The organism is Streptomyces sp. NPDC049597 (genome assembly GCF_040675505.1).
GTDB lineage: Bacteria > Actinomycetota > Actinomycetes > Streptomycetales > Streptomycetaceae > Streptomyces.
Map to the genome: position 1 here is coordinate 1 of NZ_JBFAOY010000011.1, position 56,641 is coordinate 56,641.

Genomic DNA, 56,641 nt, shown 5'->3' on the forward strand with positions numbered 1-56,641 from the left:
GCACACCGACGGGGTGTCGGTGTGCGCCGCCCTGACCGGGGACGAGTTGCGGGAGGCGGCCCGCATTGTCATGGCGGTTACTTCGGGTCGCGCTTGAACGAAGCCGTCGACCAGCGGTAGCCGAGCACGGCCAGGCCGATGCACCAGGCGACCGCGAGCCACCCGTTGTGGCCGATCTCACTGCCGAGCAGCAGGCCGCGCAGGGTTTCGATGGCCGGCGTGAACGGCTGGTACTCGGCGATCGGCTGGAACCAGTCCGGCATCGCGTCGATCGGGGTGAACGCGCTGGAGATGAGCGGCAGGAGGATCAGCGGCATGGCGCTGTTGCTGGCCGCCTCGGCGTTCGGGCTCGCCATGCCCATCCCTACCGCGATCCAGGTGAGCGCCAGGGCGAACAGCGCGAGCAGCCCGAACGCCGCCAGCCACTCCAGGGCCGTGGCGTCGGTGGAGCGGAAGCCGATGGCCACGGCGACGGCGCCGACGAGGACCACGCTGGCGATCGACTGCAGGACGCTGCCGACGACGTGCCCGATGAGCACGGAGCCGCGGTGGATCGCCATCGTACGGAAGCGGGCGATGATGCCCTCGGACATGTCGGTGGAGACGGACACCGCGGCTCCGATGACGGTGCTGCCGATGGTCATCAGCAGGATGCCCGGGACGACATAGGCGATGTACTCGGAGCGGTCGGCGCCGCCGCCGATGCCGGCGCTCATCGTGTCGCCGAAGATGTAGACGAAGAGCAGTAGCAGCATGACCGGGGTGAGCAGCAGGTTCAGGGTGAGGGACGGGTAGCGCCGGGCGTGCAGGAGGTTGCGGCGCAGCATCGTGGACGAGTCGCGCACGGCGAGGGACAGGGAGCTCATCGGACGGTCTCCTTGGGCTGGTTGTTCTGGCTGGCCACGGTGGAGCCGGTCAGGGCGAAGAACACGTCGTCGAGGTCGGGGGTGTGCACGGTCAGCTCGTCGGCCTCGATGCCGGCCGAGTCCAGCCAGTCGAGGATGGAGCGCAGCTCGCGCTGGGTGCCGTCACTGGGGAGTTGCAGGGTGAGCGCCTGGTCGTCGCGCACGGTCTCGCTCAGCGCGCCGGCGGCGCGCTCGTACGCCGCGGGGTCCTCGAAGCGCAGCCGGACGTGTCCGCCGGGGATGAGCCGCTTCAGTTCCTCGGCGGTGCCCTGGGCGGCGATTTTGCCGTCGTTGAGCACGGCGATGCGGTCGGCGAGCTCGTCGGCCTCCTCCAGGTACTGGGTGGTGAGGAAGACGGTGACGCCGCCCGTGACGAGCTCGCGGATGATGCCCCACATGGTGTGGCGGGAGCGCGGGTCGAGGCCGGTGGTCGGCTCGTCGAGGAAGATGATCCGCGGGTTGCCGACCAGCGTCATGGCGATGTCCAGGCGGCGCCTCATGCCGCCGGAATAGGTGGAGGCTGGCTTCTTCGCGGCGTCGGTGAGGTCGAATCGTTCCAGCAGTTCGGCGGCGGTGCGCCGCCCCTCGCTGCGGGAGAGGTGGTGCAGGTCTGCCATGAGGAGCATGTTCTCCTCGCCGGTGATCAGTCCGTCGACGGCGGAGAACTGGCCGGTGACCCCGATCGCGGCGCGCACCACCTGCGGGTCGGCGGCGAGGTCGTGGCCGCCGACGCGGATCACGCCGTCGTCGGCGCCGATCAGGGTGGAGAGGATCTTGACGGCGGTGGTCTTGCCGGCGCCGTTCGGGCCGAGAAGCGAGAAGATCGTTCCTTCCGGGACGGCCAGGTCGACGCCGTCGAGCACGACCTTGTCGCCGTAGGACTTGCGCAGCCCGTTCGCCGCGATGGCCAGGTTGGTCATGAGGGGTGCTCCTTCAGAGGGCTGCGGGTCAGAGGCTGCGGGCGGTGATGTCGCCGTGGGAGGTGGTGGCGCGGATGTTCAGGCCGGGGGCGCCGTCGGTGTTCTTGAGCGCGTTGTGAATCCGGCCGTAGCCGGTGCCGGCGTCCAGGGAGGCGGACACTCCGTGGGCGGCGCCGATGGACACGTCGCCCATCTGGGTGGTCAGCACGACCGTGCCGCGCACGGCCTCGGTGATCTTGATGTCGCCCTTTTGAGTGCTGATCTCCCCGGGGCCGCCCAGGCGGCCGACCACAACGTCACCGTCGAGGGCGGTGAGGCGGACGCTCGCCGCCTCGTCGATCTTGATCGCGCCGGTCGCGCCGTCGAAGGCGACGTCGCCGAGCCGTCCGACGCCCCGGAACTCGGCGGCGGCCGCCTTCGCCTCGATGTTCGAGCCGGCGGGCAGCTGGATGGTCACCTCGATCGATCCGCAGGGGCCGAAGTACTGGTTCTTCGCCCCCAGGGCCTCGATCCGCAGGCCACCGTCGCCGTATACGACCGTGGCCTGCTCCGCCGCCTTCGCGTCGCGGCTCTTCGAGGCGTTGGCGGGCAGGACCTCGACCGTGGTGTCGGCCCGGTCGGCGGCGATGAACTGGATGCGCCCCGCGGGAACGTCCACCACGGCGTTGATCGGGGCGGGGGTCGCGAACTTGTGCATCGTGCTCTCCTTTGCGCGCTTTGTTTCCAATAGCAGAAACGCTACGTTGCATTCACAGATCTGACAACATAGTTGTTGCACCTCGCCTGCATCAGCGCAGCTCAAGAGGCAGAAATCGTTGCAATGATTGGGATTTAATGCAACGGAAGCCAGCCCGAGCATTGCAATGACCGGGCAGTGAACGCTATGGTGAAGCCATCGAGGAACCGCGAAGGAGATTGCGATGCCGGGAGGCAGGCTCACCCAGGAGGAACGCCAGCAGATCGCGCTGGGGCTGGCCGATGGCCTTGCCTATGCGGAGATCGCCAGAGGTCTCCACCGTCCCACCTCGACGATCACGCGTGAAGTGATGCGCAACGGCGGCCCCACCGCCTACCGTGCCGACCTGGCCCACCACGCCACCGAACGCCGCGCCCACCGGCGCAGGCAGCCCACGCCCCGAGGGCCGCAGGTGCCCCCGCAGGCCCACGGACGCAGCGCCGCAGCCGTGCGCGAGTATGAGGAGACGTTCACCACCCTCTTCATGCAACAGGGCCTGCCCAAGATGATGGCCCGGGTGCTGACCTGCCTCTTCACCACCGACGCGGGCAGCCTCACCGCGTCCGAACTCGTCCAGCGCCTCCAGGTCAGCCCGGCGTCCGTCTCCAAAGCCATCACGTTCCTCGAAAGCCAGGGCCTCGTCCGACGGGAACGCGACGAACGCCGCCGCGAGCGCTACATCGTCGACGACGACGTCTTTTACCAGGCAACGATCGCCAGCGCCCGCGGCACCGCCCAGATCGCCGAGATCGCACGGCAGGGCGTAGGCATCCTCGGCCCCGACACCCCGGCCGCCGCCCGCCTCGAGAACATCGCCCGCTTCAGCGACTTCATCAGCGAGAGCATCACCCGTGCCGCGGAGCAGGCCCGCGAAGTCCTCTACACGAAAGCTGAAACGACGGGCGGCACAGCCGAGTCACGTTCAGATCGCGGATAGACAGCCGTCTCGATGCTCAGCAGTGGTGCCCGCGTCGAATCCTTCAACCTGAGCCGACTTCATCGCGCCCGCCAGACGGGCTCGTTCATGCCGGGGGCGGTGAAGTCGGCAAGCCCTTCATCGCAGCTCCGTGGCTGACCGGGTGGCCGAGGGTACGGGGGCTGGGCACGGCCACGGCGCGCGGTCGGCACTGGGACCAGGAGGAGCCGATGCGCGTGGCCTCCTCCTTGCCGCGATTGGTGCTCCATACGGCAGTGGCGTGCCGGAAGACAACCGTCTGGCCGACCGTGACCGGGGGGCCGGAGCCGTTGATCAGCGCCTTGGAGACAAGGCTCTTTGGCGAGGCTGTGTGCTCGTCTGCTGCTGCGGGCGCCCGGCACTGGGTTCCACTGCCCGGCATCGGCTATTGCAGAGGCAGGTCCAGCCGCTTCCTCCGGCGCCGCTCACCGAGCGCAGTGAGGGTGACCAGGGCCGAAAACGCTTCGAAGGAGATCAGGATGTCGCTCAACGCGTGGCAGCCCGCAAGGATCGCGAAGACCAGCGTGACGATCGTTCCTGCGGCCAGTCCTGCCTGGAAGGGGTGGCGCGCGCACCACCGCTGCGTCGTCTCACGAATTCGAGTGCGTGCCATTTACCAGCTTCCCTCGGTTCTACGAAACTGCCGACGGCAGTGGTCCCTGGCCGATGGCTGTGGTGGTGTCGGCCAGGGGCCGATGATCTGCTGGTGAGTCCTGTGGGCCTGAGCCCGTCGCTGCGGGACCCAGGTAGTGAAGGCGGCGTCCTTCTCCTCGACGGAGGAGAAGGACCGGCCCGGAAAGGACATGGTCGCGGACGATGAGGACCTGCCGTTCGACGCGTCCCTTGCCGGTGGGCCGGTAGGCGGCCAGGACGTCGATGTCGAAGTCGTGGTGGCCGGCGAACCCGACTGCCTCCGGTTGCAGTGGGACCGCCTCGCCCGGAGCGACGTGCCGGCGGACGACGGTCTTGGTCCGGTCGAAGACGAAGTCCGTCGGACTGCCGCCTCATCTCCTCAGCACGCTGCCCATCACCCCACAACAGGCACGAACTCGTCATGCGCAGCCGACGGCGAGGACACTGCAGCCAGCAGCAGTCACGCAGAGATCGGCCCGGTGAGCCAAGCCGCCCCAGAAGCGGATGGAGCCGCACAGACAGACGACAGTCGGCCGGCTCGCCAGACACTGAACCAGCAGGAAGCCCCATACGGTCAGGCGTCCTCGGCGCCGCCGAAGCGGTCACGGTAGGACTCCAGGTCCTCGTCCGTGATCTTCGCGAAGAGCACCGGTGGGACAGTGAACGCCGTCCCTGCCGGAACGAAGTCCAGGGCCTTGGCCTGCTCGGCGGTGACCCAGGTCGCGGTGTCGCCCTCCAGTGCGAAGGCACCGCGCATGGCAGCAGACGTGGCCGGGATGAATGGCTCGGAGACGATCGCGTACAGGTGGATCAGGTTCATCGCAGTGCGCAGGGTCAGCGCGGCACCATCTGGGTCGGTCTTGATCTCCAGCCAGGGGGCTTTCTCCTCCAGGTAGGCGTTGGCCGCGGACCACAGGGCGCGCAGTGCGGCCGCGGCCTTGCGGAACTGGAGGGCCTCCATCTGCTCCTCGTACTCGGCGAGCAGACGCGCGATCTCCTCGCCGAGCTTCCCCTCTGCGTCGCCGGCGGTGCGACCTGCCGGGACCTCGTCGCCGAACCGCTTCCGGGAGAAGGACAGCACACGGTTGACGAAGTTGCCGAGGGTGTCCGCCAGGTCCTTGTTCACCGTGGCGGTGAAGTGCTCCCAGCTGAACGACGAGTCGTCGGACTCTGGGGCGTTGGCGATCAGGAAGTAGCGCCAGTAGTCGCCGGGCAGGATCTCCAGGGCCGCGTCGGTGAAGACGCCGCGCTTCTGGGACGTGGAGAACTTACCGCCGTAGTACGTCAGCCAGTTGAAGCCCTTGACGACGTCGACCTTCTTCCACGGCTCGCGCACTCCGAGTTCGGTGGCCGGGAACATCACCGTGTGGAAGGGGACGTTGTCCTTGGCCATGAACTGCGTGTAGCGGACGGTGTCGTCAACCTCGTACCACCACGACTTCCAGTCGCGACTCTCGCCGCCGGAGGCGGCATCCGCCCACTCCTTCGTCGCGCCGATGTACTCGATCGGGGCGTCGAACCAGACGTAGAAGACCTTTCCCTCAGCAGCGAGCTCCGGCCAGGTGTCGGCAGGGACCGGGACACCCCAGTCCAGGTCTCGGGTGATCGCGCGATCGTTCAGTCCCTCGGTCAGCCACTTGCGGGCGATGGCCGTGGACAGGTGAGGCCACTCATCGCTGACAACGTTGATCCACGCTTCGACCTCGTGCTGGAGCTTGGACTGCAGGAGGAAGAGGTGCTTGGTCTCGCGGATCTCCAGCTCCGTGGAGCCGCTGATCGCCGAGTGCGGGTCTTGCAGGTCGGTCGGGTCGAGGACGCGGGTGCAGTTCTCGCACTGGTCGCCGCGGGCCTTGTCGTAGCCGCAGTGCGGGCAGGTTCCCTCGACGTACCGATCCGGCAGGAAACGGCCGTCGACGGGCGAATACACCTGGCGGATCGCGCGCTCCTCGATGAAGCCATTCTCGTTCAGCTTGCGCGCGAAGTGCTGAGTGATCTCGACGTTCTGCTGCGACGAACTGCGCCCGAAATAATCGAAGGCCAACTCGAACCCTTCGTACACGGCCTTCTGCGCGTCATGGGCCTGAGCACAGAAATCGGCAACCGAGAGCCCCGCCTCCTTGGCTGCCAGCTCGGCCGGCGTTCCGTGCTCGTCGGTGGCGCAGATGAAGAGGACGTCGTGCCCCCGCTGGCGGAGGTACCGGGAGTACACATCCGCCGGAAGCATCGACCCGACCATGTTGCCCAGGTGCTTGATCCCGTTGATGTAGGGAAGCGCGCTGGTGACCAGGTGTCGAGCCATCCTCGGATGCTCCATTTCGTGCGTACGGCGCCGGTGGCAGTGCCCCGGCGGGGCCAAGTCGGGAAGCTGCAGCCAATGCGATCATTCCGACCGCACATCGATGTCACGCATGATGACGCAACAGGTCTACAGGTCACCGACATCGTATCGAACCGGCGGTTGCCCTCCCGCGGGTTTGCAGGCAGACCGCGCAGAGCTCAAAAGGCACTCGGCCGTTCGAGACAGGCGGCCAAGCGAGTCGCGTACGGCCGAGGCACTCACATCTTAAGACGTCGTTTCAAACGGCGAGGCACGAGCGACTATTGGCGCCTATGCGCGTCGGTCCAATCGGCAGGGTTGCTCGCCGCGCACTGATGACCGAGCCCACCGGCGCGACGCGTGGGACAGCAGGAATGGACCAAGGGTGAACCCTCCTGCGCGGGCGAACCACCCCGGCGCTCCGGGACCATCATCGGAGCCGCCATGTCCGCGTCCCTCACCGGCCGCTCATCCACCTTGGTCCGCGGGCGGCGACGGCAGGCCCCGCACCAGCACGTCCTGCCGACAGTTCCTCAGCGCTCGTGGCACCGAGCCGGAAGGCGCCGGGGGTCGGCGCCGGGAGCGAACAGGGCCGCAGAGGACGGTGCGTCTCAGGTCACGGCATGCCCGTACGCTGCGGCCAGATGCTCGAGCTCCGGGTCGCCGAACACCGCACGCAGCGCTCGGAACGCCGCGACCTTGTCCTGGCCGAACCGACCCACATAGGCCGCGTAGGTGTCCGGGGAGACGAACTTCGGCGGGGTCGTCTTGCTGTGGAACTTGTCCGCGTACATCACCAGCCGCTCCTCCGGCGTGACCGCCAGGTAGTCCGCGGGCGGGAGGGGCAGCCGCTGGGCCAGGACGTCCTCCTTGCTCAGCCCGACGCCCGTGTGACACGAGCAGAACCGGCACAACACCTCCGGCAGTCCCTCGGCCTCCAACGCCTCGTGCCCCAGCACGCCGTGGCGCACGTAGTTCTGCCCGTTCAGCCGGCCCTCAACGTCGTACAAGCGGTAGACCCCGATGTCGTGCAACAAGCACCCCGCACGCACCAGATCCGCATCAACACCACAACCAGAAACCGCAATCAGACGCTCCGCGACACGCCACACAATTTCACAATGCGTGAAAACAAGACCGAACGCGGCGTCATTCGGAGCATATTTCAAATGCAGCGCACGAATCTCATCCACCGAAGGCACATACATCCGGACAGCATAACCACCACACCAACCACGAGAACGCCAGTCACAGAAAGCACGGGACAACCCCGTTGCGGACGCTCATGTAATTCCCCTGCTGCTGAGGTGAGCCGACGGTGAGGCCGTCCGTGTCAGTCTCACCAGAGCCCCACAGAAGCTGCCGTTCGGTCGCACCACGGTAGAACTCGCGCATGGCGTTGAAGTGCCCCGGCAGGTACTCCTTGGGGCCAGCGGCGATCTTGTTCGCGCCGTTGCCGACCAAGGAGGCGGCCTTTGTTCCCTGTCGGCAGGGCGGCCAGGAGGGCCGGAAAGTCGATCTGCCTGAGCAGTTCCGCAGCACGAGCCACCTGAGCTGCAGAGAGAGCCAGCCCTGCTGAAGGCGCAGGATGGCACGGCCCGCTCTCAGGTGCTCGGCGTCGACAAGGGCGCCGCCGAACAGTAGGCGACGGAGACACTCGCCCCGTTCCTGGCCTCCAAGGAGCAGTAGCTATGCTCTATTTGCCCATGGCGCCGGACAACGAAGAGGGCTGCTCCCGCTGTTGTGGGGATAGTCATCCGACGGCAGTGCCTCGCCCAGTATTTGGGCCGGAGGGATCAGCGGGCGGTGTCGAGCGCATAGCCGGAGTCGTGCCACTCCGCCACCATGTCCTCGTCACGCGCAACGAGGACATGGCCCGAGAACTCGCCCAGTTGCAGCGCGCCGGGCACCCACGGCGAGAACGCGTCGGCGTGCCCGCCTCCCGAGGCGACCTGGCCCAGGCGCACTCCGGGAAGCAAGAGGCTGTACCGGACCGGGACGCGGCCCACACCCCGGATGTGGCGTCCCTGCTGATCAGCGACCGACTCGGGTCGGTGGTCGACTTGTTGGCGAACCGCCCCCGAGGACGCTGCCGAACGCGCGGTGCGGGGGTCTCAGCGTGTGGCCGTCCACCCCGCCCCTCACCGCGACGACGGGGTGGACCAGCAACCGGGACGGCGCGCGCCGACAGTGCACGCTCACCCGTCAGAGGCCGAGTGGCCTGGCGATGAACTGGCCGCGGAAGTCGATCTTCCAGCGCCCGTCGTCGGTCAGAAGTGCCAAGGGCGGTGAGCCACCCGGGCAGCCGACGTCACACTGATGCCACTGACTCACGATCTCGGCCGAGGTGTCATGGGCCCATGCGGACGCGAGATTGATGCTGAAGCCGTACCACCGCTCGGCATTTGCCGGCTGCTCATCGCGCTGCGATATCTCCGCCCGCTTGCTGCTCGAGACAACGGGGTCGGATTTGCGGAGCTCGAAACGGGCTGCGTAGGAGCCGTCGCGTGTGGGGCTGGTGACGTTCGTGGCGCCGTACGACGTGGCCCACTGCTTGATGAGGTTGGCAGGTGCTGCGGTGGGCAGAGTGCGGTCGGCCGACTGCTCCCAGTCGAGGGTGCGCTGGACACCGGCGGGGTCGGCCATAGCAGTCTGCGCGGGTGATAACGCGACTCCCGCTGCCAGCAGGGACGAGACGACTGCCAGGAGCCACGCTCTGGGGCGCGCTCTTTTCATGGTGGGACTCCTCCATGGGACGCCGAGCGGACGGTTTCGCGATGCTTCGGTTCGGTTGCGGGCCCCGACTCTTCCCTCGGGAAGAGCAGTGGGCAAGGGCCGACAGCACGGCGCGCGGGAGCATCCATGCCTTGGTCCGCACCACCGTCCAATGGCCGATAGCGCCTCCCTCGACGGCCGTACCCGCTTCGCGACCACGCGTAGACGAACCGGACAAGTCCATGTCCCCCGCACGCCCCGATCTGCCTCTCCCCTTCCGCCCCGGGCCGACCCGCAGGAAGGCGGGTACCGCAGGACCGGCCCGGCCCCGGGACCGCCCTGCCGGTGCCCCTCCAGCTCCTGGCCCCCGCCCTCGGACCAACTCCTCGACCCGTGCGCCGCGGCGCCGACGACCCTCGCCCCGCGCGCGGGCATGGGCGGCGTTTCACCGCTCGGCGGTCCACTCGTGTCGCCGGAGCCTTCGGGACGGGCGCCGTGAGCGGGCTGATCCTCGCCCCTGGCTGCTGGTCCACGACAACCCCATCGGCGGTTCGCTCCCGGCCCTCCGCGCAACCGGACCGGCCACTGCCCGACACCCCCGCTCCCCGAGACCCCGGGCACGGGCGTGCTGCGCCAGGGCGACAGTGGCCACGGAGTGTGCGAGTTGCAGGAACGTCTGCTCCGCGTGCCGAACGTCTACGAGGGCGGCGCGAGGGATCGCCGCTACGGCATGGAGGTCCGGCAATCCCGCCCCTGACGCGCACGGCTACTCGCGTCGCGGGGTGACACGCGGCAGCAGTTCCGCCGCCGTGGTGTTCATGTGCAGTTGAAGCAGGCGGTGCGGGAAGGAGAAACCGCTGTCGGCGCGGTACAGCAGGATGCGCCGTTCTGCCGCGTGCAAGAAGCGGCGGTACCGGTATGGCGTGCCGCCGCTGTATGCCAGGACACCGCGTATCGTCCAGTGCCGCAGGATGGCGAGGCCGCCATAGCGGAAGGCGCGGGCCAGACCGTAGAGGCTGCCGAGCAGCAGGGCGACGAACCAGGCTGTGCGCAGTCGGTCGTCCTCCGGTGAGGTCAGGGCGAGGAGAGCGAAGAGCGCCGGCCCGATCAGGAGACACGTGGCCCCGCCCTGGATCAGGGAGAACCGCAGGGTGCGGCGGGTTCCTTCATTGGGACGGGGACGCCGATCCTGCAGGGATGGCTCGAACTGGTTACCGAACGCGTAGAGCGCCCCGAGGGAGAGCGTCGCTGCCGGACCGATCCACCACGGGTCAGGGCAGAGCAGATGGAGGACGTACCCGAACAGCAGGACGTTCGTCACCGCAAGGAACAAGGTGACGATGCCTCGGATGTAGTTCTGCTTGGTCGGCGACCAGAGCAGTCGCTCCTGACGCCGCCAGGTCCACCTAAGCTGTTCGACCGGTGAGTAAACGTCGGTGAACGCGGCGTCGAACTGCGTGGCGGTCACCCACAGGTAGCCGAGTCCGATCACAAGGACGCCTGGTGCGGTCAGATCGGCCCCCAGCAACACGACCAGCCAGAAAACGTTGAAGAGCATCAGGGGTGTGTTCGCCCCGAAGGGGATGAGGATGCTGCCCGGTTCGTCGGGCCCAGTCGAGTGCCGGTGGGACGGCGACTTCGCGTAGTGCTTCTCGGACCTGTACGCCTGTCCGGCGATGGTGAGCGCCATGGCCAGAGCGAACGCCGCCGCATCGAGCAGGCTCGTCCGCACCACCCCGGCCTGGGCGGCGACCACCACCCACCCCAGCGGCACTCCGAGGGCCACGGCCGACATGACGACGTTCGGAACACTCCTCGGCAGGATCTGCTGGGCCGGCGAGAGCCAGGTCAGATCCAGTCGATCCAGATGAAGCACGTGCTCACCGCGCTCGGTGAGCGTGCGGGCGAGCCAGGTGAGCCAGTGAAGAGTGCGCTCCGGATCGTCGTATCCCCGGGGCCGGCCGTCCTCCAGGCACCGCCGGACGTAGGTGTCGAAGATGCGACGTCGGCGGTCCGTCAGACTGCCCGGTTCCCGAAGCTCGGCTGCCGATCGGTTGCGGTACGCGACGTGGATCACGTTCAGCATCACCGGCGACTGCAGCAGCGGCCACAGGTCCGGGTCGCTGCCCAGGGCGGCGCTCACGTCTTTGAGGGCTTCGATGTCGGAGGCCAGGAAGTCCTGGACGTCCTTGCGCGTGGGGGGCAGGAGCTCGGCGTAGCGCAGGGCGCCGATGCTGCGTGCCAGGCGCCGCAGATCGGCCTCGTCGGTACGGCAGCCGATGGCTATGCCGGGGCACTCCGCCCGCAGACGGCGCAGCTCCTCGACGCAGCGAGGTCGTTCCGCCTCGGGCACCTCATCCAGACCGTCCAGGACCGGCAGCAGTTGCCGCCGGCTCAGCCAGGTGCGCACGAGTACGGCGGGCAGCTCGTAGGGCCCGCGGCCCATCGCCGAGATCAGCCACTCCTCGATGGGTTCCCCGCGGTAGCTGTCCAGGCTCAGAAAGACCGGTATCGGTAACGGCTCTGCGCTGCTGTCCTGTTCCAGGGCTTCGACAGCGAGCTGGTGGCCGAGCCGGGCGAGCTGAGTGGTCTTGCCCAGCCCGGGACTGCCCAGCAGGACGATCTCGTCGGCGTCGTCGAAGAGCACACGGATGTCCGTTTCGGAGGTCGGCACGCGAACGGGCTCGGAACGCCGTGTCCTCCTGCCCCGCGGCGTCCGGCCGGTTCTGCTTCCCTCTGGGTCCCGCCAGATCAGGAACCGGGGGCAGAGGTAGTAGTGGGCCTCGGCACGGCGGATCTCGTCCGAGGTCGTGGCCCGGACGCTCTTGAGCATTTTCCGCCTGAGCGTCGCTGCTGTCTTGTCCCTGCGCATCCGCACCGGCCAGGTGGCGACCGTAACCAGCCAGCCGATGACCATGCGCAGGAAGCGACGGGTGAGATGGCGAGGGGCAGGCCAATCGGGTACGTCGCCAGGGATCGTGGCACCGGGGGGTTCGTCGTCGACGCCCGGCAGTCGCAGGCCGTCCGCCGGCTGCCCGGCCCGCGTCTGCGCGACCGCGGCGTGCCATCGCGGCTCCCACTCTGCGGGGTTGCCGCCCAGAGCCCGCACCAGGGACAGGAACACCTCCAGTTGGGGGTGCTTCTTCCCGGAGAAGATCTGTGAGACGTAGCTCTTGTGCACATGGGCCGCGTCGGCCAGAGCGGTCAGGGTGGGCCGCTCAACCGGATCACCCCGCCCGTAGAGCTCGTCGTAGACACGGCGCATCAGCACCGCCCAGTGGTGATCCCCCGGCTCCGCCGACTGGGGATCAGGGCGCCTTGGGCCTCTCACCTGGAAGCCTCCACGTCCTGGCATGCACTCTCCTCGTTCCTGCCCGTTCACTGGCGTTCACTCGTTGACTGCCGTCCGAACGCCCTGGCCGGCGGCGTCCAGCCGGCCCTAGAAATAAGACGCGGCTCCGGAGCGGGGCTGCGCTGCCATTCCATACCTGAGGGAGTGCCTCCCGGGTGAAAACGGCGTTTTCGCCACCGCAGAGCAGCCTCCAGGTTTCACCCGCGTATCGATCCACTCGTGTGCGCCGCGCACGCCCGACATGAAGGAGCTCAGGATGAGCAACGACGACCAGCGCAACCCCACGCCGGACGCCGCGCCCCGGTCCGACTCGGCCGCCGGACGCGACCTTCACTGGCTACTGACGGGCTGCCTCCTGCTGGCCGGCCTGGCATACGTGGCCCACCAGCACCCGGCTGTAGGCAGTGCGCTGCAGGCCGCCTTCAGCGGGGGAGCCTTGTTGATCACCATGGTCCTCGCGGCCACGAGGCGGTGATGGCCCGCGGCGGCGGCTTCAGGCGCGTGCCTCCCGGCCCGCGGCCGGCAGGCCAACACACCGCCGAACTCCCTTAGCCGCAAAGCGAGCGAGCTTGGCACCCAGCAACCACGCGACCACCGTCCGACACGCCGCAATGGGGTGGCTGTTCTCCATCCCCTGTGTGATGGCGCATTCAATAGGACGACGACAGACATGAGAGGCGATCCGCATGACCACGCAGCCACCAGCCGGTTACGCCTACGGCTCCACTCCACCCAGTCCCGTCTCGAGGGATGAGCTGGCCACGCTGGAAGCGACCGTTCTGTTCACCGCCGACGACGTGCAGAACCTGCGCATGGCGGGAGAGGTGCTGGAGGACCAGGTTGAGGACATCCTGGACGTCTGGTACGGATTCGTGGCCTCGCATCCGCACCTCGTAGCCTATTTCGCCACCCCGGATGGGAGGGTCCTGGACGATTACCTGGCGCGAGTACGGCAGCGATTCGGCCAGTGGATCATGGACACCTGTCATCGTCCCCACGACGACGAGTGGCTGTCCTACGCGCACGAGATCGGGCTCCGCCACACACAGGGCAAGAAGAACCAAACCGACGGAGCCGCATCCGTACGCCATATCCCCCTGCGCTACATGGTGGCGTTCATCTACCCGATCACTGCCACGATCCGCCCGTTCCTGGCGAACAAGGGCCACGACGAAGGGACTGTGGAGCGCATGTACCAAGCCTGGTTCAAGTCGGTGACGCTGCAGACCGCGCTTTGGCTCCAGCCGTACGCCGCCGACAAGTGGTGATCGAACCGTCGTCCGCGCCAGGAGCCGTCACTCATACCCGGCAGCATCGAAAGGGCCCATCAGGAGGTTGTCGGCGCCCCCGACCCGGGAGAACGTAGAGAGAAAGGTTGTGGGTCAGGGGTCTGCCTCACTTTCCGGTGGGTGTTCTCGGCACGGCGGGGCTGCCACTCCCCCGCCGGACGGCGGGGCGCAGCAGGTCGGCTGCGCCCGGGGTTGGGGCAGTCCTGGACGAGCCGCAGGTACCGTGCCTGGCAGCAGGGTCGAGCGCCGGGGCGCACCGCTCGATGCTGTCGAGGTCTCAGGTCAGTGACGCCATCGATGCCCTTGGGGGCGCCGGCGAGCAGCCGTGACCTGTCCGCCGTTCCCAGCTCCGATCCCGACACGGCGCCATTTGCCCCTGCCGCAGCGGTTGCTGGCCCCCAGGGGCGGAGCACTGCGCGCGCCGCGTCGCCGCCCCATGGCGCGCAGCGTCCCCGTTCGATCGGCTGCCAGCCCCCTGCGCGCGACGAGACGCTCGTGTGGTGGGAAGGGACCGCAAGGACATCCTGCGAAGCCGACCAGGGCGCGATTCAGCAGGCCGGCTCCTATGCAGCCGTGTCCACTGCCGAGACAAGGACGGAACGTTCGTCCAGCTGCCCGCCGCGTTCGACGGGATCCCTTCGCGTAGCGCCCGGAGCGCCAGTGGTGAGCCTGGAGCGTCCCTGGAGCGTCCCTTGAGCGGCGCAGCACCCGGGCACCCGGCTGTGCAGTCCGTGTGGTGCGGCCCTCGAACTGGACCCCGCGCTCAAGGGCTGCGACAGCGGCTTCGGATGCGAGGATCAGGCCGTTTCTTACGGATCACCTCATGGGCCGGATCACGTGGCCGCGCCCGGCATCGCGTCTGCGGTTGACGCTAGGGTCAGCGGACTGCTGCCTCGATCCAAGGCTGAACCGCGTGCAGCGGAACCGGAGTTGAAGCGGCGACCATGGGCATGAACACGCATGGTGCGGGATGTGAACAGTGCCGACAGGAGGAACAATGAGGGGCTTACTCGCGGGGAGCGCCACCCTGGCCGCCACAGCCGCGGGGTGCGGTCTCGCTGCGCGCGCCGTGGCCACGGAGATCGAACGCCTGCCGGATCCCTTCCCCTACGAGCGGCTCTCGCGGGAACCCGAGGGTGAGGAGGTGTCCGTTGCTCGCCCTGACGGGACGGTGCTGCGCGCGATTGTCGCGGGGCAGGGCCCGCCGGTGGTACTCGCCCATGGGTACGGTGTGTCGCTGCTGGAGTGGAACCTCGTCGCTCAGGCCCTTCGGGCGCGGGGGCGCCGCGTCATCGTCTTCGACCAGCGCGGTCATGAAGGCTCCACGCTCGGCCAGGACGGTGCCGGCTCCCGGGCCATGGCCGGGGACTATGCGGCCGTTCTGGAGCACTTCGGCGTACAGGACGGAGTGCTGGTCGGCCACTCGATGGGCGGGTTCGTCGCGATCCGCGCGCTGCTCGACCATCCCCGTCTCGCTCCACGTCTTCGCGGACTGGTGCTGTTCGCGACCTGGGCGGGGCGGATCTACGACGGGGCGCCTCAGAACCGGCTGCAGATACCCCTGCTGGAGAGCGGCCTCCTCCAAAGGTGGGCACGTACCCGCACCGGCGGCGTGCTGTTCGGAGCCATTCAGTCGGGCAAACGGCCCTCACCGGCAATGATCGCTGTCTATCGGGAGGTGTTCCTCCGCCAGAACCATCGCCCGCTGCTGCCGATCCTGCGGGCCTTCGCCCGCGAGGACCGCTACCCGCGCCTGGGCGAGGTGAGGGTGCCGAGCATCGTGATGGTCGGCTCCGCCGACCGCTCCACCCCGCCGAGCCACTCCCGGCGCCTCGCCGCCGGAATTCCCGGCGCACGACTGATCACCGTGCCCGACGCCGGCCACATGCTCAACTGGGAAGGGTGCGACGCCCTGGTCGAGGCCGTCACGTCTTTCCCGCCTGCCTCACCCCCACCGACGCCCAGCCAGAGCTGAGCAACGCACGGCGGGCATCGTCAGTGGCTGCTGCCGCCATCCGGCAGTGCCCATCATCCGGGAGCACGTGCCAACGGGACGATGCCGACCATCACCGCGAGCGCTGAGCTGGACTCAACCAGCCGTTCATGCCCCCCGCACGTCTGACCGCTGCCCCGGTGCCACCGGAGCCCGTCACGGCGCGGGATCCGGCAGCGGCAGGAGGCGTTCGGCGATTCCCGCGCTCTGGACGGCCGCCAGCCGCTCCAGATCCAGCGGCCTGCCCTCGAACTCGCGCCGGGCGGCCTGGCGCAGCGCCCACACCCCCTTGGCCATCCCGTCGGCGGCCGGACGGTAGTCGGGCCAGGCCAGAGGCATTCCCTGCACCACGGCGTCGCGGACATCCAGGAGAGTGCGGAACGCGGCCTCACTCGCGAGCACCATCTCCGGGGATCCTGTGACCAGCAAACGTTCCCGCGCAGGGTAGAGGCCGGAGTCCCGCATCGCCTCAGCGACACAGGCGTCGCCGCCCCGGTCGCCGACGGAGATGGCGTGCAGGGCGTCGTTGGCCCGCACGGCCGCCAAGACGAAGCCGAGGTAGGCGTCGTGGCGCAACGTGGTGAGGACGGCGGCACGTTCCCGACGAGTCCTTATCGACTCCGCCAACAAGGTTGCGGCGAGTGCGATGACCGCTCCCAGTGTCACCGCCAGCAGTGAGATCATCTCCGACCTCTCCCTTCGAGAGAAGCGACAAGAGCCGTTGTCGTCACTCACACCTGCAGCAGCCGCACGGTTCCAGCACCCGCGCACAGTGGTCTCCTCCCATCGTGGCCGCGATGGTGGTGCCGGCCTCGAGGAGCTTGTCCTTGAGCTGGGTGGCGAACTGGCGCAGGCGGGGGAAGCTCACCGCAGACGGTTTTTCAGCCAGCCTGCACGCAGACCGGACCACGGCGCGTGACGCTCTCGGCACCCTCCTCTAGACTGACCCGCCGCTGGCGAACCACTGCATCACCTGTCCCCCTACCCCGCGGACATTGATGCCGCCCTGTTCCCGACGAGACAGCCCGTCGTCATTTCCGATGGCAGCCTGCAACAACGACCCCCAAGTGACCCACGGCCGGGGCCGAATTGGCGGCACCCGCGCCCCTGGCATGGAGCATCGGCCCCACACCTGCCCGGCCCGCTCCGACACCTGCCTCGTCGCCGAGACCGCGATCAGCTACCTGCTCGATGCCATGCCCCGGAACAGACCTCCCCGCCGCTGAGCCGCGGCTGGCAGCCCGGGCCCTTCCACCGCGCCTTGGAAGCCCTCGCCGTCCCATTGCCGACTGCCCCACTGAAGGAGAACGCAGTGTCTGAGCAGCCGATACTCGTCCTGGACCCCACCGGCTCCGACCACCATGCGGAGCACCAGGCCCTGCGCGCCCGCGGTCCGGCCACCCGCGTGGACATCCTCGGTGTGACCGCGTGGTCCGTCACCGATCCCTCTCTCCTCAAGGAACTCCTCACCAGCCCGCAGGTCTCCAAGGACGCCCGCGCCCACTGGCCGGCTTTCGCCGAGACCGTCTCCACCTGGCCCCTCGCCCTGTGGATCGCCGTGAACAACATGTTCACCGCCTACGGCGGAGACCACCGAAGGCTCCGCCGTATGGTCGCGCCGGCGTTCAGCGCCCGCCGCATCCAGGCCATGCGGCCCGCAGTCGAGAAGGTCATCACCGCACTCCTCGACGACCTCGACTCCAAGCCGGCCGGTGAAGCGGTCGACCTGCGCAAACACCTCGCCTACCCGTTGCCGATCGAGGTGATCGGCCAGCTCATGGGCGTCCCCGACGACCAGCGTGACGGCTTCCGCGCCGAAGTCGACGGCGTCTTCGACACCACCCTCACCACCGAACAGGCCACCGCGAACACAGCCGCCCTGTACGAGGCCCTCGACCAGCTGATCGCGGCCAAACGCGCCGAGCCCGGCGACGACATGACCTCCCTCCTCATCGCCTCCCGCGACAACGAAGGTGACGGCAGCGCCCTCACGGACAACGAGTTGCGTGACACGCTCCTGCTCATGATCTCCGCCGGATACGAGACCACCGTCAACGTGATCGACCAGGCGGTCACCGCCCTGCTGACCAACCCCGAGCAGCTCGCCCACCTCCAGTCCGGCCGCGCCGACTGGAACAGCGTCGTCGAGGAGACCCTGCGGCACGAGCCCGCGGTCAAGCACCTGCCCCTGCGCTACGCCCTCACGGACATCCACTTGCCGGACGGGCAGACGATCGCCCAGGGCGAAGCGATCCTCGCCTCCTATGCCGCCGCCAACCGCCACCCCGACTGGCACGGGGAATCCGCCGACTGCTTCGACCTGACCCGACCGACGAAGGAGCACCTGGCCTTCGGACACGGCGTGCACTTCTGCCTCGGCGCCCCGCTCGCCCGCCTCGAAGTCGCTACCGCCCTTCAGCAGCTCTTCGAGCGCTTTCCCGAGATCGAACTCGCCGTGCCCGCCGAGGAGCTGAAGCCACTGCCGTCCCTGATCAGCAACGGGCACCAGGCCCTGCCTGTACGCCTGCGACCGGCCGCCCGCTGATCCCCCAACTCATCAGGAAAGCCGTCATGACCGCCGCTGCCTCCCCCTCACACCACTCAGCCCGGCCGGGCGGCGCTGCCCCGGGCCTGGAAGTGGAGGCCGGTGGCTTCGCCGGAGCGAGCCGCCGCCCGCTCCGGCACGCCGAAACCTGCCGTCCAGATCGTCACTGCGCTCGACGGTCCGGGTGCCCTTCTTCACGTCGCCGGTCTCGTGGACCACGAGGACCGCCTCCGGGTCGTGCAGGTGCTCCACCACGTACTGGCGCACGTCATCGCGCACCCGGTCGGCATCCCACTTGGCCCGGCTGAGCAGGTGCTGCATGCCGTCAGGTCTGGCCTCCCCGGCCCACTCGGCGATCGTTCGGCAGTTCTTGCGTGGCTGGTCCGACAGCATCCCCCGTACCAAGTCCCGTACCCGACGCCGGGGTTCGACCCGAGCGAACTGGCCCCGCTATCCGGGCCATCAGGCCCTCGAACGCCTCCTGCCGGCGGGCAGGGTCTACTCCGGCGCCCCGGAAGCCCCGTCGCGGCCGCTGTCCACGACCGCAGCCGCAGCTTCGTGACTCGGTGCCACGAAGAACTTGATGATGATGCTCATCGAGGCATGGTGCCTGCTCGACCGACCCTGGTCCACCCGCCGTCAGCAACCGTGATCAAGATCTACAGCTGGAGTGTTGGGCGCGTGCGGTCAGCTCAGCCGGGCATCGGCGTACACGGTCATCGCATCGCGCTGGTAGACGGCGAGCCCGTCGGCGATCTTGTCGAAGTTGGCCCGCATCTGCGGGTCGTCGACATAGGCCTGGCCCACTCCCTTGTACGCGGCCGCGGTCGGGGTCCAGAACCGGCAGATGCCCTGATAGTTGGCGTGCACCTCGGCCTGTACCGCAGGGTCGGACACCGGCGTGCCGGCCACCATGAACTCCGCCATACGGATCATCTGCGCCGTCACCTCACGCTGCCAGCGCTCCGTGTCCTTTGAGGTCATCGCCTCGACGGCCGGCCGGGACTGCTCCCACGCCTGCGGCCACCGCTCCCGTACCTCGGCCTCGGCCTCGGAGGGCGCCTGGAACCCCTCGAACAGGTTCTCCGGCTTGTTGATCTTCTTCGTCATATGGCTTTTGCCCTCACCTTCTTCCAGTTCGGCGATGGTGCGGCCGACCGTACGGGCCAGCGTCTCCAGCCGGTCCCGTTCCGCGAGCAGCCGTTGGTGGTGCGCACGGAGCACGGCCACCTGGTCGAGCCGGCTGTCCAGGACCGCCTGGATCTCGCGCAGCCCCAGGTCCAGCTCCCGCATCAGCAGGATCTGCTGCAACCGCAGCAGATCGGCCTCCTCGTAGTAGCGGTGCCCGTTGCTCCCGATCCATGCCGGCGGCAGCAGACCGATCTCGTCGTAATGCCGCAGCGTCCGCGATGTCACCTTGGACATCCGCGCCACCTCCGCGATCGACCAGGCCATTGCCGGTGCCTCCCTCGCCGGGCCGGTCTCTCCGGCCACACACATGACCGTAGAAGTTGCCGCAACGGAAAGCGCAAGCCCGAAGCCCTGTGGGACACGCACCAGGGCCTGACCCGTCGGACAGGCCGAGGATCCGTCGTCAAAGTGTCAGGCCAACGCCATGACCGCGGGGGCGATGGCGGCCTGATCAAGAACCTGTTCCTGGGCCGTGCCGGCGGCCAAGTGGTGCGGAAGAGCGACACAATCAGGTGAAGAGGTCCAGGAACAGCCACACGGCGGCGAAGGCCCCGGCGACCCCGCTCATCAGGGATGCGAACAGGCCAGGTTCGCCGTAGCCCTGCAGACGGGCACGTCGGGGCTTGGCTGGGTCGTACCGGACGCGTATCCGCGCCGGGTAGTCGATCGGATACAGCCGGCCGACCTTGGATTCGACCCGGACCTCATCGCTGTCCTGAGGGGTGAAGGCGACCTCGGGACAGAAACGGGGGTCGCCGTCGCCGTCCGTGTCCTCCCGGACGTAGACGATCTCCGCCTCGATCCACTGCCCTTGTGTGAGGAGGCGGAAGTTGGTCCACGCCTTCACAAAGGCCCAACCCGAGAGCCCTGCCGACACCGGGATGAAAGGTGCCATGAGGATCTGGTCCACGTTCACGCGGGCAGGCTACAGCGCCCCTCGGAGGCGACAGGCCGTACCGTCACTGCCGCCGGGCGCATCGTCACGTGATTCGGGTGGTGGATCATGGCTGGTGATACGTCGTCATGAACTGTCTTATGCGGAGCGGAAGTTCGTCCGGCCAAACGCTGCCGGAGTCGTTGCGGGGCCGGAAGCGGCTGGAGGGCCGGACGATCCTCAACGGGATCGTGGGGAAGTTTCAGGCCGGGGCTGGCCTGGCGAGACGTACCCGCGCGGTACGGGCCGTGAGCCACGCTGCACACTCGTTTCCGCCGGGGGCAAGGACGGCACGTTCACTCGGATGCTCCAGGCCGCACGGGCGAGGGCGGATGCGGCCGACGACACCGACCGGCTGGTCTCGAGTGAAGCCGTCGAGCGCGACCATGGCGACCTGTCAGGCGGTCAGGCCGGTCAGCGAGAGGAATTCGGCCCGGGAGCGGGCGTCGTGGCGGAGTGTGCCGAGCAGGGTGGAGGTGAGGGTGCTGGAGCCGGTGGCTTGGACGCCGCGCAGGGTCATGCAGGTGTGTTCGGCTTCGATCACGACGCCGACGCCTTTGGGCTCCAGCTGAGTCTGCAGCCAGTCGGCGACCTGCTTGGTCAGGCGTTCTTGAACCTGAGGGCGGCAGGCGAAGTGTTCGACGACACGGGCGAGTTTGGACAGGCCGAGGATGCGGTGGCCGGGAAGGTAGCCGACATGGGCGGTGCCGACGACGGGCAGCATGTGGTGCTCGCACACCGATCGCACAGGGATGCTGCGTGCCAACACCAACTCGTCGTATCCCTCGTCGTTGGGGAAGGTCGTCAGGTCGAAGGGGCGCGGGCTGAACAGTTCGGCGTAGGCTCGGGCCATGCGGCCGGGAGTGTTGAGAAGGCTCTCGGTACCGGTGTCGATGCCGAGCGCATCAAGGAACTGGGCGGCGGCGCGTTCGGCTTCGGCCAGATCGATGCCGCCGGTGTCGTGGACGACGCGCAACGGGGTGACGGACGGCGTCGTGCTCTGGGGCGCGGGTATGGCGGCGAAGCCGGTGGAGATGCCGGTTTCATCCACTGCCGTGTACGGGGCCGGTGTGGTGAAGTCCATGACGTACTCCTCGTAGGTGGGCAAGGTCCTGCGGGCGGCAGGTGGTGGCAGTTCTCAGGGGCGCCGCGGCCTCGTGGGCGGTGATGGAGCAGGCTGCAGGCGGACGCAGCAGTGGCCAGGGCTGGGCTCCAGGCACGCCTGGAGCCCTTCTTCGTCGAGTCCTTCCAGCACGCCGCGCAGCAGATGGAGGTTCATGCCGCACACGGTCCGGGTGTGGTCGCGGGCGAGCGCGTGGAAGGGGCAGTTGCCCAGGACGATGGCGTCACCGTCGTAGCGGGGTTCGAACCCGTTGCCCTCCAGCAGGTCGAAGACACCCACCTGCTCCTGTCCGGCGAGCTGTCTGCCCAGCTCGTGTGCCTTTCGGTGCAGGACGATCCGCACCGGTTCACCCGTTGCCTCGGATTCCTCCAGGGCCTGGGCCAGGAGCCGCCCGGCCAGTTCGTAGTGCCGCTCGGGGAGGCTGACGGTGACCTGCTTGCTGGAGCGCTTGTACAGCTTGGCCGGCCGGCCGGCTCCCGGGCCGGTGCGTCCGCTGCGCCGCTCGTAGACGACGTCGAGGAGTGATTCCTCGGCCAAGCGGTCCAGGTGGAAGGCCGCGGTCGGCCGGGCAACGCCGAGGGCTTCGGCGGCTTCGTCGCGGCTGACCGGTCCCGGCTGGCGCACGACGTGGTCGTAGAGCCTCCTGCGGGTCGGCTCGTCGAGCGCGGCCACGGCGGAGACATCGGTGCTGGGTGCTTCTTTCGGGTCGTCCACGAACACCAGTGTAAAACACAAAACCATTGACTAAAGAAGGTTTGCGTACTTCTATTGCCAGTAAGAGTTGTCGATAGAAGGAGGGCGTCATGTCGTCCCCAACCAGCACCGCCACGTCCGTCACCCCGCGGCGGGCCGCGCTCACGGACCCCGGCTACCAGGCGTTCGTCATCCTCCGCACCGGCTTCACCCTGGCGCCGATCCTGTTCGGGCTGGACAAGTTCACGAACCTGCTCGTGGACTGGCCCGTCTACCTCGCCCCGTGGATCAACGACATCGTCCCGGGCAGCGCCCAGGCGGCCATGTACGCCGTCGGTGTCATCGAGATCGTGGCCGGCATCGTCGTCGCCCTGGTCCCGCGCTTCGGGGGCTGGCTGGTCGCCGGATGGCTCGCCGGCATCATCATCAGCCTGCTGACCATCCCCGGGCACTACGACATCGCGCTGCGCGACTTCGGCCTCCTGCTCGGCGCGGTGGCCCTGGCCCGGCTCGCCCAGCGCTACCACGGCAAGCAGCCGTCGCACTGACGGCAGCCAGCAGCCGCAGAAGGCGGCCCTGCGGGCGGGCCCCTCTATCGGCCCACCCGCATGGCTCGCCGTGGCAGCCGCGACAAGCCGCAGCCGCCGCCACGAATCTGCCCGGCATCGATCGCCGACGGGGTCGCCCGCCTCCTGGGCGGAGTTGTGTGCCGCCCGCACAGATGGCCCGGGAAGTACGTGGAGGCATCGCCCGAAAGGAGAAGGCCATGAGTGAGAACCTGGACCGGCTGGCCGCCGAAGGCGTAGCGGTCTGGCTGGATGATCTGAGCCGGGAGCGGCTCGCCGGTGGCCAGCTGGCCGGCCTGGTGGGTGAACAGCGGGTGGTGGGCATCACCAGCAACCCGACGATCTTTGCCAAGGCGATCCGCTCGGGTGCCCGCTACGACGGGCAGGTCGGTGATTTGGCCCGGCGCGGGGTGCGGGTCGAGGAAGCCGTCCGGCTGCTGACCGCGTTCGACGTGCGCTGGGCCTGCGACATCCTGCGCCCGGTGTACGAGGCCAGTGACGGGGTCGACGGACGAGTGTCGCTCGAGGTGGACCCGCGCGTCGCCCACGACACGGCGGCAACGGTCGCCGAGGCACGGGCCCTGTGGTGGCTGGTGGACCGGCCGAACCTGTTCGTGAAGATCCCAGCGACGCAGGAGAGCCTGGAGGCGATCAGCACCGCACTCGCCGAGGGCATCAGCATCAACGTGACTCTGATCTTCTCCCTGGACCGCTACGACCAGGTGCTCCGCGCCTTCGAGAACGGCATGGGCCGGGCACACGCGGAGGGACGTGACCTGGCGTCCATCGCATCGGTGGCTTCCTTCTTCGTCAGCCGAGTGGATACCGAGATCGACAGCCGACTGGACGAGATCGGCACGCCCGAAGCACAGGAGCTGCGCGGGCAGGCCGCGGTCGCCAACGCACGCCTGGCCTACCAGCGGTTCGAGCGGGCCCGGGCATCAGACCGATGGAGGGCCCTGGAGGCGGCCGGGATGCGTCCGCAACGCCCGCTGTGGGCCTCCACGGGGGTGAAGGACCCCGCCTACGCCGACACCCGCTACGTCGACGACCTGGTGGTGTCAGGCGTGGTCAACACCATGCCGGAGCAGACCCTGCGCGCGGTCGCGGACCACGGCCGCATCCAGGGGGACACCGTCCATGGCACATATGCGCAGGCCCAGCAGGTACTGAATGACCTGGAGGCGCTCGGCGTGTCCTATGACGACGTGGTGCGTGTCCTGGAGGATGAGGGCACAGCCACGTTCACGGCCGCGGCCAACGCACTGTTCGAGCAACTGGACACCGAACTGCACACCAAGCGCGCCGCTGCCTGATGCGGTCGAGCCGCCGACCCGGCGCCCCCGCCCCGTGCGACCACCGATCGGCAGACACACCGGGAAGCACCTCAATTGCCCGCAGCGCAGCGCCAATGGCGACGGGCCAGCCACATGCGGCGCTGACCGGGCCAGCTCGCCGAGCGGACCGCGATCGGTCCGCCGGCGGAGCCAACGCAGCAAAGGAGAGGACATGGCCGCGAACTCGTCATTCGTGATCATCGGAGCCGGCCTGGCTGGTGCCAAGGCAGCACAGACCCTCCGAGAAGAGGGCTTCGACGGCCCTATCGCGCTGCTCGGAGAAGAGAGCGAGCGCCCTTACGAGCGGCCGCCGCTGTCCAAGGGCTATCTGCTCGACAAGGACGAGCGGGAGACGGTCTACGTCCACCCTTCCCAGTGGTACGCCGAACACGACGTCGACCTGCGCCTGGGCGCCACCGTCACCGCGATCGACCCGGCAGGACACGAGGTGGCGCTCGCTGACGGCAGCCGGCTCGACTACGCGAAGCTGCTGCTGACCACCGGCTCGTCACCGCGCCGCCTGCCCGTACCCGGAGCCGACCTCGACGGGGTCCACTACCTGCGCCGCCTCTCCGACAGCGACCGCATCAAGGAAGCCTTTCGGTCCGCATCCCGCATCGCGGTGATCGGCGCCGGCTGGATCGGTCTGGAGACCGCGGCCGCCGCCCGTACAGCCGGCGTGGAGGTGACGGTCCTGGAGACGGCGCGACTGCCCCTGCTGCGCGTGCTGGGGCGTGAAGTGGCGCAGATCTTCGCCGACCTGCACACGGATCACGGGGTCGATCTTCGCTGCGGTGTGAAGGTAGCCGAGATCACCGGCATCGGCGGGCACGTGAACGGAGTGCTGCTGGCCGACGGCAGCCGCGTCCACGCCGACGCCGTCATCGTCGGGGTCGGCATCACCCCCAACACCCAGCTCGCCACCGCCGCCGGCCTCGACATCGACAACGGCATCCGCGTCGACGCCCACCTGCGCACCTCCCACCCGGACATCCACGCCGCCGGCGACGTCGCAAACGCCTTCCACCCACTGCTCGGCAAGCCCATCCGCGTCGAGCACTGGGCCAACGCCCTCAACCAGCCGCACGTCGCGGCCAAGGCGATGCTGGGTCAGGACGTCACATACGACCGCATGCCCTACTTCTTCACCGACCAGTACGACCTGGGCATGGAGTACACCGGCTACGTCGAACCCGACGGTTACGACCAGGTCGTCTTCCGGGGCCGGACAGACACCCGCGAATTCATCGCGTTCTGGCTCGCCGAGGGCCGGGTACTGGCCGGCATGAACGTGAACGTCTGGGACGTCAACGAGTCGATTCAACACCTGGTCCGCACGAGGATCCAAGTCGACCGGGACAAGCTCAGCGACCCCCATGTGCCACTGAACGAAGTCGCCGGGTAACGTGCCGCCACCCTGGTGTGGTCATCAGCTCCCCTGCCACGTCCTCCAAAGGCATCGGCGAACCGGCGCCTGGCCGCTGGGCATCACGCAGCTTGACCACAGCCAGCCGGTGAATGTGTTGTGCCGGCTGAGGGACTCGACAGCCGAGCAGCACATCCACCGCCGGATACGGACGGAGATGCGGGCACCACCGGGCGGCCACAAGACCCGAAGCGGCCCAGCGCCCATCGGGTCCTGCCGCTCGGACCAGCTGCTGGGTGAGGCAGCCACGACCGCACGTCCAACCGCTGCGCAGACGGCTCACCACCCGCCTGTGGGCCGTGACGCCCCGCCCTCGGGCCATGGGCCCGTGCGGACCAGGCGGGTAATGAGCCCACGCGGGAAAGTTGTGTCATGGGAAGCATCAGCGGTTGGGCGGAAACAGGAACCGCCCCGGACCCGTCGGCCAGGTGCTTGCGCCTGGCCGGTTACGCTCCGCTGCGGGAGTACGCGGTGATCGGTGACGGCCGCACAGCCGCTCTGGTCGCCCGGGACGGGGCGGTGGACTGGCTGTGCCTGCCCGACCTGGACTCGCCCGCGGTGTTCGGCGCCGTACTGGACGCCGTCCGCGGCGGCCGGTTCACGCTCGCACCATCTGTGCCCTACCGGACCGAGCGCCGCTACGTCCCAGGCACCAACGTCCTGGAGACGACCTTCGTCACCGCCGACGGCACGGCGCGGGTCACCGACGCACTCACCCTCCACGACGACACGACGCTCACCCCGATGCGCGAGCTGCTGCGACGCGTGGACGGCCTGTCCGGGTCCGTGCCCTTGGCCTGGAGCGTGGAGCCCCGCTTCGGCCACGGCACCCGGCTCGCCCGACGCTCCGATGTCCCCGTGGCAACAGCCGGACGTGATGCACTCGCGGTCTGTGCCTGGGAGGCAGGCGAGCCCATGTGCGACGGGGACGCCGTCAGCGGCCGCTTCGAGCTCGTTGGAGGCCAACGAGCACTGCTTGCGATGCCCTTCGCCCATCAGGAGCCTCTCGTCCTGCCCGCCCGCTCCGAGTGCGAGGCGCGCCTGGAGGCAACGTGTACGGCGTGGCAGAGCTGGGCGCAAGACCGCCTGTACACCGGGCGGTGGCAGCAGGCGGTGATGCGCAGCCTGCTGGTGCTGAAGCTGCTGGTCTACGCCCCTTCCGGTGCGGTGGCGGCGGCAGTGACGAGCTCGCTGCCGGAGGAGATCGGCGGCGAGCGCAACTGGGACTACCGCTTCTCCTGGGTGCGCGACTCCGCCTTCACTCTGGCCGCCTTCCTGCGGCTCGGCTGCCCGGCGGAGGCACACGCCTACTTCTGGTGGCTGATGCACGCCTCCCAGCTCACGCACCCGGCCCTGAACGTGCTGTACCGGCTGGACGGCGGCCACCACACCCCGGAGAAGACCCTGCCCTGGGAGGGCTACCGCGGCTCGAGGCCCGTCCGTGTCGGCAATGCCGCCGTGGGCCAGGTCCAGCTGGACACCTACGGCGAGCTGATGCAAACCGCCTGGCTCTACGCGCAGGCCATGGGAGGGTTGGATGCGGACGTCGCACGCCGCTTGGCGGAGCTCGCCGACCTCGTCTGCACCACCTGGCAGCAACCGGACGCGGGCCTCTGGGAGGTCCGCAGCACGCCCCGGCACTTCACCCAGTCGAAAATGATGTGCTGGGTGGCACTCCACCGCGCCGCCGACTTCGCCGAACGCGGCCTGATCCCCGACCGGCACGTGCCCCGCTGGCACAGCGCACGCGACGCGATCGCCGCGTTCATCGAGACCCGCTGCTTCTCACACCGCCGCAACAGCTACGTGCGCGCCGCCGACGGCGACGACCTGGACGCTGCCGTTCTGCTGGGCCACCTGTACGGATACGGTGGTGGCGACCATCACCGCATGCGGGCCACGATCAGCACCCTGGCCCGCCAGTTGGGGCACGGGCCCTACGTCGACCGGTACTCGGGGGAAGACGGCCTCACGGGCGGCGAAGGCGCCTTCCTCGCCTGCTCCTTCTGGCTCGCCGAAGCCCTCGCCCGCACCGGCCGCCTCCCGCAGGCCATCGACCTCATGGACGAGCTGGTCGGCCTCGCCAACGACGTCGGTCTTTACAGCGAGGAAATCGACCCCGCCACTGGCGACTTCCTGGGAAACCTGCCCCAGGGACTCAGCCACCTGGCGCTGATCAGTGCCGCCTGCGCCATCACCGCCGCAAGCGAGGACGCGGCACGGTGAACGCGTGGGGAACCGCCGCAGGCGCCTTCGTCGGCACCCTCGCGCTGACGACCGTGCTGCGGGCGGCCAGCGAACTGCGCTTGACCCGCATGGATCTGCCGTTCCTGCTCGGTACGGCCGTGACCGTCAACCGCACCCGCGCCAAGGCCATCGGCTACCTGATGCACTTCCTCAACGGCCAGATCTTCGCGTTCGTCTACTTCGCCGTCTTCGTGGCCATCGACCAGACAGGCTGGTGGCTGGGTGCCCTGTTCGGGCTCGCCCACGGCCTGTTCGCCGGCACCGCACTGGTCAACATCCTGCTGCCCCTCGTCCACCCGCGCATGGGCAGCCCGCTGACCAGCGCCCCACAGACAGCGCTGCTGGAACCGCCCGGATTTCTGATGCTCAACTACGGACCGAGTACGCCCCTGGTCACCGTCTGCGCCCACATCGGCTACGGCGCGATCGTCGGAGGCTTCACCGCACTCGACGCCTGACGCACGATGAAGCGGGTGGGTCTCGTGACTTCGCCCCCAGGGGGGCGAATGGGACTGGTGGTGCTCACCACACTGCTGCAGCCATGTGAGACAAGCACCGGCCCAGGCACGCCCCCTTTGGGGCATTCCTGGACGCCGCTGCGCTCACCAAGCCAAGCAATGGGCAGCTCACAGACTCCGACTCTGCTCCTCTTCAAGAGAGCCGCGACAATGGCCCAGGCACATTCAGGGGATGGTGAACCTCAATACGGCACCGCCCTCGTTCCGCGCCACCACGGTCACCTTCAGAACGTCGCCGAACTGGGCCGTACCGCTCTGACCGCCGAGCTGCACCACAGTGCTCGGCGTCTTGAAGGTGATGGATTCCTTCATCACGGCGACGTTCACCGCCAGCCCGTTCGCCGTGATTCTCACCGGCGAGGTCACAAGGACCTCGCACTCGCCGTCCGAACAGGCGTCGGTGTTCCTGCCGTCCGCAGCCTTGGGCAACGGGCCGGAGGGGTCGGGCACGGGCGAGACCGTCTCCTCGGCGGGCTGCCGGCCAGGAGCGCACTGCTCCGCGCGCTTGTACGCGGCCGCGAGCCGGGGATCCTTCTTCGTCAGCGCGGGCAGGTCCGGCTTGGGCGGGGTGAGGGACTGGACGAGCTTGTCGACATGCGCGGCAGTGCCCTCGGCATCGTCGAAGGCTGCACTCGGGGACACCCTGTCGAGTTCGCGTACGACGCGCTCCAGCTTCTCCAGCCAGGCGTCGAGCAGCCGGTCGGCCGCGGGAACACCCGACGGGTCCAGGTCCTTCAGGTCGCGTTCCACCTCCTCCACCGCCGGCGGTGTCCGGGACAGGTAGCTGAAGGTCAGGTGCTCGGCGGACGGACCGGCCTCGTCCGGGTTCCGGATCTCCTTCAGCTCCGCCGCACTGTCCGCCCGAAGGGCCTTGAGCGCGGTCGTCGACTCGCACATGCCACCGACCCACGCCACCAGTGCCTTGGAGGGCGCCCGTGTCGGCGTCGGCGCGACCGACCCCTGGTCCGGCTCGCCGGCCTTCTCCTGTGTCCCGCCACCGCAGCCGCCGACGGCCAGGACCAGCCCGGCAGCCGCCACGGTGACGCTCCTGTTCTTGAACATCCAACGACCTCTCTGCGTGCTGTGACTCCGTCGTCCGGGCTGGAGGCCGGCACCATAGGCCCAGTTCAGCGCGGTACGGATGGTTCAGCCACCCGGTCCGCAGGCGTGGTCGTCGGCCGTGTCACCTCGCTGCCGGGGCTCGCGTCCGTCGTCGTGACCGTCGTTCGGTACCTACGGGCGGCGAATGGGCGGCAATGTCCGTGCTCGCCGCGCTCGGCCTGTTCTTCGTTTCCTCGAGGATCGATCCGGAAGGGTGATGCCGGGGGCCGGAACGCGACGCGGTGACGCGAATAACCGGTTGCGCCGCTCTTTAGGCTGCGAGGGTGACTCAGATCGATCTCATACGCTGGCAGAAGATCCACGCTGCCGACTGCGCCGTTCCTTCCGATCGGCCGCTCGAGGCCCTGGTGGAGGAACTCGCAGCAGCCTTGCGCGACCCCGACCCGCAGATACGGGACGGGGTCCCGTACGTGGTGTTGCGGACGTGGATCCAGCGGAGGGTGATCGACGGGCGCCTCGGGGCACGGCTCGGTGCGGTGATGGCGGAGCGGTTCGGCGATCCCGACATACAGGCCCGGACCTTCGCGCCGCTCGTCCTCGACATGCTGGTCGGCCGCGGGGACTACGACCCGGCGTGGCTGGCCGCCTTCTCCCGCTGGTTTCCGGCCGAGCAGGACCTGCGCGGTCACGATCCGGAGCTGGGCTGGCTGCACGCCGTCGCTCACGGCGCCGACCTGCTGGGCAGCTTCGGCACCCACGCGGCCGTGCGGCCCGCGGACATGATCTCCCTGGCGACGGAACGCCTCCTGGCCAGGAACGAGTACGTCTTCGCGCAACAGGAGGACGACCGCCTTGCGCAGGCGATGGCGCTCGTCCTGACCCGCCCCGAAGTCGACGAGCATCAGGCCCTCGCGTGGCTGTACACCGTCGAGGACGACTTCGAAGCCCTCCCCTCCGGCCCGCTGCCCGCGTACGCCGCCAACTGCCTGCGGACGTTGCGCACGCTCTATCTCCTGGCCGACCTCGGCGTCCGGCGGTCACGCGACGCGGCACCGGTGGTGCTCCCGCACCGCGACGCTCTCAAGCGGCGTCTGGCCGAGGTGATGGCCCCGGTGTTCCAGCACGCTTGAGCCACCGGCCGCCACGTCGGCCGACGTCGGTCGGCACTGCGCGACGCGGCAGGTTCCGGTGGTCCGTGCGACATGTGACCGGACGACGAGCGGCGACACGCGTGTGTCGTGGAGATCCCGTCCTGTGACACGGTGGAGCCCTGAAACGACGCCGTGCGAGTGCGTGGCGGCCGGCCGGGCTCCACGTGTGGTGCCCCGGAAGGCCCGTCCCTGTCGCGAGGCAGCCCTGTGCGGACGACACTGGTCCGCAGCGCCCTGGCTGGGCGAACCGTCACGCCGGAAGGACATCGTCCATGCTCACGGACGCCCACCCCGGCCCCCTGCGCGTGCTCGTCTTCGGCGCCGCCCTGCGGGCTGAGTCCACCAACGCCCGCCTCGCCTCACTCGTGGCCCGCATGATCGCCGACACCGGGGTCACCGCCGACCTCGCCACCATGCGCGACTTCGACATGCCCCCGTACGACGGCGATCTGGAGGCCTCCCAGGGGCTGCCGGAGGGGGCTCTCGCGCTGCACGACCGGCTCGAGCAATGCGACGCTTTCGTGATCTCGTCGCCGGAGTACAACGCCTCCATGCCCGGGGTCCTGAAGAACACGATCGACTGGGTCTCCCGCGTCCAACCCCAGCCGTTCAAGACCAAGCACGCGCTGCTCGTCTCCGCATCCCCGTCCCTGGTCGGCGGCAACCGCGGGCTATGGGCACTGAGGGTCCCCCTGGAACACCTCGGCACCCGCGTCTATCCGGACATGTTCAGCCTTGCCAAGGCTCACCAGGGCTTCACCGAGGACGGCATGCTCACCGACTCGGGCCTGCAGGAGCGCCTTGCCGCGACTGTCGCGGCCTTCCTCCGTCTGGTCGAAGCCGATGTTCGGTACGTCTGCCTGCAGCGCCGGTGGTACGAGTTCCCAGGAGACCGGACGGAGGCACCCGTCACCCAACGGGCGGAGGACTGAAGCGTGTCCCTTTGATCGGCTGGTCAGCTGATCGGATATGGCTGTCCGGCGGAAGCGAGCCGGCAGGACCGAGAACCCGAGGGGAACGCAGCGCACTCTCGATGCCGTCCTGCGCAGCCGGATCGCGTGTTGGAAGTCGATGTCGACGTCGCCCCCGACCCGGGCCGCAACGCCTACACGTGATCCACGGGACACATCAGTGAGGGGAGCGGGTGGCGAGCCGATGTCCGGGTGTTCCGTTGGGCGAGGCCGTCCACCTGCGGAGATGGTGACGCGGCAAGCGCATCGGCGTCCGCAGAGGCATTGGGTCCAGTGAACGCCTCGGCCGCCGCAGATAGATCATCGAGCGCACGATGTCCTGGCTGACCGGCTACCGCCGACTCAACCACCGTTACGAACGTCACCCCCGCACTACCCGGCATTTCTCGGGCCTCGCCGCCGCCATCTGCTGCTGCACGCGACTCATTCGCCTCACCACACAGGACACGGTCCTACTGGTCACCAGGGGCGAGGGGAGCTGGGTTGAATCCTTTGGTGATGAGCCGGACGGCAAGGGTCACTTCCCAGGTGAATACGGGGATCGCCATGACCGACCCGATCAGGGAGAGCTGCTCGTAGAGCCCGAACATCACAGCGGTCGCCGAAGCGCAGATCAACGAGCCCCCGACAAGTCCCAGGACCGCGATGAACCGTGGCACGAGCCCCGAGCGGTACATCAGCCACGCCAGAATCAGCGAGTTCGCCCCCAGGACGAAGTTGGGCCCGAAAAGGAACGTCCAGTCATGGATCGCTATGAGCGTTTCGCCGGCCGTGACGAGCGACCCGGTATCGGCGCCCGGCGTTTGCGCGAAGTCTCTGCTCAGCGTCACGACCGACAGGACGCTGATGATGCCGACGACGATGACGGCGGCTTCAAGCAGGCGAGCGCAGACATAGCCCAGCGCAGCCGCCTCGTTCTGCCTCTTGATGACGGGAAACAGCGTGACCCCGGTGCCGATGACGGCTGTCACGAGGACGATCTCGAACAGCGCCCCAAGGAACACCCGAGTGTCGGTGCCGGAGCCGACGACGTGCTCGGCGCCGTCCAACGCGGGGCCGTACAGCGCGAGCCCGCCGATCGCGGAGACCTCGGTGAGAAGGAAGAACACACCCGCGACAACTGCGGTCCTTCTTGTTGAGTCCACCTGGACCCTCCACCCCATCAATGGTGTACGGCGTACACCTGCGCCTCAAGGGTAGGTGTACGCCGTACACTCGTCAAGCAGGACTTCGGTTCACGAAGGATCAATCAGGGAGCTGATCGGAAATGGCCCAGCAGACGGAGGCAGTGCGCCGGGCGCCTTTGAGCAGGGACCGAGTGCTGCGCGCCGCCGTCGCGCTCGCCGATGAAATCGGGATCGAAGCGCTCAGCATGCGAAAGCTCGCGCAGGAGCTTGGCGTGGTGCCGATGGCCCTCTACAAGCACGTCGCCAACAAGGACCAGCTCCTGGACGGCATGGTCGACGTCGTCGTCGGCGAGATCGCCCCTCCTGCGCCGGAGTCCGACTGGAAGAGCTCGGTCCGACAGAGGATCCTCTCGGCGCGACGAGCTCTCCTGGGCCACTCCTGGGCGGCGCAAGTGGTGCAATCACGAGCCCGCCCGACGCCGGCCGTGCTCGCGTACATGGACTCGATGATCGGAATATTCCGGACCGGCGGCTTCTCCGTCGATCTGACGCACCATGTGATGCACACCCTGGGCAGCCGGATGCTGGGGTTCACCCAGGAGCTGTTCGACGCCTCACCAAGCCCCGACCCGGAGGCGCAGGCGGTCGTGGTCCCTGCGGACGCCGGAAAGTTCCCCTACGTGACGGAGTTGGCCATGGCAGTCGCCCACGACGAGGAATCCGTCGTGGGCCAAGGCTGTGACGATCAGTTCGAGTTCGAGTTCGCGCTGGACCTCCTCCTGGACGGATTCGAACGACTCCGTCAGCAGGGGTGGACTTCCGCCCGCCCCTCGGGGGAGAAGAACGCCTGAAGCGGGCGGCAGTTGGGCGGGCGGGTGTACCGGTGCGGCCGACGGCGAACTCGTGCGCCAGGAACAGCAGCTGCTCGGCGGCGACGCGGAACAGCGGGGCCCGCTGCTGTCCGCTGCCGCGGCAGGACGTCCGGCCGGACGGCGGCGACGGCATCGACGTAGGCACCGCCCCGCCGAGGGCAACCAGCCGAGCAACGTGGTCGCCGCAGCATGAGTGAAGCAGGTCTCGCCCGTCGGGGCGTCCAGCACGAAGCGCATCCGGTGGATGGTGTTGGAGACGATCCGCTCGGGGTGAAAGGTGCGCATCTCGCCACGCATCCGGCACATGGCCCGGACGATGATGGGCCCTGGTTGGTGGTGCGGATGTCGTGGACCCGGTGGTGCGCACCGACTGTTCGCCGTCGCGGCGGGGCTGATGCCGGTACTCAGCCGACGCGCGGGGCCGGCAGTCCGGCAGCCCGGCCGCACCCTGCGCAGGCCGTGACCGTGCGCGCCGGTCGGCGCAGGGGCTGCCGTACTCGACGGCCGCCGACGAGCGCCTCGGCCGGTCGGGGCGGGAGGTGTCGCGTGCCTACGCCGGCACACCGCCCGCGGTCCGGTTCCACGGCGCGGACGTGGGCACTCGCGCCCTCGACGGCGAGAACCGGGAAACGGCGACCCTGGAAGAAGGAATCCTGGAGGCTGCCATGGAGATCGTGGAAGAGCGCCCGTACCGCTACCGCATCGATCCGCTGGGCGGCATGAGGGTGCCCGGGATCGTGTTCGCCTCGCGCGAGCTGTTGCGGGACGCCGAGAAGTCGTTGGAGCAGGTCGCCAACGTGGCGACCTTGCCGGGCATCGTGACGGCCTCGTACGCGATGCCTGACGTGCACTGGGGCTACGGGTTTCCCATCGGAGGGGTGGCCGCGACCGACGTCGAGGAGGGCGGGGTGGTCTCACCCGGCGGTGTCGGGTTCGACATCTCCTGCGGCGTGCGGCTGCTGGCCGCCGACTGCGACCGGAAGGACCTCGCGCCTGTGCTGTCCGCGGTGATGGACGGACTGGGCTGGGACACGCCGCGCGGCGCCGGACGCGGCGCGGTCTGGCAGCTGGGCAGCACTGCTCAGCTCACACGGGTACTGGAGGAGGGATCCCGGTACGCGGTCGAGAAGGGCCACGGAGAGCCGCGCGACCTGAGCCGCTGCGAGGACAACGGGGCGGTCCCCGACGCGGACGTGACACAGGTGAGCGAGCGGGCGGCGGAGCGGGGGCTCGGGCAGGTCGGCAGCCTGGGCGGGGGCAACCACTTCCTGGAGGTGCAGGAGGTCGCCGAGGTCTACGACGCCCCGGTCGCCGCCGCCTTCGGACTCGCCCTCGGCCAGATCTGCGTGATGATCCACTGCGGCTCGCGCGGTCTGGGCCACCAGGTCTGCACGGACCACGTCCGGAGGATGAACCTGGCCATGCCGCGACACGGCATCACGGTTCCCGACAAGCAGCTCGCCTGCGCCCCGGTCGGCTCGCCGGAAGGGCGCGCGTACCTCGGCGCGATGAGCGCCGCGGCCAATTACGGGCGCGCCAACCGTCAGCTTCTTTCCGAGGCGGCGCGCCGTGTCTTCCGCCGCGAGCTGGGGGCGCCTCTGTCCCTGGTCTACGACGTGTCCCACAACCTCGCCAAGATCGAGACCCATCCCGTGCGGGGGAAACCGCGCACCTTGTGCGTCCACCGCAAAGGTGCCACCAGGGCGTTGCCGCCCGGCCACCCGGATCTGCCGGACGACCTGCGCGAGGCCGGGCAGCCGGTGCTCATCCCCGGCACCATGGGCACCGCCTCGTACGTCCTGACCGGGGTCCCCGACGGCGACGCGTTCTTCTCCACCTGCCACGGGGCCGGCCGCGTCCTGAGCCGGCACGCCGCCGTGCGGGCGGTGCGCGGTCGGGAGCTGCGGTCCCGCCTGGAGGCGCAGGGGATCGCGGTACGCGGCGCGTCCTTGCAGGGCCTGGCCGAAGAGGCCCCGGAGGCGTACAAGGACGTCTCCGCCGTGGTGGAGGCGAGCGAGGGCGCGGGGCTGTGCCGCAAGGTGGTCCGGCTGGTCCCACTGGGCGTGGTGAAGGGGTAGATCGGACGGTCATGTATCGGGCTGCCGTCGATCCATCCCCTCAGATCAGACGTCGACCGTCACCGCGCAGGACCAGCCGTACGGATCCGGGGCAAGGCGCAGATCGCTCCACGACACGGCCTTGGGCATGGCGCCGACGATCCGTACCGCGGCCACGTCGGTCACCGCCAGGCGTACGTCGAGTCCGCCGTTCGTCGCCTCCGCCTCCACATCCACCGGCACCTCGCCGTGCACCTCCAGCCGGAAGATGACCTCGTCCAAAGAGGCGATGAGCAGGTCGTCGTCGTCGGCCTCGGCCAGCTCCACCTGTCGTACCGCGGTCGGCCGCACGCCGGAGACGTCCGCGAAGCACCCCACCATCCCGAGCACAGCCTCCGCCAGACACTGCTCCCGGCTCGCACCCCACGCCTCGATCCGCACGTCGGCGGTGTGCGGCACTGTCCGGTGACCGCTCGCCCCTTGCCTGCCTGCCCGCCTGTCGCCCTGAGTGTCGTCGGCCATGTCTCCATCATGTGCCCGGTCCGTCCCCGGCACAGCATCGATGGTGAGGACAGGCCGGCGCCGAGCGTGCCGAGCAACACTTGGGTAGGCGGACACCGTACTGATCCCGTCACCCCGAGGGGCCGCGGCTCGGGCGGGGGGCCGCCCGCTTCAGTCATGGGAGACGGAGATGAACGGCTCGGTACGGATCGGACGTGTACTCGGCGTGCCGCTGCGCATCCACTGGACCGTGCCCCTGCTCGTGGTCCTCTTCGGATACAGCCTGGCAACCCAGACGCTCCCCGTCTGGACTCCGGACCAGACGAACGCCACGTACACGGTTGCCGGCCTGGTCGGGGCGCTGCTGCTCATCGGAAGCCTGCTGGCTCATGAGGTCGCGCACGCGGTCATCGCCCGGGCGAAGGACATCCCCGTCCAGGACGTCACGCTCTGGGCGCTGGGCGGGATGACCCGGATGGGCAAGCCGCGCACGGCCGGCGGGGCCTTCCTGGTAGCAGTCGGCGGGCCGCTCACCAGCCTTGTCGTCGGCGCGGCGGCGCTCGGTGCAGGCGTCGGGCTCGACGCGTTGTTCGCCTGGGCGGTGCCGGCCGCCGTCCTGATGTGGCTGGCGTGGGTGAACTTCCTGCTGGGAGTGTTCAATCTGCTGCCCGCCGCGCCGCTGGACGGAGGGCGTGTGGTGCAGTCGGTGATCTGGTGGCGTACCGGAGACCGGGACCGGGGCGAACGGGCAGCCGCACGCAGTGGGCAGGTACTCGGCTTCCTGCTGATCGCCGGCGGCTGGATCTCCGTCCTGCGCGGCTCCTTCGGCGGTCTGTGGCTGATCGTCATCGGGTTCTTCGTCCTGATCGTCGCCAACGCGGAGCGACGGCAGGCCGGAGTGGCCGCGGCCCTGCACGGGGTACGAGCGGCCGACGCCATGTCGAGCCCCGCGGAGACCTGTGCCGACTGGCTCACCGTGGAACGCTGTGTCGGCGATGTGGCGATGCGGACCCGCCATTCCGCCCTGCCTCTGATCGACTTCGAGGGCCGCCCCAGTGGCCTGGTCGACCTGTCGCAGCTCGCGAAGATCCCCGTTTCGCAGCGCAGGGAACTGCACGTGCGTGACATGGCGACCCCGCTGTCGCAGTGCACCACCTGCACACCCGGCGACCTCTTGGAAGACGTTCTCGAAAAGGCCGGTCCGAGCGGGAGCGGCATACGGATCCTCGTCATCGAGGACCGGCTCCTGGTGGGCATCATCACCGCACGTGACATCGCCCGGCTCGTCCAGCGCCATTCGCTCCGCGGTACGGACAGCACCACGGACGGCGACACGGACCACTGACCCGCGCTCAACAGCGGACGGCACAGACAAAGGGCACGGAGATCACCCGCTGTGCAAGCGGTTCGGTGCCGTGCCCTTCGGTGAAGGGGGCCACCGCGTCGTCGTGCCCGCCGAGGGGGTGGCCGAGGACCGCTCGGTCCCGCCCACCTTCGAGGAGTTCAGGCACCAGCCGCAGGCGATCGCCGGCACCGGCTTCGGCGGGCACGCACCGCGCCCGCTCTCCCGCTTCGGCGACGCCACCCGGCAGGGGGCTGCAGCGGGTTCGCCTCTACGCACTGATGCTCGGCGGCCGCGGGCTGCTGCTCGACCGGACCGGCCGACTGTCGGTGGCGGGCTGGGCGGACCGGGTCGACCACGTCGTCGACGTCAGCGAGGAACTGGACGTGCCCGCGGCGCTTTTGCGGCCGGACGGTCACGTGGCGCGGGTTGGCGAAGACCAGCAGGAACTGCTCAGCCCGCTGCCGAAGTGGGTCCGCGCTCCCGTCGGCGGCTGAGCCCGCGGAGGCTCGAAGAGTCAGGGATGTAAGGGGAGTTCCGCGTGCTGGAGGGCGCGTGCGCACGACGGGGCCCGCGGCCCGAGAAGCACGATGCGGCACGACGTGAAGGCGCCCGCACCCTCGGCATCTTCCGCGCGCCGGGCTCAGAGCCCGGTGACTTCGGCGCCCCGCGGGACCGGTGGCGTCCGTGCCGGTCGGCCGGATGGGCGGTCGGCTCGCCCTTCCACGGGCTTGGCGGGCGGTGTACCGGTGCGGCCTACGGCGAAATCTCGCGCCAGGAAAGCGGCTGCTCGGCGGCGGCGATGCGGGACAGTCGGGCCCGCCGGTGTCCGATGCCGCGACAGCCGTCCAGGGGGCGCAGGACGTCCGGCCGGACGACGGCGACGGCAATCGACGCAGGCGCGGCCGCCGAGGGCGACCAGCTTGGCGGTCAGGCGGAGGACGGCGGCCATCTCGTCCTCGGGGAGCGCCGGGTTGGCGCCCGCGCTGGAAGCCAGTTCGGGGACGTGGAGCGCCTCGCGGAGCCGGCGGAGCGGGAGGCGCGGGTCACCGGCCGCCGCCTGGCGCGTCCAGACCGCGGGGTCATGGCTGAGCCGTTCGATCAGCGCGGGCGTGGCGGCCGGGTCCCGGACGGCCAGCCGACGGTAGTTCCCGTCCGGGTGGTCCGCGTAGCGGGCGGCGAGGCCCTCGCGAGGAAAGCGGGGGTGCGTCTCCGCCATCCAGGCGGAGAACGTCCCGCCGAGCCTCGCGTACACACGCATCAGGACCTCCTCCGGAGTGTCGGGGTGGTGAATGCCCAGGCGGTTCTCCACCACCGGGTCCTCGACGCGAGCGAGTCGGCGCAGCAGGTCGGGCGGCAGGTGAGGGCTCTGGGCGGCGGCGCGCCGGAGCAGCGGGTGGGCGGAGCCCGCGGCCCGACGCAGCACCTCGGGGTCGGCGAGCCCGTCCCGTACCCACTGCACGCCGTCGCCCCTGTCGCCGTCTCCGACCGTGAAGTCGATCGCCATGCGCCGCGTCTCGTCCAGCTCGGGCCTCAGGGAGACCGCGAGCCGTACGGCCTCATCGGGGTCGACGGCGAGCCGCTCCACGAGGTCGGCGGGCAACGACGGGTTCTCGGCGAGGGCCGGCAGGTGCGTCCGGTCGGCGACGCACCGCTCGGCGTCGGCGCGGACGAGGAGCCCTCGGCGCAGCGCCTCGGGGGCGGACTTCGGATCGCGGAGAAGTTCGGCGGTGACGCCTGCGTCCCGCCGGCACTCCCACAGCGCGGCGGCCCGCCGCACTCCTGGATCAGGGTCGGCCAGCAGCGCCCACCGCTCGCCCGGCGGCAGGATCTCCCATGCACGCACCGCTTCCCGGCGCGCTGCCGGATCGCGGTGCGCGGCCCAGGAGGCCACGAACGACGGCGCGAGATGGGGTGAGTCCAGCAGGGCCGTCCGTACGGAAGGGTGGGGGTCGTCGAGCAGGCGGGCGCACACGTCGTCCGGCAGCGGCGCGACCGTCGTACGCGGGTCGCCCCACTCGGGTCCATACGCGAGAGCGGCCCGCACCTTGGGGGAAGGGTCGTCCGCGAGGCGGGCCCGCTGCGCGGGCTCGGCCCTGGCGCTCGCCGCGAAGTCGATCCGAGCGCCCGGGTTCGGGTGAGCCAGGATCACCACGACGGCCGGCTCGGGGAGTCCAGCCCGCTGGAGGGCGTCACGGGGCGGGCCATCACCGCCGCTGTCGAAGGCAAGCAAGCGCAGCAGCAACGGTGTCGGCAGCACCGGATTGCGGGCGACTCCGTCCAGCGCGGACGCGTGGAACGCGACCATGATTCCCCACCCCTGTGTCTCCGTCGGCTGGTCCACGACCATGATCCCCCGCCCTTCAGGCCGGTGACCAGGCCGGACAGAGTCGGACATGTCCCGGACACCGGGTTCCGTTGCCGCCGACGCGTCTCACCCAGCACGCTCTGGACCAGCCGTTCAGGCCAGAGACAGTTTCTTACGGAGGAGAGCCATGCTCAGGAAGTCTGTTGTTTCCCTCGTCGCGTTGCCTCTCGCGGCACTTGCAGCGACGGTGTCCGCGGCCGGGCCGGCCGCCGCAGACGGCGGGGTCTGCAACCCCGGGTGCGCGGCCCACGTGGAGTTCCAGTCGTACGGCGAGATCTTCACCGTGCACGACTACGAGGATGACGGGATCAGCACGGTTGGTGAGATCGAATGGGTCGACCGGGAATCGGGGGTGATCTTCGGCAGCGTGGTCACCAACCACAACGGCTATTACGGGCCGCCCCGAGTCCACAACCTCGACATCGCTGAGAGGACGAGGGTGAAGTACCGGGCGTGCCTGGACGTCTGGCCGGGAGCGGACCCGAAGTGCAGCGGCTGGTACTACGACGTGGCGTGATCATTCGGCGCGGCCGAGTGCATGGCGCGCGTGGCGGCGGGATCCTTCCTCGATCCGCCGCCACGCGGCACAGGCGCGCGCCGCAGAAAGGCCCGACCCCGTCCAAGCGTGCAAGGTTGTGCAGACGGGCGATGCCGAGTGGGGCATCCCGGCAGCTTCGTTTGAAGCATCTGGTCCGCCCTGCGGGACTATACGCTGCGACCTGTGACCGGAATCGATCTTGCCAACGGGATAGTCGGGGCCGTCCTCGGCATCATCTTCGCCACGTTGTTCCAACAGCCGCTCCAGAACGCCTGGTTCAGGATCCGTCGCCGATCAGCGACCACCGTACGGAGCCTGACGTACCGTGAGGACAGCTCCGCCCTCTCCACGTGGTCGACCTTTTCGATCGGGCCGCTCCACACCTCGGCGCTCGTCGTCGAGGGCGACGGCGAGCAGCCCATCGCGCCGGAGACGATCCGGATCCAGGTGCTGGACGGGGAGGTGGTCCTCCCCGAGGAGATGGCACCGTGGCGGGCGGAGATCGAGGCGGTGGAGGAGCAGGCGGAGACATCCGGCACACGGGTGCGCACATGGAACGGCCCCCGGTACGCCGTGGAGGGCCTGGAGATCTCCCGCACCACGCTGGAAGAGCGCCCAGACATCCGACTGCGGCTGCGCCCCACCGACTACTTCACCTTCCTCGCGGCACAGCAGCTCGACCGCAGGCTGCCTGACGGAACCACCCCGCGCGGACGCTACCTCGACCCCGACCACCCCCTGGACGCTCCCGCCTTCCTGCAGTGCAGCTTCGGCGTGAACGTGGCCGTGGTCACCGCCGACCACCTGCTCGTCGTCAGCCGGCGAGCCGACAATGTGCGCTCCGGGCCCGGTCTGTGGGGCTCCTCGGTCAACGAGGGACTCTCCCGGCACATCGACTCGGCCGGCCGCAATGCGCCCGACCTGCACGACGTCGCGCGGCGCGGCATGCGCGAGGAACTCTCCCTGGAGCCGCACGAGTACACGCTCACGATGCTGGCCTTCGTCCTGGACGTGGAACGGCGGCAGTGGAGCGCCCACTTCACCGCGCACCTCACTGACCTGACCGGCGACGCCCTGCGGTCCCGCATCTCGCGCGGTGTCGCCGACCGGTGGGAACACCAGAGCATCGAGTACGTGCCGTTCCGCCCGGCGAACGTGGTCCGCTACCTCCTGCGCCCGGACCGCGTCCGTCGCTGGGCCCCGGTCGCCCCGGCCCTGTTCCACCTGGCCCTGGTGCACACCCATGGTCGCAGCGCCGTGGAACGCGCCGAGGTCCAGGCGGTCCGCCGCCTGCGCCAGTGACCTGAGTCAGAGATTCTCCGGCAGCAGGTGGCGACGTTGTCGAGGATCTCGTCGGCGGTCTTCGTCCAGGCGAAGGGCCGGGGGCTGTCGTTCCAGTCGGAGAGATCAGTGGAGACGGCCGCCGACTCCTGGCGGCACGCCCGGTGGCTCGCAGGCCCCGGAGGGGGACGTCGACGGGCCGGCACAGGTCACGTACCTCACGTTTCCGTCGCCGTTTGAGCAACCGGCGCCCAGTGATCCGTTGAACCCGGTAACCGGCGCCCCACCGTTGAGCCGGCGAGTGAGCGAGGTTCACAGATGTCCAAGACCCTTCCGCCCAGCCCCCCGCGCTCCCATATCACCGCGGGCCGCCTCCCGGCAGGCCGGCCCGGCCGAACTCCCCGTCAGCACTCCGCGCGCTGATCGACCGGCCCCATGGACTACTGCGTACCCTGCCGCCGCCCGCTCAACGGCACCGTGACGTGCCCGGAGTGCGGGGCGTACGACGAAAGCACGGCACTGGCGGGCGAGTGGGGCGGCGGCGCTGCGGAGGCGGGCTCGGCGGCGGCCGAGGCTGTATTCCGCACAGGACCGGACCCGGTCCAAACACCCGCGCCCTCCCCGGCGCTCGCCACCCCCCGGGAACGGATCGCCGAAACCGCGGCCGCCTCGCCCCCGACTCCCCCGGCCGAGGCGCCCGAGACCCGGCCTCGTCACGGCGCGCCGCGCTGGACGAAGTACGGCGCCCGGGCCCTGGCCGCGGCCGCGTTCACCGTACTGGGCGGCCTCGCCGCCGGCGCGGTGCTTCCCGACCCGACGGCCGGGCCCCGATCCGCGGACCTTCCCGACGCGCCCCGGGGCCCGGAACAGGCGTCCCCCGAGGAGCACGCCGCACCGCCGCGGGCCTCACACCCACCGGAACGGGCGGCCACACATCCCGCCAGGGGAACCGGCCGCGACCGGTACGGTGAGGCGATCCGCCCCCCGCACGCGACGGCCACGCAATCGAAATCACCGACTCCGCAGGCCCCTCCCCCCACCACCGCTCCACCGTCCGCAAAGCCCACCCCGGCCCCCCGACCGCCCAGCAGCCGCCCCGACCCCTCGCCCACCCCGACGGCACCGTCCACCCCCGCCCCGACCCCCACACCGAGCCCGAGCCCGAGCGGCACCACCAGCGCCCCACCCACAGCCGGCCCCACACCGAGCCCCACGGTCAGGCCACTCGCCGACGCCCTGCGCGGTGGAACGGGCCCGCCTCACGGCAGAGCGTTCCAGTCCAGCACGCTGAACTCGGTGTCCGGCCTGTAGTGCGGGCAGGCCTCCGCTGCTTCGGCGAGCGCCCGCACCGCCGTCTGCCGGGACACACCACTGCCGCGCCCGCCCGTCATGCGGCAGCCGCCCACGTGCACCTGCACAGGCGGATGATCGCAGCCGATGCCCGCCTCGAGGACCCCTTCCGGCACGGCCGGCCGGAGAACAGCGGCGCGCTGCCGTTCGGCCTCCCGCCGCTCGACCGCGGCGCATCCACATCCGCACGCGCGAACAGTTCCTCACGAGCCACCCCAGGCGCCTGCAGCACGGCGCATGGCAATGCCCCTCAAGGAGTTCGTGAGCGGCGCCTTCATGGGCATGTATCAGCGCTGACGGCGCGTGTCCTCGTCATCGGCGGGGTAACCGTGGGCGCCGTACAGGCGCACGAAGCGGGCCCATACGATCGTCCCCCGGTGTTCGAGCCCGTCGGCCCGCCGCTCGTACAGCTCGACCTGTTCGCGGCCGCCCGGCCCGATCGGCTGGACCAGTGGTCCGCCAATGCGCAGTTGTCCGACGAGCGGCTCCGGCACCTGAGGAAAGGCCGCCGAGACGATGACGGCGTCGTACGGCGCACCGGCCGGCACGCCGCGGGTCCCGTCGCCCAGGACGATCTCGACATTGCCGAGACCCTCCCGCACGAGCCGTCGCCGTGCCTCCTCCACCATGTCCGGCCAGCGCTCCACGCTGACGACGTACGTGGCCAGACGGGCCAGCAGCGCGGTCTGGTAGCCGTACCCGGTGCCAACCTCCAGGACGCGCTCGCGTCCGGTGAGGCCGAGAGCGGACACCATCATGGCGACGAGAGAGGGCTGCGTGGTCACCTGCCCATGGGGGATGGGCACCGGCACGTCGAAGTACGCGGAGGCGACGTGGCCGGCGGGCACGAAGGCGGTCCGCGGCGTGATGCGGATCGCTTCCAGTACGCGCTCGTCCCTCACGCCCGCCCGGCGCGCCGCTCGCACCAGGTCCTCCGGGGACGGCTCATCGACCATGCTCATGAGCTGCCTCGGTTCACTCGCCGGGGCCCCTGCCCAGTGTCGGCACCCGTCGCCCGTGATGCGACCGGAACCGGTCCCACAAGGGCGGGAAGGGACCGACCGGCCCGAAGCGCGGGCAAGGGCGCCACCGCGAGCAGCGGCTTCTCGCTTCAACGGGTCCGGGGGGACGCTCTCCAGCACCGCGCGCGGGAACCGGACGCGGTGCTCGACGCGGTCGGCGAACCGCTGACGGGTGTCCGCAGGGCTGGCCGCCCAGACGGCGGCGCGGGCCATGAGTCCCGACCAGCGCGGCGACCTCGCGCGTAACGGCGGTCACCCCCATCAGACGCTTCCCTCCGACCGCGGCCACAGGCCTTGGCGGCCGCCGGCGGCCAAGCCGCTCCGGCCCGGTCCCGACCCGGTCGCTCGGGCCCGGTCGTTCCGGTCCGCTCGCAAGGACCGGTCGGCCGAGGCGCTCGGCAGATCAGCGTCGGCGGGAGCCCGCCCGGGCGCGCAGGACGTCGACGAGATGTCGAACGACGGCCGCCGTCGAGACGCCGTGCGCTCCCCTCCCCATCCGGGACGGCGGGCCGGGGCGACGGCGCGGCACGATCCCGTGCCGCCGCAGCCGACGGACGATCGTGGTCAGTTCGGAAGACATGGCAGGGCCCCGTCGGATCGGGTGTTCCGGGGCCGGTTCACCTCGCACAGCGGTTGCCCCGTCGGGCGTCCGGCATGCCTGCCGGACGTTCCCGCTGCTGTCGCAGGACGTCGCCGCAGCTGCCCGCCGCCGTTCCCGGGCAGGATGAACGGCGGGCTCCGCCACGAGCCGGCCGGCGACCGACGGAAACGAGGACGAAGACGCATGGGCAGCGCCAAACATGTCCCTCAGACGCGCGACATGGCAGGGGACGAGCTCTCCGGCGACGAGGCGTGGGCGGCGCTGCGCACGTATGGCCGGCGACAGCTGTTCGTCGACGCGTTCCTCCGCTTCCGTTACGCGGACGGCTTCAGCCACTCCCGCGCCCTGGCGTTTCAGGTGGCACTCTCGGTGGTGCCGTTGCCATCGCCCTGGTGGGCCTGGCGACGACGCTGCACACCGAGAGCGTCGGCCGCGCGGTCGAGCTGGCCCTCACTCGGATCGCACCGGGCGCCAGCGCCCGGCTGATCGAGGACGCGCTGGCCGAGGGGCGCCGCAGCGCGGGCACGGACATCGCCGGGGCGGTCGCGATGTGGCTGGGGCTCGGGTTCGCCGTGGTCAGCCTGGTGTCGGCCATTGCCCAGATCGAACGCGGCGCCAACCGTATCTACGGCGTCGAACGGGACCGGCCGTTCGCTGCCAAGTACGGCAGGAGTCTGCTGCTCACGGTCGGGGCCGGGGTCCCCATGACGGTCGGCTTCCTGGTCCTGGTCGCCGGGGACACGGTCGCCGGTGCCGTGATGGACTCCACCCACGGCGGCGCGACGCTGCCCGGGTGGTGGCACTGGGTCCAGGTCCCGCTCGGCATCACGCCGGCGTGGGTGGCGTCGGCCACCCTCTTCCGATGGCCGCCACGCTGCGTGCAGCCCGGCTACACCTGGCTCGCCTTCGGCTCGGCCGTGCACCTGGCGCTGTGGATCGCCGCTACGTGGCTCCTGGCTCTGTACGTGGAATACAGCGGCTCGTTCGGTGCCGTCTACGGGCCGCTCACGGCGTTCGTGGCACTGCTGCTGTGGGCGAACCTGACCGGTGTCGCGCTGTCCCTGGGCCTCGCCTTCGCCGCGCAGCTGGAGGCGGCACGCGCGGGCGACACCGAGCCGGTGAACGAAGACCGGTTCCACTCGGCGGACGAGGGCCGGCCCTGAGGAATTTGGGGGCGCCGGATCAAGCGACCGCCTGGTGCGGCGGTTGGCCGTCCTCCGCCAACGGGACGAAGGCCCTGCACCAAGTCCGCGCCCCCGCCCGGCCGACGAGACCCCAGCTTTGCGGCGGGCCGGCTGCCGTTCACGTTCGCCCGGGCTTGCGGACCGTAGGTCGTCGGTGCCGATCGAGGGGCGCTGCTTCACCAGGGCCTTGTCATGGGCGACCGTCAATTGGCCCGGCCCCCACCGTCGCCCCGTCCAGGGGAACGCAGACCAGCCGGTGGCGCGTCGGGCAGTCCGACCCGGATCGTGGCCGTCGGCTCGTCAGTGCTGGTGTCGACGTAGATGCCTCCAGTTCTCCGATCCTGGGGCCCACGTGTCCACCACGTCGTGGATTTCGCCACTCACGGAGGTCCGCCATATGGATCATGCCGACCCTCGAGCTCGGTGGCTGGTCGGGGAGGCGTAGCAATAAGGATCTCGGTGGCCTGGGCGACATTGTCGGCGCGGACCGCGCGGGCCATGGCGCCACGTGCCGCATCGGGTGACGTGCTGGGCGGTACTACCATCAGCGCGAAGTGGTCCTTGTCGCCACGGGTGATGAGGACGGTGTCGTCACCGACGGGGAAGGAGTCCAGGCGCACGACACGATCGTCGACGACTACGCGAGTCGGGACCTCCTCCCAGGCGGCAGTGTCCAGGCCGACCCGCGTGATGGGGCCGAGGTGCACGGTGAGCGCCTGGATCAGGGCGGGCAGTTCTGTCGCGACGTCCCGGGAGCGCGGCCACCAAGCGCCGTCGAGGACCCCTTCGCGGGAGTGGGTCGTCTGCAGCCGGAGCAGGGCCGTGCCGGGCTCCACCGCTCGGTGGATCTCGTCGGGAAGGAGCTTCGGAGGGGTGGGGGTGCCGGATTCGCCCATGGTCTTTCACCTGCCTGTGCGGGGCGCCGACACCTGTTGGCCGACGAGATACCGCCGTCGTTTCACGGTACTCCGCGCATCGGTGGCGATGCCGCAACCACGAGTCGAGCGCGTCCCACCGTGATGACCCGGTCGGAACCGCTCGTCCGATCACGGGGGCGGGAGCACCGCATCCGCCGCGGACGTGCCCCATCCGTGCCCTTCAAGGCGGTAAACAGAGGTCAATCGGTCATGGACCAGGGCCGGCCTTGTCTGTTGTCCGGACCCTTGCGGGGTCGCCGTACCGTGTCCCAACTCGCCGAGGGCGCCAGTCGTGCCGAATGGCCGACGAGGCGCTCCATCGCAGCCCGGCGGACACACTTTTTCCGAAACGTTACGCGTAGGGAAGCAATATCTGTTCCCGCGAGGTGAGGCTTGAACGGTCCGCGCAGTAAGAGTTTGTGTCGCAGCCGCGGAGAAGAAATAATGAACACCCTCCGGGCGTCGCGGCATGCTACTGTCGACGTCAGTTGCAGTTGTGGTTCCCAAACTTCAAGTGCCCTCGGTCGGCTTCTGTGCCACTGAGAGCGCTTTTGTATTTCCGGTCATTTTCCGGGTGGGGTAATCATCGCGGCGACACGGCGTCCGCACAGTGCGGATACTGGTGTGCCCCAAAGGAGATATGACATGAGTACTGGTACCGTGAAGTGGTTCAACGCGGAAAAGGGCTTCGGCTTCATCGAGCAGGACGGTGGCGGCGCCGACGTGTTCGCCCACTACTCGAACATCGCCGCCCAGGGCTTCCGCGAGCTGCTCGAAGGCCAGAAGGTCACCTTCGACATCGCGCAGGGTCAGAAGGGCCCGACGGCCGAGAACATCGTTCCCGCCTGACACTGACGCGTACTACGTAGCTGGGGCCCGCATCCTTCGGGGTGCGGGCCCCAGCTGCACGCATTTCCCGTAGCGGTTTGGCCTGCGGGGGTCCGCGGCCTCACCATGAGCGGAACCCGTTCAGATCTGCTATGCCGCAGTCGACGCCCAGGATTCACGTCCACATCGCGTCACCCATTCCAGCGCCTCCGGCCGTATGAGTTTTCTCCGCCGGCCAGATTCACTTTCGCATTTCCAATCGGCCCACGCTTGCAATTCTCCGTGCTGCTCATGCTGCGGGAATTCCTTGATGTGCGCCGCATCGAGGAAGGTTCCGCATGAACCGCACACGCACGAACGACCGCTTCTCCCGCACCCGTAATGGCCGTGCCGGCTCCGGACGGGGTGGCAGCCGCTTCGGCACGTCGTCCCGCAGCAGCTCCGGCGGGGCAGGACGCTCGGGCGGCTACGGCCGCCGGACCGCCGCGGTGCAGGGTGAGTTCGCACTCCCCCGGACGATCACCCCCGCGCTGCCCGCCGTCGAGGCGTTCGCCGATCTCGACATGCCCCAGCCGTTGCTCGCCGCGCTCGGCGCCGAGGGCGTGACCGTACCGTTCCCGATCCAGGGCGCGACCCTGCCGAACACCCTTGCGGGCCGAGACGTCCTGGGCCGCGGCCGCACCGGCTCCGGCAAGACGCTCGCCTTCGGGCTGGCGCTGCTGGCCCGTACCGCCGGACGGCGCGCCGAGCCCCGCCAGCCGCTCGCCCTGGTCCTCGTCCCCACCCGCGAGCTGGCGCAGCAGGTGACCGACGCGCTGACTCCCTACGCCCGGTCGCTGAAACTGCGGCTGACCACGGTCGTGGGCGGCATGTCGATCGGCAGGCAGGCGGGTGCGCTGCGAGGCGGTGCCGAGGTCGTCGTCGCGACCCCGGGCCGGCTCAAGGACCTCATTGACCGCGGCGACTGCCGACTGGACCAGGTCGGCATCACCGTGCTGGACGAGGCCGACCAGATGGCGGACATGGGTTTCCTGCCGCAGGTCACCGCGCTGCTCGACCAAGTGCGTCCCGAGGGGCAGCGGATGCTGTTCTCCGCCACCCTGGACCGCAACGTCGACCTGCTGGTCCGCCGCTACCTGTCCGACCCCGTCGTGCACTCGGTGGACCCCTCGGCCGGTGCGGTCACGACGATGGAACACCACGTGCTGCATGTGCACGGCGCCGACAAGCACGCCACCACGACGCAGATCGCCGCGCGTGACGGCCGCGTGATCATGTTTCTGGACACCAAGCACGCCGTCGACCGGCTCACCCGGGACCTGCTGGGCGATGGCGTACGAGCCGCCGCGCTGCACGGCGGCAAGTCGCAACCCCAACGCACCCGTACCTTGGAGCAGTTCAAGACCGGGCACGTCACCGTGCTGGTCGCCACGAACGTCGCCGCCCGCGGCATTCACGTCGACAACCTCGATCTCGTCGTCAACGTCGACCCGCCGACCGACCACAAGGACTATCTGCACCGCGGTGGCCGGACCGCCCGCGCAGGCGAGTCCGGCAGCGTCGTCACCCTCGTCACCCCGAACCAGCGAAACGGCATGGTGCGCCTCATGTCGGATGCGGGCATCCGCCCGCGGATCACCCAAGTCCGCTCCGGCGAGGCCGAACTGAACCGCATCACCGGCGCGCAGGCTCCCTCCGGCATCCCGGTCGTCATCACCGCACCCGTGGCCGAACGCCCCAAGCGCGCCGCCACCTCCCGCCGACGGCGCAACCGTCCCACGCAGGCGATGCGCGGTACGGCCCAGCGGCGGTCCGTCTCCGGCTCGGCCGCCTAGGACCGTCCTACGCGGGTCGACGCCCGCCCACTTCCTGCAGGAGGCACGTGTGACACCGGTTCAAACACAGCCCCACCCCACGAATACGGCAACGAACAGGAGCGTGGTCGAGGCCGTGAACGAGGCCGGACCGCAGGTCTGGGGAGACATGACCGTCGAGGTAGCCCTGTCCGTCATGGCCAGTGCACGCGCCGGGTGCCTGATCCTCTGCGACGAGGACGGCCGGTGCACCGGTCTGGTCACCCGGGCCCAGCTCACCGCCGCCCGCGACAGCTCCTCGTACACGGACCGTATCCGCCTGCGCGACGTCCTCGACGACGGACCGGGCACCTCGACCGTGACCACGATGGCCGAGTACGAGCAAGCAACGCGCCAGGCCGGTTCGGAACGCTGTCCGTCGTTGGCGGGCAGGACTGCACCACGGGCGTCCTGAGCCTCTCCCGCCGCCCACTCGGGCGGCCCCCTCTCTCTCCTTCTCCCTGTGAGGTCCTATGCGCTGCGTCATCGCCCGCTTCCCGTTCGAACTGACGAAGAGCGGCGTGCTGGAAACGATGAAGGGCGTAAAGCCAGAACCGGTCGCCGGAGAGTCCGTGACCATCGGACGCCGTCAGTACCCCGTCAAACAGGTGGGCGCGGTCATCACCCGCCAGGACCGTCGTGATTTCAGCGCCCGTGAAGTCGTCCGGGCCTTGACCCTCCTCGGCTTCGTGTGCCGGCCGGGGCCCAAGGCGGCGCCCGCGCACGTCGGCCTGGTCCAGCAGGCATCCGCCCTGCTCGGCACTCCCACGGCGGTCTGACCGGCGGCAGGCGCAAGCCGCCCGTGAACAGCATTTGAGGGCCCGACCGGCGCGTTCCGGTCGGGCCCGTCGTATGTCCTCCGCTCCGCTCACCGCCGTGGCGGCGGTCAGTGGTCGGTATAGCTGAAGTCGCCCACGGTCCAGGCGCTGACATCCTCGATCGAGACGCGGTACATCCCGCCCGTCTCCGGGATCCCCACCGTGCCCTGCAGGATCCGGGCGACGTGGAAGTGCAGGTGGGTCGGCGGGCCGTCCTTCGGTGCGGATGCGCCGAAGGCGCCGGCGAACTCGCTCAGGCGGGCCGAATCCGCCAGGACCTCCGACACCCGCTGCCGCCACACCGCTTCGGGAGCCAGTCGGCCGGTGATGACAGCCCCACCTGTGACCACGGTCAGGGACATTTGATTGCTCTGTCCGGACTCGACCTTGGCGGCGATGTCAACGAGCAACTCGTCACGCTTGGACATGAGAGCAGATTCTATTCACCGGCCGTCCAGCCGCCTCAAGCGGTGGCCTGCGGGCGAGAACGGCGCTTACCGTGTCACCGCCGTGGCGCGGCAGTGATCGAGGTGCCGGGGGCGAGCCGGTTGACCATGGCCGGGCTGAATCCTCATGCCGCGGTGGCGGTCCGGGAGCGCGCGGGGCGCCCGAACTGGAGTCGTGGACGGCCACCGCGACGGCGTGCGGGTCCCGTTGGCCGACGACAGAGCCGATGCGCAGGCGCCGCCCCCATGGCCGCAGGACGTGGTGACCAGCTCGGACACGGCCAAGCCACGGCGTCGGCGGCTTCCGGAGCAACGGCCGGCTCCACCACCAGCCGACCCATGGGGTGACTTGGTCGGACACGCCCGCTCCCTGCTGCGCCACGGAGTGGGCAAGGAGGATTACCTGATCGCCGGATACGAAAACCTACCGTGGCCACAGTAGACATTCCTCTGCTGTGTGGTTATGGTTTCTGTCGTAGTCGAGATGGAGCAAGGCCCGGCAGAGATGAACTGCCGGACCGCAGTACATGCAGTTCGCAGGACGGTGCGGTGGTGGAGTTCCGATGCCACGGTGGTTGCATGACGGCAACGGGACTGACCACCGGACCGGGTGGCCCGCAGTGATCAGGGGCCGCCACAAGCAGTGCACGTAGTTCCGCAGGTGCAGTTCGTGGTACCAGCAGTGCAGTAGCCAGTGGTTCCTCAGTGAAGGCGTCGGACTGCGGGCGCGCGTGCTGAGGGTCGGCAGTGGGCTCCCAGCCCGACAGACGCAAGGATGGCGATGGGGCCGGCTGCCGAGAGAGTGGCGCTTCCCAGGCCACGGGCAGTTCGCGGTAAGTGACTGAGTTGGTTCAGAGGAAGAACGGAGGAGTGAGCACCATCGGGATCGCCCGGGCGGAAGACTTGTTTCCTCCGGGTACCGCAGGACATCGACAGGCAGGTGGTCTCCGGTCACACATACGCGATCCCCGCACCCCCGGCCCGTATCGGGCGGCCCGTGCGGACACAATAGGTCGGCGCAGTACTGAGGCCGGCAGATGGTGCAGTTCCCTCGGGGCCCTGGTGCCGTACGGCACCAGGGCCCCTCAACGCGTTCCACAAAGAGGTGCGATGACAGCAGACGATTCGATCGGCCGTCTCGAAGACGACGACTACCCCGCCTACACCATGGGCCGTGCCGCTGAGATGCTCGGCACCACACCCGGCTTTCTCCGCGCGATCGGCGAAGCCCGACTGATCACCCCGCTCCGCTCCGAGGGCGGCCACCGGCGCTACTCCCGCTACCAGCTGCGCATCGCAGCCCGCGCCCGGGAACTGGTCGACCAGGGCACCCCCATCGAGGCCGCATGCCGCATCATCATCCTCGAAGACCAGCTCGAGGAAGCCCAGCGCATCAACGCCGAGTACCGTCGCTCAGCGGCCGAACCGCCCCCGCCGACCACCGACTGAAGTGAGCGTGCCCCGCCGGAGTCGGCGGGCACAGGGCCTCGAAGGCGTTCGGTGCGGTGCGGATGCCTCGGCAACAAGACCGCCTCTCGGATTCTCGCGCGCGTGTGCGCTTTCGATTGGCCGGCGCCCTTGCCACCCGCTTCGGCGGAGTGGGCGTCGGCCGTTTCATGTCCCGCAACTACATGTCGCCCCTGCAGTTCGGTCCGGACGTCGGCTGCGGCTGAGCGCCGCGCATGCGCGCTCGGCCGACCGGGGAGTACGCTCAGCGGTACCTGTGCGACAGGAGGGCCCCGTGGCGACGACTGATGCCGGAGCGCTCCTGCGCGCGGTCGACCGGTCAACCGGCCCCGACCACTTGGAGTTTCCCCACAGCTTCGACCGGAACCTGGCTCTGGCCCGCGTCGACACCCTGATCGAGCGGCTGAACACCGGCTTCGACTGCCGCTGCTGGGCCGACACCGGGGTCCAGGACGCCGGCTTCCATGCAGACATCACCATCCCGGCCGAGGCGACTGCCGCAGGGCGACAGATCGTGATCCGGCTCAGCAACTTCGGAGACCTGGCCGTCGTCGCCGCGGAGCACCTCGGCTGTTACGAGGACCTGGACGAGGCAGTGGAGGAAGGCGCCTTGACCCCGACCGACCGCCTCACAGCCGAGACCGCGACCACCTCCCTCGGCTACCTCCTCGCCCCGGAGACCGCCCTGCACCGCCCCTATGACGGAGTGACACGCCTCGCCGAGTTCAGCGCCCCTGCCGCCGCCACTTGGCGGACTCGGTTCTTCGACTACCTGTGATCCGCTCCGCACCCTCCACTGTGACCGGCTGCCGACCGTCCCTCGTTCGGCGGGACACTTGGCCTTCAAAGCCGGCTTCAATGCCGGCGCGGCATCCGCGGCCACGCGTGGCCGGCGACGGCGCGATGCCAGAACGGCACTCAAGTTGCTCGCGTGACTGCGCACGACAGTTGGCGAGCCTCGCGCTCGCTCACGCAAGGGACGACAACGGATGGTCCAATGCCGCGCGGGCCCGCGACTCGTACTCACGGATCCCCTCCCAGGCCAAGTCGGACAATCCGAGCACGTCGGCCGGGCCGTCACGGAGCAGGAACCGTACGGAACGAGGGACTGCCAAGGGGGTGCTCAGGGGTGGATACACACCAGCCACACATGCCGAGGCGGCCCTCGCGCGCACCGCTTGCCGGGCGGCCCGCTACATTCCCTGGGACCTCATCAGAACCAGCGTCAGCGCCTTGCTGATGGCCGGTCGCAACGCTGGGACCTCCGGGACAGCCCGAGCACGGCCCAGTGCGGGGGGGCTCACGCCCCGTGTCGTACCCTCACGGCCTATGTCGTACGGGGGTGGTTCACGACATCACCGTGGGGATGGCAAGGGGCTGGCCCACGTTCGGTACAGCGTCGGCGCGGGGGCGCGCCAAGGGGTGGGAGAAAGCATGACAGCGCAGATCTCAGTTGCCGAGCAGGGGCACAGATGCCCGGAGTGCGGCGCGGATGTGCCGGTCGAGTCGCGGTTCGTCACGTGGTGCGACGCATGTGACTGGAACGTCGATCCCGGCGCGCCGGCTCCCGACCCCCGGCGGATCGAGGCACTGCGGCGCAGGCTCGCGCAGCGGTACGGCGAGCGTCTCTTCGCCGATCTGGGGCCGCGCCCTGGGCGGGACGTCGCGGGCGTGCTCGCCTGTGCGCTCGCACTCGTGGTCCACGGAGTGACTGCGGCCCTGGCGGTGACGGGGCTGCTGCTGGTCGTACTCGGCTGGGGCATGGGCGTGCTGCCTGTCGTCGGTGCCGTGCTGCTCGCCATTGCGGTCGCCCTCCGGCCCCGTTTCGGGGTTCTGCCCGATGACACTCCCGTTCTTCGCCGGCCCGATGCGCCACGGCTGTTCGAGCTCGTCGACGAGGTCGCGGCCGTGGCAGGAACGGCGGGAGTGGACACTGTGGTGATCGCTGCCGACGCCAACGCGGCCGTCAGCACCTACGGCGTACGGCATCGACGCATGCTCCGCATAGGACTTGGACTCTGGGAGATCCTGACCCCGCCACAGCGTGTCGCGCTCATCGGCCACGAGCTCGGCCATTTCGCCCATGGGGACACCCGTCGCGGTGCCGTCGTCGGGCGGGCCCTGGACTCCCTCGCGCTGTGGCTGTACTTCCTGACACCCGACTCCGAGACCGACCTCATGCAGCGCGTCACCCACTGGATGATGGCCGTGCCGCGCTGGGCGGTGCTCGGACTCCTCCACCTCCTTGACCAACTGACCTTGCGAGCGACCCAGCGCGCCGAGTACCTGGCGGACGAGACTGCGGCACGCGCCGGATCCAGCGTTGCAGCGGCCGAACTGCTGGACCGGCTGCTCCTCGTCCCCTCCGTCACGAGCGCGCTGCACCGCGAATCCGTCGTCGCGCACAGCAGGGGCGGAGCCGCGGCCCGACGCGAAGCGGAACAGCGGCTGTGGGAGCGGCTCGCCGCGCGCATCGAGTCCGTGCCGGAGCGGGAGTACAAGCGGCTGCGCCGCGTCAGCACCCTGCGCGGGCACTGCGCCGACTCCACGCATCCGCCGACGCATCTGAGGCGGCGCCGCGTGAGCGAGGGCACGCAGTGGCAAGCGGCGGTCCGATGCGACGAGGAGAGGGCCGGCGCGATCGCCGCCGAACTGACCGCCGCGCGTGATCACATGGCGCACGTCGTCATCCGCGATGCCGCGGCTGACCAGTGACCTCCCCCAGCAAGACGACATGGCCCTGAGGGAGAACCCGTCAGCCACACCGCCTGCGGCTCGGACAGGAGGCGGAAACGTTGTGAACGCCCAAGGTGAGGGGCGGGCGTTCAGCTGGTGCTCTCAGGCGCGCTGCCGGCGGTCGACGATGCGGACGTCGACGGTGACCGCAGCGAACACGGCCCCTGCAGCCCACAGCCACGTGTTGCTGCCGGCCGCTACGGTTACGGCGACGACCGCGACCAAGCCGGCGACCGTGCACACAGCGAGGGCCCTGACGAGTGTCGGCATCCCGCCTCCTTCCTTACGGCGCGTCAGGGCTTGCGGGGCCCGCCCGGCTCGAGCCGGTGTCCATCCGTCCCTGACGGTAAGAGCCGGGTCCAGCCGTTTTCGGATGACAGACGGGCGGGCCGGAAGCTGCCTGCATCGGGCAAGAGGGCCGGTTCAGCCGCTCCCGCCAGTGTGGTGCGGGGGTCTGGCAGTGCCCAGAGACGTACGAGAGCCCGCCGCGGTGGAGTTGCGGCGGGCGTCTCGCGTGCAGCCTTCACGGGAAGGCAGTCGGCCCTGCGAGGGGTACGGGCACTTGGCGGGGCACGCGTGTGCAGGGAAAGGGGTGTCGTGCTGCGGGAGTTGGGAGAGCAGCGGGCGCCGCGCATCGAGTCTTACGCACCAGCTTGTGGCGACAATGCGCTCGCCAGTGGCTCGGGGCTGAGCGCGCTCGAGGGGATCGCCGCCCGGCTGCGGCTCGGGCGCCCGGGCGCGGAGCTGCTCGGCGATGCGTGGGCAGCACCTGTCAGCGCGCCCTTGATCGTCGGATTCACGCTCTCCTTCCCCCTTGAGCGGCCAAGTTCCTCATTCTTGCGATCCACCCCCGGTTCTGGGAAGGCTTTCGTCGATTCCGCCCCAGGTTGCGTGTGCTTCGGCATGATGGGCGCTCTCATCCGCAATGTCCTTGGGAGACCCATGCGCACCCGCATCACCACAGCCGCTGTGCTGCTCCTTGCTTCTCTCACCGCCTGCGGGCCCACCGACTCCGGCGCCGAAACAGCACCGAGCGGCAACGACAAGGGGTCGGCCAGTACCGAGAAGCCTTCGGCCGAGTCGGCCGCCCTCCCCGACATGGTGGGCAAGGGGCTGCAGAGCGCGCAGGACGAGGCGCAGGAAGCCGGCTTCTACTCGCTCACGTCGCACGACGCGCTCGGCCGGGGCCGTAATCAGGTTCTCGACCGAGGCTGGAAGGTCTGCTCCCAGACCCCGGCACCCGGCCAGCACCCGACCGACACGAAGGTCGACTTCAGCACGGTCAAGCTGGAGGAGGACTGCCCATCAGGCGGGGACCATGCCGAGCCCGAGGAGGTCGGCGGAGCCATGCCGAACTTCGTGGGCAAGTCGGTCAAGGTCGCCCGCCAGTCCCTCGACAGCTCGACAAGCATCACGGTGAACGACGTATCGGGGCAGGACCGCATGGTGCTCGTCGAGTCGAACTGGCGGGTCTGCTCCACGGATCCGGCTGCCGACGCGAAGCTTGACGGGCAGCCTGTGCAGATCAGCGCGGTGAAGTTCGGCGAGAACTGCTGACCTGCGCACCGTGGTCGAACGCTGCTTCGAGGGTGCAGGGACCATCTCCGGTCTCGCGGCCGGGCAGCTGTTGACCAACCTTCGTACGCGTCGCTTGGCACAGACGGCTGCCCGGTGCGCTGCATCAGCAACCAGGGTCCGTTGCACAACGTGATGCACAATTCCCGGCTCGTACGGTGGGCGAGTTCTCGGGCGCT

General features: G+C 69.5%; 51 protein-coding genes and 6 pseudogenes. 28 read left to right on the top strand and 29 right to left on the bottom strand.

Annotated features, from left to right (window positions below; all coding sequences use genetic code 11):
• Positions 1-77: 77 nt before the first annotated feature.
• The 3 genes from AB0K02_RS14725 to AB0K02_RS14735 are packed head-to-tail and all read right to left on the bottom strand — an operon-like array spanning position 78 to position 2,522.
• Positions 78-866, bottom strand: coding sequence for an ABC transporter permease (locus AB0K02_RS14725; RefSeq protein ID WP_365992793.1), 789 nt, complete (start codon positions 864-866; stop codon positions 78-80).
• Positions 863-1,825, bottom strand: a complete 963-nt coding sequence (locus tag AB0K02_RS14730) for an ATP-binding cassette domain-containing protein (RefSeq protein ID WP_365992794.1) — start codon at positions 1,823-1,825, stop codon at positions 863-865. Before AB0K02_RS14730 ends, AB0K02_RS14725 begins: the two co-directional genes overlap by 4 nt.
• A 28-nt stretch (positions 1,826-1,853) precedes the next feature.
• Positions 1,854-2,522 carry a DUF4097 family beta strand repeat-containing protein gene (locus AB0K02_RS14735; protein WP_365992795.1) on the bottom strand — a complete coding sequence of 223 codons (669 nt, stop codon included), beginning with the start codon at positions 2,520-2,522 and terminating at the stop codon, positions 1,854-1,856.
• Positions 2,523-2,745: 223 nt separating this feature from the next.
• Between AB0K02_RS14735 and AB0K02_RS14740 the strand changes: the two genes are divergently transcribed.
• Entirely contained in the window at positions 2,746-3,498 is a 753-nt protein-coding gene (locus AB0K02_RS14740) for a helix-turn-helix domain-containing protein (RefSeq protein ID WP_365992796.1), read from the top strand.
• Between the two features lie 403 nt (positions 3,499-3,901).
• On the opposite strand, the gene AB0K02_RS14745 is transcribed toward AB0K02_RS14740, so the two are convergent.
• The 8 genes and pseudogenes from AB0K02_RS14745 to AB0K02_RS14780 form a co-directional block, all read right to left on the bottom strand.
• Positions 3,902-4,129 (bottom strand): hypothetical protein, encoded by a 228-nt coding sequence (locus AB0K02_RS14745; protein WP_365992797.1) that lies wholly within the window; start codon positions 4,127-4,129, stop codon positions 3,902-3,904.
• 78 nt (positions 4,130-4,207) lie between these two features.
• Positions 4,208-4,499: pseudogene (locus AB0K02_RS14750) on the bottom strand (IS21 family transposase); the annotation flags it as partial.
• A 224-nt stretch (positions 4,500-4,723) separates the two neighbouring features.
• Positions 4,724-6,448 (bottom strand): methionine--tRNA ligase, encoded by a 1,725-nt coding sequence (gene metG / locus AB0K02_RS14755; protein ID WP_365992798.1) that lies wholly within the window; start codon positions 6,446-6,448, stop codon positions 4,724-4,726.
• Between the two features lie 629 nt (positions 6,449-7,077).
• Positions 7,078-7,674: an HD domain-containing protein gene (locus tag AB0K02_RS14760; RefSeq protein ID WP_365992799.1), complete on the bottom strand. Its 597-nt coding sequence runs from the start codon at positions 7,672-7,674 to the stop codon at positions 7,078-7,080.
• Positions 7,675-7,714: 40 nt separating this feature from the next.
• The gene (locus AB0K02_RS14765) at positions 7,715-7,930 is read right to left on the bottom strand and encodes a hypothetical protein (RefSeq protein ID WP_365992800.1); all 216 of its coding nucleotides are present in this window, start codon (positions 7,928-7,930) and stop codon (positions 7,715-7,717) included.
• Positions 7,931-8,262: 332 nt separating this feature from the next.
• Complete coding sequence (locus tag AB0K02_RS14770) at positions 8,263-8,445, bottom strand: hypothetical protein (protein ID WP_365992801.1); 183 nt, start codon at positions 8,443-8,445, stop codon at positions 8,263-8,265.
• 226 nt (positions 8,446-8,671) lie between these two features.
• Positions 8,672-9,112 carry a heparin lyase I family protein gene (locus tag AB0K02_RS14775; RefSeq protein WP_365992802.1) on the bottom strand — a complete coding sequence of 147 codons (441 nt, stop codon included), beginning with the start codon at positions 9,110-9,112 and terminating at the stop codon, positions 8,672-8,674.
• 835 nt (positions 9,113-9,947) lie between these two features.
• On the bottom strand, positions 9,948-12,446 hold the full coding sequence (locus AB0K02_RS14780; protein WP_365992973.1) for a helix-turn-helix domain-containing protein: 2,499 nt from the start codon (positions 12,444-12,446) through the stop codon (positions 9,948-9,950).
• Between the two features lie 343 nt (positions 12,447-12,789).
• Here AB0K02_RS14780 and AB0K02_RS14785 point away from each other — a divergent pair, with 343 nt between their 5' ends.
• The 3 genes from AB0K02_RS14785 to AB0K02_RS14795 all read left to right on the top strand — a co-directional run bounded on the left by AB0K02_RS14785 (position 12,790) and on the right by AB0K02_RS14795 (position 15,797).
• Positions 12,790-13,008 carry a hypothetical protein gene (locus AB0K02_RS14785; protein WP_365992803.1) on the top strand — a complete coding sequence of 73 codons (219 nt, stop codon included), beginning with the start codon at positions 12,790-12,792 and terminating at the stop codon, positions 13,006-13,008.
• Between the two features lie 211 nt (positions 13,009-13,219).
• Entirely contained in the window at positions 13,220-13,801 is a 582-nt protein-coding gene (locus AB0K02_RS14790) for a protoglobin domain-containing protein (RefSeq protein WP_365992804.1), read from the top strand.
• 1,018 nt (positions 13,802-14,819) lie between these two features.
• A complete protein-coding gene (locus AB0K02_RS14795) occupies positions 14,820-15,797 on the top strand; it encodes an alpha/beta fold hydrolase (RefSeq protein WP_365992805.1) in 978 nt (325 codons plus the stop codon).
• A gap of 174 nt (positions 15,798-15,971) precedes the next feature.
• On the opposite strand, the gene AB0K02_RS14800 is transcribed toward AB0K02_RS14795, so the two are convergent.
• A complete protein-coding gene (locus AB0K02_RS14800; protein ID WP_365992806.1) occupies positions 15,972-16,499 on the bottom strand; it encodes a hypothetical protein in 528 nt (175 codons plus the stop codon).
• 43 nt (positions 16,500-16,542) lie between these two features.
• The gene (locus AB0K02_RS14805) at positions 16,543-16,683 is read right to left on the bottom strand and encodes a hypothetical protein (RefSeq protein WP_365992807.1); all 141 of its coding nucleotides are present in this window, start codon (positions 16,681-16,683) and stop codon (positions 16,543-16,545) included.
• Positions 16,684-17,127: 444 nt separating this feature from the next.
• On the opposite strand from AB0K02_RS14805, the gene AB0K02_RS14810 reads away from it, so the two are divergent.
• Positions 17,128-18,360 (top strand): cytochrome P450, encoded by a 1,233-nt coding sequence (locus AB0K02_RS14810; RefSeq protein WP_365992808.1) that lies wholly within the window; start codon positions 17,128-17,130, stop codon positions 18,358-18,360.
• Positions 18,361-18,534: 174 nt separating this feature from the next.
• Here the strand turns inward: AB0K02_RS14810 and AB0K02_RS14815 are convergent.
• The 5 genes and pseudogenes from AB0K02_RS14815 to AB0K02_RS14835 form a co-directional block, all read right to left on the bottom strand.
• Positions 18,535-18,765: pseudogene (locus AB0K02_RS14815) on the bottom strand (transposase); the annotation flags it as partial.
• A gap of 282 nt (positions 18,766-19,047) precedes the next feature.
• Positions 19,048-19,815 (bottom strand): MerR family transcriptional regulator, encoded by a 768-nt coding sequence (locus tag AB0K02_RS14820; RefSeq protein ID WP_365992809.1) that lies wholly within the window; start codon positions 19,813-19,815, stop codon positions 19,048-19,050.
• 244 nt (positions 19,816-20,059) lie between these two features.
• Entirely contained in the window at positions 20,060-20,467 is a 408-nt protein-coding gene (locus AB0K02_RS14825; RefSeq protein ID WP_365992810.1) for a DUF3592 domain-containing protein, read from the bottom strand.
• Positions 20,468-20,882: 415 nt separating this feature from the next.
• Positions 20,883-21,569 (bottom strand): GTP cyclohydrolase I FolE, encoded by a 687-nt coding sequence (folE, locus tag AB0K02_RS14830; RefSeq protein ID WP_365992811.1) that lies wholly within the window; start codon positions 21,567-21,569, stop codon positions 20,883-20,885.
• Positions 21,570-21,623: 54 nt separating this feature from the next.
• Positions 21,624-22,328 carry a helix-turn-helix domain-containing protein gene (locus AB0K02_RS14835; protein ID WP_365992812.1) on the bottom strand — a complete coding sequence of 235 codons (705 nt, stop codon included), beginning with the start codon at positions 22,326-22,328 and terminating at the stop codon, positions 21,624-21,626.
• Between the two features lie 83 nt (positions 22,329-22,411).
• Between AB0K02_RS14835 and AB0K02_RS14840 the strand changes: the two genes are divergently transcribed.
• From AB0K02_RS14840 to AB0K02_RS14860, 5 genes are all read left to right on the top strand, one after another.
• Complete coding sequence (locus AB0K02_RS14840; protein WP_365992813.1) at positions 22,412-22,849, top strand: hypothetical protein; 438 nt, start codon at positions 22,412-22,414, stop codon at positions 22,847-22,849.
• Positions 22,850-23,067: 218 nt separating this feature from the next.
• Positions 23,068-24,183: a transaldolase gene (gene tal, locus AB0K02_RS14845; RefSeq protein WP_365992814.1), complete on the top strand. Its 1,116-nt coding sequence runs from the start codon at positions 23,068-23,070 to the stop codon at positions 24,181-24,183.
• Between the two features lie 193 nt (positions 24,184-24,376).
• Entirely contained in the window at positions 24,377-25,609 is a 1,233-nt protein-coding gene (locus tag AB0K02_RS14850; protein WP_365992815.1) for an FAD-dependent oxidoreductase, read from the top strand.
• Between the two features lie 393 nt (positions 25,610-26,002).
• Positions 26,003-27,856, top strand: a complete 1,854-nt coding sequence (locus AB0K02_RS14855) for a glycoside hydrolase family 15 protein (protein ID WP_365992816.1) — start codon at positions 26,003-26,005, stop codon at positions 27,854-27,856.
• Positions 27,853-28,335 carry a hypothetical protein gene (locus AB0K02_RS14860; protein ID WP_365992817.1) on the top strand — a complete coding sequence of 161 codons (483 nt, stop codon included), beginning with the start codon at positions 27,853-27,855 and terminating at the stop codon, positions 28,333-28,335. The genes AB0K02_RS14855 and AB0K02_RS14860 overlap by 4 nt, the downstream gene beginning before the upstream one ends.
• A gap of 225 nt (positions 28,336-28,560) precedes the next feature.
• On the opposite strand, the gene AB0K02_RS14865 is transcribed toward AB0K02_RS14860, so the two are convergent.
• Complete coding sequence (locus AB0K02_RS14865; RefSeq protein ID WP_365992818.1) at positions 28,561-29,457, bottom strand: hypothetical protein; 897 nt, start codon at positions 29,455-29,457, stop codon at positions 28,561-28,563.
• Positions 29,458-29,780: 323 nt separating this feature from the next.
• Between AB0K02_RS14865 and AB0K02_RS14870 the strand changes: the two genes are divergently transcribed.
• The 3 genes and pseudogenes from AB0K02_RS14870 to AB0K02_RS14880 form a co-directional block, all read left to right on the top strand.
• Positions 29,781-30,587 (top strand): DUF2785 domain-containing protein, encoded by an 807-nt coding sequence (locus AB0K02_RS14870; RefSeq protein WP_365992819.1) that lies wholly within the window; start codon positions 29,781-29,783, stop codon positions 30,585-30,587.
• A gap of 293 nt (positions 30,588-30,880) precedes the next feature.
• Entirely contained in the window at positions 30,881-31,540 is a 660-nt protein-coding gene (locus AB0K02_RS14875; protein ID WP_365992820.1) for an NAD(P)H-dependent oxidoreductase, read from the top strand.
• A gap of 257 nt (positions 31,541-31,797) precedes the next feature.
• Positions 31,798-32,019: pseudogene (locus AB0K02_RS14880) on the top strand (transposase); the annotation flags it as partial.
• Positions 32,020-32,031: 12 nt separating this feature from the next.
• Here AB0K02_RS14880 and AB0K02_RS14885 read toward each other — a convergent pair.
• Positions 32,032-32,688 (bottom strand): DUF4386 domain-containing protein, encoded by a 657-nt coding sequence (locus AB0K02_RS14885; RefSeq protein WP_365992821.1) that lies wholly within the window; start codon positions 32,686-32,688, stop codon positions 32,032-32,034.
• A gap of 158 nt (positions 32,689-32,846) precedes the next feature.
• Here AB0K02_RS14885 and AB0K02_RS14890 point away from each other — a divergent pair, with 158 nt between their 5' ends.
• On the top strand, positions 32,847-33,557 hold the full coding sequence (locus tag AB0K02_RS14890) for a TetR/AcrR family transcriptional regulator C-terminal domain-containing protein (protein WP_365992822.1): 711 nt from the start codon (positions 32,847-32,849) through the stop codon (positions 33,555-33,557).
• Between the two features lie 686 nt (positions 33,558-34,243).
• The gene (locus tag AB0K02_RS14895; protein WP_365992974.1) at positions 34,244-35,656 is read left to right on the top strand and encodes an RtcB family protein; all 1,413 of its coding nucleotides are present in this window, start codon (positions 34,244-34,246) and stop codon (positions 35,654-35,656) included.
• Between the two features lie 45 nt (positions 35,657-35,701).
• Here AB0K02_RS14895 and AB0K02_RS14900 read toward each other — a convergent pair whose 3' ends face one another.
• Positions 35,702-36,157: an archease gene (locus tag AB0K02_RS14900; RefSeq protein ID WP_365992823.1), complete on the bottom strand. Its 456-nt coding sequence runs from the start codon at positions 36,155-36,157 to the stop codon at positions 35,702-35,704.
• Positions 36,158-36,326: 169 nt separating this feature from the next.
• On the opposite strand from AB0K02_RS14900, the gene AB0K02_RS14905 reads away from it, so the two are divergent.
• Both AB0K02_RS14905 and AB0K02_RS14910 read left to right on the top strand, forming a co-directional pair.
• Positions 36,327-37,481 (top strand): site-2 protease family protein, encoded by a 1,155-nt coding sequence (locus AB0K02_RS14905; RefSeq protein ID WP_365992824.1) that lies wholly within the window; start codon positions 36,327-36,329, stop codon positions 37,479-37,481.
• A 58-nt stretch (positions 37,482-37,539) separates the two neighbouring features.
• A pseudogene (locus tag AB0K02_RS14910) lies at positions 37,540-37,975 on the top strand (hypothetical protein); the annotation flags it as partial.
• A gap of 146 nt (positions 37,976-38,121) precedes the next feature.
• Here AB0K02_RS14910 and AB0K02_RS14915 read toward each other — a convergent pair.
• Positions 38,122-39,822 (bottom strand): Mucin-2, encoded by a 1,701-nt coding sequence (locus tag AB0K02_RS14915; RefSeq protein ID WP_365992825.1) that lies wholly within the window; start codon positions 39,820-39,822, stop codon positions 38,122-38,124.
• A gap of 151 nt (positions 39,823-39,973) precedes the next feature.
• Between AB0K02_RS14915 and AB0K02_RS14920 the strand changes: the two genes are divergently transcribed.
• Positions 39,974-40,363 carry a hypothetical protein gene (locus tag AB0K02_RS14920; RefSeq protein WP_365992826.1) on the top strand — a complete coding sequence of 130 codons (390 nt, stop codon included), beginning with the start codon at positions 39,974-39,976 and terminating at the stop codon, positions 40,361-40,363.
• 204 nt (positions 40,364-40,567) lie between these two features.
• On the top strand, positions 40,568-41,686 hold the full coding sequence (locus AB0K02_RS14925; RefSeq protein WP_365992827.1) for a hypothetical protein: 1,119 nt from the start codon (positions 40,568-40,570) through the stop codon (positions 41,684-41,686).
• 1,238 nt (positions 41,687-42,924) lie between these two features.
• Here the strand turns inward: AB0K02_RS14925 and AB0K02_RS14930 are convergent.
• The 3 genes from AB0K02_RS14930 to AB0K02_RS14940 all read right to left on the bottom strand — a co-directional run bounded on the left by AB0K02_RS14930 (position 42,925) and on the right by AB0K02_RS14940 (position 44,617).
• Positions 42,925-43,131, bottom strand: a complete 207-nt coding sequence (locus AB0K02_RS14930) for a DUF6233 domain-containing protein (RefSeq protein ID WP_365992828.1) — start codon at positions 43,129-43,131, stop codon at positions 42,925-42,927.
• Between the two features lie 171 nt (positions 43,132-43,302).
• A complete protein-coding gene (locus AB0K02_RS14935) occupies positions 43,303-43,977 on the bottom strand; it encodes a protein-L-isoaspartate(D-aspartate) O-methyltransferase (protein ID WP_365992829.1) in 675 nt (224 codons plus the stop codon).
• 463 nt (positions 43,978-44,440) lie between these two features.
• Positions 44,441-44,617: a hypothetical protein gene (locus AB0K02_RS14940; RefSeq protein ID WP_365992986.1), complete on the bottom strand. Its 177-nt coding sequence runs from the start codon at positions 44,615-44,617 to the stop codon at positions 44,441-44,443.
• 204 nt (positions 44,618-44,821) lie between these two features.
• Between AB0K02_RS14940 and AB0K02_RS14945 the strand changes: the two are divergent.
• Positions 44,822-45,801: pseudogene (locus AB0K02_RS14945) on the top strand (YihY/virulence factor BrkB family protein).
• Positions 45,802-45,966: 165 nt separating this feature from the next.
• Here AB0K02_RS14945 and AB0K02_RS14950 read toward each other — a convergent pair.
• Both AB0K02_RS14950 and AB0K02_RS14955 read right to left on the bottom strand, forming a co-directional pair.
• Positions 45,967-46,228 (bottom strand): annotated as a pseudogene (locus AB0K02_RS14950) (PRC-barrel domain containing protein); the annotation flags it as partial.
• Positions 46,203-46,718: a DUF5994 family protein gene (locus AB0K02_RS14955; protein ID WP_365992830.1), complete on the bottom strand. Its 516-nt coding sequence runs from the start codon at positions 46,716-46,718 to the stop codon at positions 46,203-46,205. The pseudogene AB0K02_RS14950 and the gene AB0K02_RS14955, both read right to left, overlap by 26 nt.
• Before the next feature lie 666 nt (positions 46,719-47,384).
• On the opposite strand from AB0K02_RS14955, the gene AB0K02_RS14960 reads away from it, so the two are divergent.
• The 4 genes from AB0K02_RS14960 (at position 47,385) to AB0K02_RS14975 (ending at position 50,199) form a co-directional block, all read left to right on the top strand.
• Positions 47,385-47,588 carry a cold-shock protein gene (locus AB0K02_RS14960; protein ID WP_365992832.1) on the top strand — a complete coding sequence of 68 codons (204 nt, stop codon included), beginning with the start codon at positions 47,385-47,387 and terminating at the stop codon, positions 47,586-47,588.
• 317 nt (positions 47,589-47,905) lie between these two features.
• Positions 47,906-49,402 (top strand): DEAD/DEAH box helicase, encoded by a 1,497-nt coding sequence (locus AB0K02_RS14965; protein WP_365992833.1) that lies wholly within the window; start codon positions 47,906-47,908, stop codon positions 49,400-49,402.
• Positions 49,403-49,451: 49 nt separating this feature from the next.
• Positions 49,452-49,835: a CBS domain-containing protein gene (locus AB0K02_RS14970; protein ID WP_365992834.1), complete on the top strand. Its 384-nt coding sequence runs from the start codon at positions 49,452-49,454 to the stop codon at positions 49,833-49,835.
• Between the two features lie 58 nt (positions 49,836-49,893).
• A complete protein-coding gene (locus AB0K02_RS14975; RefSeq protein ID WP_365992835.1) occupies positions 49,894-50,199 on the top strand; it encodes an SCO5918 family protein in 306 nt (101 codons plus the stop codon).
• A gap of 107 nt (positions 50,200-50,306) precedes the next feature.
• Here the strand turns inward: AB0K02_RS14975 and AB0K02_RS14980 are convergent, their stop codons facing one another.
• Positions 50,307-50,666: a hypothetical protein gene (locus AB0K02_RS14980; protein WP_365992836.1), complete on the bottom strand. Its 360-nt coding sequence runs from the start codon at positions 50,664-50,666 to the stop codon at positions 50,307-50,309.
• 1,128 nt (positions 50,667-51,794) lie between these two features.
• Between AB0K02_RS14980 and AB0K02_RS14985 the strand changes: the two genes are divergently transcribed.
• From AB0K02_RS14985 to AB0K02_RS14995, 3 genes are all read left to right on the top strand, one after another.
• Positions 51,795-52,133, top strand: coding sequence for a MerR family transcriptional regulator (locus AB0K02_RS14985; protein ID WP_365992837.1), 339 nt, complete (start codon positions 51,795-51,797; stop codon positions 52,131-52,133).
• 292 nt (positions 52,134-52,425) lie between these two features.
• Positions 52,426-52,929, top strand: a complete 504-nt coding sequence (locus AB0K02_RS14990; protein ID WP_365992838.1) for a hypothetical protein — start codon at positions 52,426-52,428, stop codon at positions 52,927-52,929.
• A 656-nt stretch (positions 52,930-53,585) separates the two neighbouring features.
• Positions 53,586-54,866 carry a M48 family metalloprotease gene (locus AB0K02_RS14995; protein WP_365992839.1) on the top strand — a complete coding sequence of 427 codons (1,281 nt, stop codon included), beginning with the start codon at positions 53,586-53,588 and terminating at the stop codon, positions 54,864-54,866.
• A gap of 123 nt (positions 54,867-54,989) precedes the next feature.
• Here the strand turns inward: AB0K02_RS14995 and AB0K02_RS15000 are convergent, their stop codons facing one another.
• Positions 54,990-55,157 (bottom strand): hypothetical protein, encoded by a 168-nt coding sequence (locus tag AB0K02_RS15000; protein WP_365992840.1) that lies wholly within the window; start codon positions 55,155-55,157, stop codon positions 54,990-54,992.
• Between the two features lie 327 nt (positions 55,158-55,484).
• Here AB0K02_RS15000 and AB0K02_RS15005 point away from each other — a divergent pair, with 327 nt between their 5' ends.
• Positions 55,485-56,444: a hypothetical protein gene (locus AB0K02_RS15005; RefSeq protein WP_365992841.1), complete on the top strand. Its 960-nt coding sequence runs from the start codon at positions 55,485-55,487 to the stop codon at positions 56,442-56,444.
• Positions 56,445-56,641 lie beyond the last annotated feature (197 nt).

Coding starts and splice junctions, on each gene's coding strand:
- tal (WP_365992814.1), top strand. CDS start 23,068: ATGAGTGAGAACCTGGACCGGCTGGCCGCCGAAGGCGTAGCGGTCTGG.
- AB0K02_RS14740 (WP_365992796.1), top strand. CDS start 2,746: ATGCCGGGAGGCAGGCTCACCCAGGAGGAACGCCAGCAGATCGCGCTG.
- AB0K02_RS14775 (WP_365992802.1), bottom strand. CDS start 9,112: ATGGCCGACCCCGCCGGTGTCCAGCGCACCCTCGACTGGGAGCAGTCG.
- AB0K02_RS14780 (WP_365992973.1), bottom strand. CDS start 12,446: ATGCGCCGTGTCTACGACGAGCTCTACGGGCGGGGTGATCCGGTTGAG.
- AB0K02_RS14965 (WP_365992833.1), top strand. CDS start 47,906: ATGAACCGCACACGCACGAACGACCGCTTCTCCCGCACCCGTAATGGC.
- AB0K02_RS14900 (WP_365992823.1), bottom strand. CDS start 36,157: ATGGCCGACGACACTCAGGGCGACAGGCGGGCAGGCAGGCAAGGGGCG.
- AB0K02_RS14730 (WP_365992794.1), bottom strand. CDS start 1,825: ATGACCAACCTGGCCATCGCGGCGAACGGGCTGCGCAAGTCCTACGGC.
- AB0K02_RS14855 (WP_365992816.1), top strand. CDS start 26,003: ATGGGAAGCATCAGCGGTTGGGCGGAAACAGGAACCGCCCCGGACCCG.
- AB0K02_RS14865 (WP_365992818.1), bottom strand. CDS start 29,457: ATGTTCAAGAACAGGAGCGTCACCGTGGCGGCTGCCGGGCTGGTCCTG.
- AB0K02_RS14820 (WP_365992809.1), bottom strand. CDS start 19,815: ATGGCCTGGTCGATCGCGGAGGTGGCGCGGATGTCCAAGGTGACATCG.
- AB0K02_RS14875 (WP_365992820.1), top strand. CDS start 30,881: ATGCTCACGGACGCCCACCCCGGCCCCCTGCGCGTGCTCGTCTTCGGC.
- AB0K02_RS14785 (WP_365992803.1), top strand. CDS start 12,790: ATGAGCAACGACGACCAGCGCAACCCCACGCCGGACGCCGCGCCCCGG.
- AB0K02_RS14735 (WP_365992795.1), bottom strand. CDS start 2,522: ATGCACAAGTTCGCGACCCCCGCCCCGATCAACGCCGTGGTGGACGTT.
- AB0K02_RS14890 (WP_365992822.1), top strand. CDS start 32,847: ATGGCCCAGCAGACGGAGGCAGTGCGCCGGGCGCCTTTGAGCAGGGAC.
- metG (WP_365992798.1), bottom strand. CDS start 6,448: ATGGCTCGACACCTGGTCACCAGCGCGCTTCCCTACATCAACGGGATC.
- AB0K02_RS14795 (WP_365992805.1), top strand. CDS start 14,820: ATGAGGGGCTTACTCGCGGGGAGCGCCACCCTGGCCGCCACAGCCGCG.
- AB0K02_RS14725 (WP_365992793.1), bottom strand. CDS start 866: ATGAGCTCCCTGTCCCTCGCCGTGCGCGACTCGTCCACGATGCTGCGC.
- AB0K02_RS14840 (WP_365992813.1), top strand. CDS start 22,412: ATGTCGTCCCCAACCAGCACCGCCACGTCCGTCACCCCGCGGCGGGCC.
- AB0K02_RS14995 (WP_365992839.1), top strand. CDS start 53,586: ATGACAGCGCAGATCTCAGTTGCCGAGCAGGGGCACAGATGCCCGGAG.
- AB0K02_RS14800 (WP_365992806.1), bottom strand. CDS start 16,499: ATGATCTCACTGCTGGCGGTGACACTGGGAGCGGTCATCGCACTCGCC.
- AB0K02_RS14850 (WP_365992815.1), top strand. CDS start 24,377: ATGGCCGCGAACTCGTCATTCGTGATCATCGGAGCCGGCCTGGCTGGT.
- AB0K02_RS14790 (WP_365992804.1), top strand. CDS start 13,220: ATGACCACGCAGCCACCAGCCGGTTACGCCTACGGCTCCACTCCACCC.
- AB0K02_RS14895 (WP_365992974.1), top strand. CDS start 34,244: ATGGAGATCGTGGAAGAGCGCCCGTACCGCTACCGCATCGATCCGCTG.
- AB0K02_RS14980 (WP_365992836.1), bottom strand. CDS start 50,666: ATGTCCAAGCGTGACGAGTTGCTCGTTGACATCGCCGCCAAGGTCGAG.
- AB0K02_RS14955 (WP_365992830.1), bottom strand. CDS start 46,718: ATGGGCGAATCCGGCACCCCCACCCCTCCGAAGCTCCTTCCCGACGAG.
- AB0K02_RS14960 (WP_365992832.1), top strand. CDS start 47,385: ATGAGTACTGGTACCGTGAAGTGGTTCAACGCGGAAAAGGGCTTCGGC.
- AB0K02_RS15000 (WP_365992840.1), bottom strand. CDS start 55,157: ATGCCGACACTCGTCAGGGCCCTCGCTGTGTGCACGGTCGCCGGCTTG.
- AB0K02_RS14745 (WP_365992797.1), bottom strand. CDS start 4,129: ATGGCACGCACTCGAATTCGTGAGACGACGCAGCGGTGGTGCGCGCGC.
- AB0K02_RS14985 (WP_365992837.1), top strand. CDS start 51,795: ATGACAGCAGACGATTCGATCGGCCGTCTCGAAGACGACGACTACCCC.
- AB0K02_RS14920 (WP_365992826.1), top strand. CDS start 39,974: ATGCTCAGGAAGTCTGTTGTTTCCCTCGTCGCGTTGCCTCTCGCGGCA.
- AB0K02_RS14905 (WP_365992824.1), top strand. CDS start 36,327: ATGAACGGCTCGGTACGGATCGGACGTGTACTCGGCGTGCCGCTGCGC.
- AB0K02_RS14975 (WP_365992835.1), top strand. CDS start 49,894: ATGCGCTGCGTCATCGCCCGCTTCCCGTTCGAACTGACGAAGAGCGGC.
- folE (WP_365992811.1), bottom strand. CDS start 21,569: ATGGACTTCACCACACCGGCCCCGTACACGGCAGTGGATGAAACCGGC.
- AB0K02_RS14760 (WP_365992799.1), bottom strand. CDS start 7,674: ATGTATGTGCCTTCGGTGGATGAGATTCGTGCGCTGCATTTGAAATAT.
- AB0K02_RS14940 (WP_365992986.1), bottom strand. CDS start 44,617: ATGTCTTCCGAACTGACCACGATCGTCCGTCGGCTGCGGCGGCACGGG.
- AB0K02_RS14935 (WP_365992829.1), bottom strand. CDS start 43,977: ATGAGCATGGTCGATGAGCCGTCCCCGGAGGACCTGGTGCGAGCGGCG.